The organism is Streptomyces sp. NRRL F-525 (genome assembly GCF_000716605.1).
GTDB lineage: Bacteria > Actinomycetota > Actinomycetes > Streptomycetales > Streptomycetaceae > Streptomyces.
The window spans coordinates 1-55,325 of record NZ_JNXE01000030.1 but is presented as its reverse complement, the minus strand read 5'-3'; the positions used below and the strand labels follow the sequence as shown (position 1 = coordinate 55,325).

Sequence of the window (55,325 nt, the reverse complement as noted above, 5' to 3'; positions counted from 1 at the left end):
GCCGCGCTGCGGGCAGCCCTGGAGCTGTTCTGGCGGCGCGGCTACGAGGCGACGTCGATGTCCGACCTCGTCGAGCACTTGGGCGTCGGCCGGGCCAGCATCTACGCGACCTTCGGCAACAAGCACGAGCTCTACCTGAAGGCCCTGGAGAGCTACGACCGGGCCGGACTCACCCCGATGGTGCGGGAGTTGTCCCAGCCGGGGCCCGCGCTGCCGCCCGTGCGGGCGATCGTACGGCGGTACGCGGCCGAGGCGGCGAACGAGCAACTCCGGGCGCTGGGCTGCCTGGTGACCAACACGGCGGCGGAACTAGCCCCGCACGACGTGGCCGCGACCCGGCTGGTGGAGCGCAACTGGGACCAGTTGGAGGCGGTGTTGCGTTCGGCGCTGGTGCGGGCGCAGGCGCAGGGCGAGTTGCCGGCCGACCGCGATCCGCTCGGCCTCGCGCGCGTGCTGCTGGTGCTGATGCAGGGGCTGCGGGTGGTCGGCCGGGCGTCCGGGGACCCGGCGCGGGTGCGGGACGCGGCCGAGCAGGCGTTGACGTTGCTGGACTGAGACACCCCGCTGTTCAGGGCCTTTTCTTATGCCCTCATATTGAACTGATCGGTCAAGAAAAGGGGAGATCATGACCAGCCGCAACACACCAACCCGCTTCTCCGGCAGGACCGCGCTCGTCACCGGGGCGGGCTCTGGTATCGGGCGCGCCATCGCCCTCGCGTTCGCGGCGGAGGGCGCCAACGTCGTCGTAGCAGGACGGCGACGCGAACCACTCGACGAGACCGTCGCGTTGATCGAGGCCGGGGGCGGCAAGGCCCTCGCGGTAACTGCCGACGTATCGAGGGCAGTTGACGCCCAAGCCCTGGTCCAGGCAGCCGTAGACCGCTACGGCTCGCTCGACGTGGCCGTCAACAACGCGGGGATCTTCCGGGGCGGACGCCCCCTCGCCGACCTCACCGAGGAGGACTGGCGCGCCCAACTCGACATCAACGTCACCGGAGTCTTCCTAGCGCTCCAGGCGGAGATCCGGCAGATGCGCACCCAGCCGTCCGGCGGCGCGATCGTCAACGTGGCATCGACCTTCGGCGTGCACACGAGCAGCCCCGGCGCCGCCGCCTACGCCGCGTCCAAGGCCGCCGTAGCCGTGCTGAGCAAGGGCGCCGCCGTCGACCACATCCGCGAGGGCGTCCGCATCAACGTGGTCAGCCCCGGCGCCACGGACACCCCGATGTCCCTGCGCGCGGGCGAGACGGAGGCCGACCGAGCCGAACGCGTACGGGCCACGCTCCCCCTGGGCCGTATCTCCGCCACGTCCGAAGTGGCCGCCGCCGTCCTGTACTTGGCCTCGGACGACGCGGCGTCGGTGGTGGGCACGGACCTGGTGGTGGACAGCGGCGCGACGGCGTAGAGGCGGGCAACTCAACGACTCACGGCTTGAGTTGGTCGTAGACGACCCCCGTCAGCTCCTCCGAAGCGACCCAAAGCCGTTGCCCCATCGCGTCGTTGAGGGTCCAGGGTGCCCGCCAGGACGGTGCCGGTGCCCCGCGCCACATCGCGACGCGGGGGCCGAAGAACGCGTCAGGGCGTACGTCGGGGGCGGTGGCCGCGTAGAGGGAGGGCAGCGCGCCGGCCTCCGCGGACTGGGCGAAGACACGGTTGCCGATCTCCATGAACCGCTCGGCGCCCCTGCGCCCTTCCGCCTGCGGCCCGGCGGTCTGGAGGTTGGTGGCTGCGTACCCGGGGTGGGCGGCGGCCGCGATCACCCCCGAACCGGCCGCCGCGAGCCGCCGCGCCAGCTCGTGCGTGAAGAGCAGGTTGGCGGTCTTGGAACGGGAGTACGCGGTCCAACGGCTGTACCGGCGCTCACTGTTGAGGTCGTCGATGTCGATGTTGGCGAGCAGGTGCATGAAGCTGGAGAGCGTGACGATCCGGGCGTCGGGAGCGTCGAGCAGCGCCGGCAGCAACAGCCCGGTGAGCGCGAAGTGCCCCAGGTGGTTGACCCCGAACTGCGTCTCGAACCCGTCCACCGTGGTGCCGTACGGCATCGCCATGACCCCGGCGTTGTTGACGAGCAGATCGAGCCGCTCGTAGGGGAAGGTGTCCGCGAACTCCCGCACGGAGGCCAGATCCCCGAGATCCAACCGCCCGAACTGCGCCTCGGCGCCCGGCACTTCGGCCACGATCCGGTCGGCGGCCTCACTCCCCCGCACTTCGCTCCGGCAGGCGAGCACGACCCGGGCACCCTTACGGGCCAGCTCGCGCGCGGTGACGTAGCCGAGCCCGCTGTTGGCCCCGGTGACGACGGCGACCCGGCCGCGCTGGTCGGGGATGCCGTGTTCGTTCCAGCCGGACATGAGCGGGCTCCCTCGGTGAGCGTGGACAGGCGTCGGCGAGCGGTTGGGATCTCAGCGTACGAGAGCCGACCCGCCACCGCTCCGCTCACTCCGAGCGACATAACCATCACGAGATGGTCACTCTTCCCTCACGTCCCGCACCGGGGCAATACGGTCCATGTCTCACCAGACACAGGGGGACGACATGACCCACCCGTACGCCACACCACCCATGCCCCAGCCCCAGCCGCCGTTCCAGCCGGTCCGCCCCGCACCCCGCTGGGCCCGCAAGCGCTACGTACTCCCCGCCCTCGCCATGGCCTTCTTCATCGGCATCGGCGCGGGCGGCTCCGGCCAGAACAAGAAGACCGACACGACGGCCGACGCGAAGCCGGCAGCGGCCAGCCCCCAGCCGACGATGACCGTCACCGCGACGACGACGGAGACGGCAACCCCGGCACCCGCGCCCACGGTCACCGCGACCAAGACCGTCAAGGTCACGAAGACGGTCACCGCGGAGGCCGCGGCGGGCAGCGGCTCGGGTTCAGGTTCCGGCTCTGGTTCCGACGACTCCAACTCCGGCGGCGGCAGCACCTATTACGCGAACTGCACCGCGGCCCGCGCGGCCGGCGTCACGCCCCTGCACAGGGGCGACCCCGGGTACGACTCCCACCTCGACCGGGATGGGGACGGGGTCGCCTGCGAGTGACGGCGGGCGACGGGCGCGGGGATAGGCGGCACCGTCCACGGTGTGAACTGAGTCCTGAGATCACGAGCGCACGCCGATGTTCTCGTAGTGATCGCACAAGGCGTTCAGGACGCGGGCCAGACGTCTCCCGTAGGCGACCACTCTGTCCCATCCGGAACCCGGCTCAAGGCGCAGCCTCTCCCGCGCCTCCCCGACGCATGCCAAGGCGCAGTAATGCGCGACGTTCTTGGGGTGCTCGCCAGTCACTCTCTGAATGTCGGGGATCAGCAATTCCAGTTGCCCGCGCATCAGTTGGATGAGGATGTCCAACTCGGCGGCGCTCAGCGGGAGAACACCAGGGGTGGCGTCCGGATCCAACAGTCGGTCAGCGGTCACGCGCATCATCTCGATGTCCGGTGGGAGCCGATTCCTGTCTTCGGCCGTGGGCGGATGCGCATTGGTTGGCCTCATGTCAGCGCTCCTCGCAGCGTGGGCCGTGTCGTCACTGCGGAACCTAGGAGTGCGATACGCGTGCGCTCCAGCAATGTGCAGATATGTGCGCACAGAGCACTAGCCAGCCGTTGGCTGGTAATTGGCTCTTGACTGGGGCCAGCTCACCGGACGACGGTATTGCACAGTCCTGCATAACCAGATGCTGGAGGAAACCGTGCCGCTGCTGTTCATCGGAATCGACCAGAACACCGGTGACTACGAATCACCCACGGTCTGGGTCGACCAGGAGAAGCAAGAACTCGTCTTCCAAGGATGGAAGCCGGACCTCGAACTCGAAGCGGAGTGCGCGGCGTTCGAGGTACCCGGTCACGCGGTCGGCATCCCCGAGAACGAGGCTGTGGTCCGTCTCCCCGCCAGGATGGTGCCGATGATCAGGGAGGCCTGCGATGCAGTCGAACGTTCCGCCGCAAGCGTTCGCTGACCTCCTCTCCGGCGCCACCCGCACGGCCGTACACCTGGAAATGCGGGACGTCTACGGGGTCGACTACGAGAGCGGCCCCTTCGCGGAGTGGCGTCAAGGCTTCCGGCACGACCGTGCCGACCGCGGCTCCTGGTGGCGCCCCTGGCTCGACCTGGTCGAACAAACCGCCGCGCGCGGCGTGACCGTCCGACGAGCCCGGATCGTGTCGGAGCCCGTCAGCGAGTACACCCGCTTCCTCTACGACGGCACCTTCACGAACGTCGCCGCGGGCGAGCAGGTTCGCTGGCTCCCCCGCCGCCGGGCCTCCGACATCGCCCTGCCCGGAAACGACTTCTGGCTCTTCGACGAACAGGTCGTGCGCTGGAACCACTTCAGCGGCGAAGGCGCGTCCCAGGGCGGCGAGGTCACCCACGATCCGGCTGCGGCCAAACTGTGTTCTGATGCCTTCGAGGCCGTCTGGGAACGAGCCGTCCCGCACGACCAGTACGAGATCCACTGACATCGGCAGTATCGGACAGGCCAGTTCATGCCCATCTCCCCGTCCTCGTCCGCCCAGGCCGCGCGCGAGGTCGTCGCCCGCCAACTCCGCGACCTGCGACGGACCGCCGGGCTGACGGTCGTCGAACTGGCCGGCCGATGCCACTGGCACCACGCCAAGACCTCCCGCATCGAGAACGCCAAGACCGCACCGACCGCGACCGACATCCGCCTGTGGTGCCGGGCCTGCGGCGCCGTCGACCAGGCCGAACCCCTGATCGCACGGTCACTGCACGCGGAATCTCTGTACACGGAATGGCGCGCTCAAGTCCGCGACGGCCTCAAGGCACTTCAGGCCAGCGAACCTCGGCTGTTCCAGGACACCGCCCTCTTCCGGATCTACTCCTCCTCCCTGGTGCCCGGCCTGCTCCAGACAGAGGGCTACGCCGCAGGCGTCCTAGGGATCAGCGCCCGCTTCCGAGAAGTACCGATCGACGACAGCGCCGACGCCGCCAGAGCTCGCGTCGCCCGAAGCCGGATCATCCACGAGCCCGGGCACCGGCTGGTCGCCGTGATCGAGGAGTCCGTCCTCCACCACCAGATATGCGATGCGGAAGCCATGGCGGCCCAACTCGGCTACCTCCTCACCGCCGGTGCCCTCCCCCAGGTGTCGCTCGGCATCGTGCCGATGACCTCTTCACCGAGGGACCAGTGGCCGCGGGAAACATTCCACATCTACGACGACCGCCTCGCCAGCGTCGAGCTGATATCCGCCCGCGTCCGCATCACCGAGCCGTCGGAAATCACCCTGTACCTGAGGGCCTTCGAGGAGTTGCGCGGCATGGCGGTCTACGGTGCCGAGGCTCGCGCACTAATCGTGAAGGCCGTGGAAGCCCTGCACTGATCGGCGATGGGCGGCAACAAGGTTGGCCGGACAGTCACGCGAGCGATGGCCACCGTTCGGCGGCCCACTCCAGCCATCCTGACCACCCAGGAGGTGGACCTGCTACCTCAAGTCCATCGAGTTCCGTGGCGTCGGGCTCCTCGAACAGTGTCCTCCAGTGCACGAGGTCCGCCTCGCTCATCGCGAAGGTCTGATCAGGGGTGGCCGACTGGCGATGGGCGATCCGAGCGCGTTGGGTCTCAAGGTCCACCGGCACGTACACCAGGTGACAGGACGCGCCGACAGACATCACCAACCAGCGGATCGCGGACCTCTCGTCACGAGACCAGCAGCCGAAATCCAGGACCACGTTCGTTCCCAGCTTCAGCGCCTCCAGCCCCACCCAGAGCAGCCGTCCTTCTAGCACATCGCGCTTCCCCGCCGGCTGCGGATCACCGAACAGCGGGAGCATCCACTCATCAGGCGTCAGCCGCAGCGCGCTGTGCTCCTTGGCCAACTGCCGAGCTCTCGTGGTCTTTCCGGCCCCGGGCAGGCCGACCGTCAGGAACAACGTCGTCACGCCCGGATCTTGTCACGAAGGCCAAGTGATCACGGCTTGAGCCAAAGGCGGACCGAACCTGCGGTGGCAGAGAGGGGCGACACCCCCGCACAGGGTGCCGCCCCTCCCCTCGCAATCCGGAACCACCGCCGCGTCGGTGAGGGTCAGGATGACCGACAGCAGTTCCGGGGTTCTTGGACGCCCTACGACCTACCAAAGGTCAGCCATGCGCCTACCGATGATCGCTCCCCTGCCCCGCCGAAGCCGCCCGCCCCGCTTCAAGCCGAGCCACCGGAATCCGGAACGGCGAGCACGACACGTAGTCCAGCCCGACCTCGTGGAAGAAGTGGACCGACTCGGGGTCGCCGCCGTGTTCGCCGCAGACGCCGAGCTTGAGGTCCGGGCGGGTTTCGCGGCCCGCCTTCGCCGCGAGTTTCACCAGGGAACCCACACCGTCCCTGTCGATCGTCTCGAAGGGGGAGACGCCGAAGATGCCCTTCTCCAGGTAGGCCGTGAAGAAGGAGGCCTCTACGTCGTCCCGACTGAAGCCCCACACCGTCTGCGTGAGGTCGTTCGTGCCGAAGCTGAAGAACTCCGCCGCCTCCGCGATCTGGCCCGCCGTGAGGGCCGCGCGCGGGAGTTCGATCATCGTGCCGATCGAGAGCTTCAGGGACGTGCCCGTTGCCGCTTCCACCTCCGCGACGACCTGGTCGGCCTCCTCGCGGACGATCTCCAGCTCCTGGACCGTGCCGACGAGCGGGATCATGATCTCCGCGCGCGGGTCGCCCTTCGCCGCCTTGCGTTCGGCGGCGGCCTCCGCGATCGCCCTTACCTGCATTGTGAACAAGCCCGGGATCACCAGACCCAACCGCACACCCCGCAACCCCAGCATCGGGTTCTGCTCGTGCAGGCGGTGGACCGCCTGGAGGAGGCGGAGGTCGTTCTCGTGGGACTCCTGGCGGGACTCCGCGAGGGCGACACGGACCGACAACTCCGTGATGTCCGGCAGGAATTCGTGCAGCGGCGGGTCCAACAGGCGGACGGTGACCGGGAGTCCGTCCATCGCCTTGAACAACTCGACGAAGTCGGCCTTCTGGAGCGGGAGCAGCGCCTTGAGGGACTCCTCGCGCTCGGTGTCCGTGTCGGCCAGGATCAGGCGTTCCACCAACTCGCGGCGGTCGCCGAGGAACATGTGCTCCGTACGGCACAGGCCGATGCCCTGCGCCCCGAAGCGGCGGGCGCGCAGCGCGTCCTCGGCGTTGTCGGCGTTGGCGCGGACCCTCAACCGGCGTACGCGGTCCGCGTATCCGATGATCCGGTGGACCGCCTCGACCAGCTCGTCGGCGTCGTCGGCACCCGCGTGCATCCGGCCCTCGAAGTACTCCACGACCGGGGACGGGACCACCGGGACCTCGCCCAAGTACACCTTGCCGCTCGACCCGTCGATCGAGATCACGTCGCCCTCCTCGACCACGTGACCACCCGGCACCGTCATCCGGCGCCGCTTGGTGTCGACCTCCAGTTCCTCCGCACCGCAGACACACGTCTTGCCCATGCCCCGCGCTACGACGGCCGCGTGCGACGTCTTGCCACCCCTGCTGGTGAGGATGCCCTCCGCCGCGATCATGCCGTCGAGGTCGTCCGGGTTCGTCTCCCGGCGGACCAGGATCACCTTCTCCCCCGAACGTGACCACTTCACCGCCGTGTACGAGTCGAAGACCGCCTTGCCGACCGCCGCACCCGGCGAGGCCGCGATGCCCCGGCCGACCTGCTGGACCTTCGCGTCCTCGTCGAAGCGCGGGAACATCAGCTGCGCCAACTGCGCCCCGGTGACCCGCTGGAGCGCCTCCGCCTCGTCGATCAGCCCCTGGTCGACGAGTTGGGTCGCGATACGGAACGCCGCACCCGCCGTCCGCTTCCCCACCCGCGTCTGGAGCATCCACAACTGGCCGCGCTCGATGGTGAATTCGATGTCGCAGAGATCCTTGTAGTGGTTCTCCAGGGTCTTCATGATCTGCATGAGCTGGTCGTACGACTTCTTGTCGATCTGCTCAAGTTCCGCCAGCGGGACGGTGTTTCGGATGCCGGCGACGACGTCCTCGCCCTGCGCGTTCTGCAAGTAGTCGCCGTAGACGCCCTGGTGGCCGCTGGCCGGGTCGCGGGTGAAGGCGACGCCCGTGCCCGAGTCGGGGCCGAGGTTGCCGAAGACCATGGAACAGACGTTGACCGCCGTGCCGAGGTCGTGCGGGATACGTTCCTGGCGGCGGTAGAGCTTGGCGCGGTCGGTGTTCCAGGAGTCGAAGACCGCGTGGATGGCGAGGTCCATCTGCTCGCGCGGGTCCTGCGGGAAGTCGCGGCCGGCCTCGGTCTTGACGATCCGCTTGAACCGGGTGACCAGCTTCTTGAGGTCGGCAGCGTCCAACTCGGTGTCGACGGCGACCTTCTTGACCTCCTTGGCCTTGTCGAGCGCCTCCTCGAAGAGGTCACCGTCGACGCCGAGGACGGTCTTGCCGAACATCTGGATCAGACGGCGGTACGAGTCCCACGCGAAGCGCTCGTCGCCGGCCTGCTTCGCCAGGCCCTGCACGGACTTGTCGGAGAGCCCGATGTTCAGGACCGTGTCCATCATGCCGGGCATCGAGAACTTCGCCCCAGAGCGCACCGACACGAGGAGGGGGTCGTCGGCCTGCCCCAGCTTCTTGCCCATCGTCGCTTCGAGGGCGTCGAGGTGTGCACTCACCTCGTCACGCAGTGCCGCCGGCTCCTCGCCACTGTCGAGGTACGTCTTGCACGCCTCGGTGGTGATGGTGAAGCCGGGAGGGACGGGAAGGCCCAGGTTCGTCATCTCGGCGAGGTTGGCACCCTTGCCGCCGAGGAGCTCCTTGAGGTCCTTGTTTCCCTCGGTGAAGTCATAGACGAACTTCACTACGTGGGGTTCTTTGTTTTCCGACACGGGTCTCGACTCCTCGGGACGCGGGTGGCTGCCCTGACGGCCAGGAACATACCCAGATCGAAGGCGTCTGGGTACGTCCACTTGCATGTCATGCGTCTGTAACCGGCAGTCCGCCAGCGGATCGAAAGTCAAAGCTCGGCAAGCGAACACCGGCGGATGTTTTCACTTCTTGAACGCGGCACGGCCCATCAGCGCGCTTTTGCGCTCACATGAGCGGTTCGCGGCTCGCCTGTTTTCGATCGATGAACGATCAAGGGGTGGCACGGAGTGCCACCCCTTGGAGAAGTGCAGCCGCGCAAGATCCGCTCACCTGAGCGCCACCCCTATCAAAGGTGGCGAGAATCACGCTTCCACAACCGACCGGATTTCACCATCCGGACGGGTCTCGCGACCGAAACGCGGACGTCACATGCCCCTGGACCGCACGCACCCGCCGCGCCCTCACATGCCCAGCGCCAGCAACCGCTCCTCCACCCGCTCCGGCGCGTACAGATGCTCCACGACCAGCGCCCCCGCCCCCACCAGCCCGGCCCGTTCGCCGAGCCGCGAGGTCAGGACGTGCAGATGAGCGGTGGAGCGCGGCAGCGCCCGCTGGTACAGCAGCTCCCGTACGCCCGTGAGGAAGGAGGTGCCGGCCAGGTCTCCCGCGATCATCAGCACCCCGGGGTTGAGCAGCGTCACCACGGTCGCCAGCACGTCCCCGACCTGCCGTCCCGCCTCGCGGGCGAACGCGGCCGCTCCCGGGTGCCCGGACGCCAGCAGGTCCCGCACATCCGAGCCGGACGCCGCCGGCACCCCGGTCTCCGCCAGCCGTCGCGCCACGGCACCACCACTCGCGACGGCGGCGAGACAGCCGTAGGAACCACAACGGCACAGCGCCTGCGCGCCCGCCGGAACGCGGATGTGGCCGATGTCGCCGGCGCCGCCGTCGATCCCCCGGAAGATGGAACCGCCGACGACGACTCCCGCGCCGATACCCGTCGACACCTTGACCAGCACGAAGGCCGAGCAGTCGGGGTGGCCGGTGCGCTGTTCGCCGTAGGCCATGAGGTTGGCGTCGTTGTCGACCAGGACCGGGACCCGCGGGGCGCCGGTGTGTTCGGTGAAGGCGCGGGCCAGGCGGCCCCGTATGTCGTAACCGTCCCAGCCGGGCATGATCGGCGGCTGGACGACGCGGCCGGTCTCGCTGTCGACGGGTCCGGGGACGGCAAGCCCGATCCCGCAGACCTCGGACGCCTGATGCCCGGCCTTCTCCAGCAACTCGGCGAACCAGCGGCCGAGTTCGCCCAGTACGGCTTCCGGCCCGTCCTCGATGACCAGCGTGCCGCCGTGCTCGGCGAGGATCTCGCCGGTGAGCGAGAGGACGCACGCACGCGCGTGGCGGGTGTCCAGGTCCGCCGCGAGGACTACGGCGTGGGCGTCGTCGAATTCCAGGGTGATCGACGGGCGCCCGCCCAGCGGGGAGTCCACCGGGCCGCCCGCGCCCTCGCGCAGCCAGCCCGCACGGAAGAGCCGGTCCAGGCGCTGGCCGACGGTCGCGCGTGAGAGTCCGGTCACCTGTTGGAGGGCGCCGCGGGTCGTGGCGCGCCCGGTGCGTACCAGTTCGAGCAGATCGCCGGCGCTCGCTTGACCTCGTCCAGTCATGCGCACCCCCTTGTGTTTCTCAACCCTGCATTACATATTGAGTTTTGCGTGTTAAATAGACGTAACCCTACGGTAGCCATGACCGAACCGGTCGGCACGATGTGTTTCGTGGAGTCCCGAGTGGATCGCACTGCCCAGCTCACAGCCCTCCCCGTGGAACGCACCTTCGTATACGATCCGCCACCCTTGTCAGGTTCGCTGCACCTCAGGGCGGCTGCCGTACTGGAAGGGAACTGGACGGGTACCTCAACCGTCCCCTCCCGCGGTCTGTATCCGCACCAGTGGTCCTGGGACTCCGCGTTCATCGCGATCGGTCTACGGCACCTCTCGCCGCTGCGGGCGCAGACGGAGCTGGAGACGCTGCTCGCCGCCCAGTGGGGCGACGGACGTATCCCGCACATCGTCTTCAACCCCTCCGTACCGCTCGACGCGTACTTCCCGAGCCCCGACTTCTGGCGCTCCTCGACCGCGGGGCGCACCGCGGGCGCCCCGCGCACCGTACAGACCTCGGGCATCGTGCAGCCACCGGTCCACGCGCTGGCAGCGTGGCTGGTCCACTGCGCCGACCCGGGCCTCTCCCGCGCGCGTGGCTTCCTCGCCGGTGTCTACCCCCGGCTGGCCGCCTGGCACCGCTATCTGCTGCACCGGCGGGACCTGGGCGGCGGCGGGCTCGCGTCCGTCGTACACCCCTGGGAACAGGGTATGGACAACAGCCCTTGCTGGGACGCCCCGTTGGGCCGGATCCCGCCGGCCCCGGCCCGTTCCTTCCGCCGCGCCGACCTCGACCACGGAGCGGCTGAGGACCGGCCGACGGACCTCGACTACGGCCGTTACGTGCGCCTCGCGACGGACTACCGGGACGGCGAATACGCCGACGGGGCAAGCGAGTTCGCGGTGGAGGACCCGTCCTTCAACGCGCTGCTCATCGCCTCCGAGCACGCACTGGCCCGTATCGCACGGGAGTTGGGCGCGACGGGCACGGCCCGGCACGCGCGCGCGGAACGCCTCACCGGGGTGCTGATCGACCGGCTGTGGGACCCGGCCGAGGGCATGTTCTTCTGCCGCGACGTCAGGGGTGAGGGTCTCATCCCCGAGCGGAGCATCTCCGGGCTCATCCCGCTGCTCCTCCCCGACCTGCCCCGGGACATCACCACGGCCCTCGTCCGTACGGCGTCCGGTCCGCACTTCGGGCTCGGGGACACCACCCGACTGCCGCCCAGCTACGACCTGTTGGGCGAGGCGTTCGACCCGCACCGGTACTGGCGCGGGCCGGCCTGGTTCAACACGAGCTGGCTGCTGGAGCGCGGACTGCGGCTGCACGGCGAGCGGACACGGGCGGAGGCGCTGCGCACGGCGGTGCTGGAGACCGCCGCCGCCACCGACTTCGCCGAGTACGTCGACCCGTACGACGGCGAGGCGTGCGGCGCGACCGGCTTCAGCTGGACCGCCGCGCTGACCCTCGATCTGCTTCACGAGCCCCCCGGGCACGGCGTGTCCGCCGCGGGTCTCGGCACGTTCGACATGAGTGACACACGTGACTGACGCCGACGTCAGTGACACAGAAGTCAAGGTCGCCAAGAGAGTCAAGGGAGGGGACCGGGGATGACGGACCGGCATCATCTGCTCGTGCACGGCGGGACGTTCGCAGCCGTGGGCGACGGCGGGGACATCAGCGGCGTACGGGGCGGCAGTTCCCCGGACGGGTTATTCGTACGGGACGCCCGGCATCTGAGCCGCTGGCAGTTGACGGTCGACGGCGCGGTGCCGGAGGCGCTGACGCCGGTGGCCGACGGGGACATGGCGCGCTGTGTCCTCGTCCCGCGCGGCGGCCGCCAGGAGCCGCCCGCGCACACGCTCTTCCGTGAACAGGCCGTGGGCGACGGCGCGTTCGTCGAATCGCTGAAGGTGACCAGCAACCGCCCGGTGCCGACCACGGTCCGGCTCGCGGTCACCGCGGACGCCGACTTCACGGACCAGTTCGAACTCCGCTCCGACTACCGCACCTACGCGAAGATCGGCGCCACCCGCTCCCGCCAAGTCCTGGAGGACGGCGTGGAGTTCGCCTACCAGCGCGGCGAATGGCGTTCTTGTACGACGGTCACGGCCGAGCCCGCTCCCGACGGCGTCGAGGAGACCGGCACCGGCGCGCGCCGCATGGTGTGGACCCTGGACCTCGAACCGCACGGCACCGCCGAGTTGGCGCTCCGCGTGATGGCCCGCCCGCACGGCGACAAGCGCGCCCTGCGGGTACCGCGCTCCCCGTCCGCCCTGAACGACCAACTCATCGCCCTGGAGGGCGAGTACGTCCAGGGCGTCTCCTTCCCCACCGGCTGGCCGGAGTTGGCGGCCGCCTGCGCCCGGGGCCTGTCGGACCTGGCCTCGCTCCAGGTCCCGGCGACGGGCCCGGACGGCGAGGAGCTGCGCGTACCGGCGGCGGGGGCACCGTGGTTCCTCACCCTGCTGGGTAGGGACGCCCTCCTGACCTCCCTCTTCGCGCTCCCTTACCGCCCCCAACTCGCCGCCGCCACACTGCCGGCGCTGGCCGCGACGCAGGCGACGGCGGTGGGCCCCGAGTCGGTCTCCCAGCCCGGCAAGATCGTGCACGAGGTGCGGCACGGTGAGTTGGCGCACTTCGGGCAGGTGCCGTACGGGCGTTACTACGGCTCAGTGGACGCGACGCCGCTGTTCCTGGTGCTGCTCGGCGCGTACGTGGAGCAGACTGGCGACACGGCCCTGGCTCGCCGCCTGGAGCCCAACGCCCGTGCCGCGATCGGCTGGATGCTGGACCACGGCGGCCTGACCTCGCGCGGTTACCTGGTCTACCGCGCGGACCAGGGCGGCCTCGCCAACCAGAACTGGAAGGACTCCCCCGGCGCGATCTGCGGCGCCGACGGCACGCGGGCGAGTGGTCCGGTGATGGCGGCGGGGGCGCAGGGGTACGCGTACGACGCGCTGCGCCGCACGGCGTGGGTGGCGCGGACGGTGTGGGAGGACGAGACGTACGCGGCCCTCCTGGAACAGGCCGCGGCGGACCTACGGGACCGTTTCCAGCGGGACTTCTGGATGCGGGAGCACTCCTTCCCGGCGCTGGCGCTGGACGGGGAGGGCAGGCAGGTCGACGCGCTGGCGTCGGACGCAGGCCACCTGCTCTGGTCCGGCCTGCTGGACAAGGAGTACGGCGAACTGGTCGGCCGCAGGCTCCTGGCGCCGGACTTCTTCTCGGGCTGGGGCGTCCGCACCCTGGCCTCGGGCCAAGCGGCGTACCACCCGCTCTCGTACCACCGGGGTTCGGTCTGGCCGCACGACAACGCGCTGATCACCCTCGGCCTGGCCCGCTACGGCCTGCACGACGAGGCCCGCACGGTCGCGCACGCGCTGGTCGACGCGGCGACGGCGACCGGCCACCGTCTCCCGGAGGTCCTCGCGGGCTACGGCCGCGACACCCACCCGGAGCCGGTTCCGTACCCGCACGCGTGCGTACGGGAGTCCCGTTCGGCGGCGGCTCCGTTGGCGCTGCTCACGGCGGTCGGGGGCGCGTGACACAACGGTGATAAGGCGTTTGCCGGGTGTTTGCCCAGTTCCGTGAACAGGGGCCCGAGGCAACTCGTACGGAAGAGCGGCGGTCCTGCCTCCCCAGTCGGACCGCCCCTCCACTCCGATCACGGGCCTCGCACGGAAGGACCTTCGGGTTGCCTCAGCACACGAGCACACGCCAGACACCGAATACGGCCGGGGCAGCCGATGGCGAGGTACTGCCGCCGGACACGAACGACGAACCGACACCGGACCCCGCGATAGCAACGCCGGAGGCCTCCGGCACCGAGTCCAAGTCCGAGGCGGGCGCGGGGAGTTCCGCGGTCGGTGAGGCCGGGGCCGAGGCCGACCTGTCGGCGGGCGCCGACGGCAAGACCAAGGCGGACCGCCTCGCGAGCGTCAAGAGCAAGGCAAGGCCTTCCGCCGACGCCGCGACCAAGGCCGGCTCCGCTGCGGGCGCCAAGGCCGAGGCCGATTCCCCTGCGGGCGCCAAGACCGAAGCCGGCACCTCTACCGCCGCCAAGACCGAGGCCAGTTCGCCTGCCAGCTCCGCGACCAAGGCCGGCTCCGCTGCAAGCACCGCGCCCGAAGCCGACGCTTCTCCCGCTGCCGAGCCCGACCAAGCCGAGGCCCCCGCGCCCGAACGAGCCGTAGAAACGCCCTCCGAGGCTACGGCGGAAGCCGCGCCCGACACCGCGTCCAGCACCGTGAAGTCCGGGACAGCCGAGGCTGTCGACGCCCCCGCCCCCGGAGCCGCAGGCTCCGAAGCACCCGACACCGAGGCCGCCGAGAAGGCCACCGCGACCGCCCCGGACACCGAAGCCGAACCCGACGCCTCAGCCACCGACACGGACGCGGACACCTCAACCGACCCCGAAGCAGCCGCAGACACCGCCCCCGGCGCCACGGAAGCCACCACCCCCCGCCCCAAACGCCCAGGCCTACGCACCTGGAGCAGCCGCCTAGGCCTCCGGCGCCGTATGCAAGCCTGGCGGGAGAAGCACCCCGTCGCCGCGCTCACCCTCTCCTGGGTCGTCACGTTCCTCGCCGCCGTGCTGGTCTACATCTGCCTCGAAATGCCCAACACGCTGGGGCAGTTGAGGCTGATGGAGTTCGCGCGGCTGCCCGCCGAGGCGATCATGGCGGCGGTGATTCTGCTGAGTCTGCCGCGGCGGGCCCGGATCATCGTGGCCGCGGGGTTCGGCGCGCTCGTCGGGGCGATCGCCGTGCTGAACATGTTCGACATGGGGTTCAACGAATACCTGGGCCGGCACTTCAACATCATCCTGGACTGGAGCCTGTTCGGGGACGCCCGCGGGTATCTGAAGGACACCTTCGGCGGGACGGCCACCCAGGTCATCACGGTCGCCCTCATCGCCCTCATCGTCGCGCTGATCGTCCTGGTCGCGCTGGCGATGGTCCGGCTCAGCAACGTCCTGGTCGCCTACAAGGCCATCGCCACCAAGGGCACCCTGATCGCCGGCACGGTGTGGATCACCCTCACCGCCTTCGCGCTGGAGTTCCACGGCATCCCGCTCGCCGCCGACCACACCGCCGGCGTCATCAAGTACCAGGTGCGCGCGATGCAGGAAACCCTGCGCGACGAGGCCGAGTTCAAGAAGGTCGCCAAGGTCGACGCGTTCGGCAACACCCCCGGCAGCCAGCTCGTCCCGGACCTCCGCGGCAAGGACATGATCTTCACCTTCATCGAGAGCTACGGCCGTAGCGCGATCGAGGACCCGATCATGGCGCCCGGTGTCGACTCGACGCTCGCCGCCGACACCAAGGCCCTCTCGAAGGCGGGCTTCGCCGCGAAGAGCGGCTGGCTGACCTCGGCGACCTACGGCGGCAGCAGCTGGCTCGGCCACTCCACCACCATGTCGGGCCTGTGGGTCAGCAACCAGCAGCGCTACCGCACGGTGATGGCCAGCGACCACCTGAGCCTGACCGACGCCTTCAAGAAGACCGGCGACTACGACACCGTCGGCGTGATGCCGGGCATCCAGAAGGGCTGGCCGGAGCAGAGCTTCTACGGCCTCGACAACGTCTACAACGCCTTCCAACTCGGCTACAAGGGACCGAAGTTCAGCTGGTCGACGATGCCGGACCAGTACGCGCTGGAGCAGTTCCAGAAGCAGGTGCACAGCAAGCCGCGCGCCGACGGCAAGTCGCTGATGTCGATGATCATCCTGACCTCCAGCCACCAGCCCTGGGCGCCGATCCCGAAGCTCGTCCCGTGGGACCAGCTGGGCAACGGTTCGATCTTCGACGCGATCCAGAAGGCCGGCAACAAGGCGTCCAGCGTCATCGCCGACACCACCAAGTCCCGCCAGGAGTACGGCAAGTCGATCCAGTACTCGGTGAACTCCCTCACCCAGTGGCTGGAGCGCTACGGCAACGACAACACCGTGCTCGTCTTCCTCGGCGACCACCAGCCGATCGCCCGGGTCAGCGGCAACCACGCCAGCCGTGACGTGCCGATCTCGATCGTCGCCAAGGACCCCAAGGTCCTTGAGAAGATCGACAGTTGGAACTGGACCGACGGCCTGCGCCCCGCCCACAAGGCCCCGGTGTGGAAGATGAGCGACTTCCGCGACAAGTTCCTCACGGCGTACGGCTCGACGCCCCACCCGAAGAAGAACTGACCAGTCACCGAAGGATGTTCAGCCTCCGGACGTGTCCAGTTCCGCGTCCTCGCTGATCCCCGCGCAGTCGTACGGGTCCTTCAGCCAACCGTCCGGCAACACCACCCTGTTGTTGCCGGACGTACGGCCGCGGGGCCCGTCCGCGCCCACTGGCCAGGGCTGGTCGAGGTCCAACTCGTCGAGCCCGGAACGGAGTTCCTCCAGCGACGACGTGATCGCGAGCCTCTTGCGCATCTCGCTGCCGACCGCGAAGCCCTTCAGGTACCAGGCGACGTGCTTGCGGAAGTCGATGACTCCCCGCGCCTCGTCCCCGATCCACTCACCGAGCAGCGTCGCGTGCCGCACCATGACGTCGGCGACCTCACGCAACGACGGCTCCAGGACGTCCTGTTCACGCCCCTCGAAGGCCGCCACGAGATCCGCGAACAGCCACGGCCGGCCCAGGCACCCGCGCCCGACCACGACCCCGTCGCACCCGGTCTCCCGCACCATCCGCAGCGCGTCCTGCGCCGACCAGATGTCGCCGTTGCCGAGCACGGGGATCTCCGGCACATGCTCCTTCAGCCGCGCGATCGCGTCCCAGTCCGCCGTACCGCCGTAGTGCTGGGCGGCCGTGCGTCCGTGCAGCGCGATGGACGTGACGCCCTCCTCGACGGCGATGCGTCCGGCGTCGAGGAACGTGATGTGGTCGTCGTCGATGCCCTTGCGCATCTTCATCGTGACGGGCAGGTCACCGGCCCCGCTGACGGCCTCCTTCAGGATGGCCCGCAGCAGGTTCCGCTTGTACGGCAGCGCGGAGCCGCCGCCCTTGCGGGTGACCTTCGGCACCGGGCAGCCGAAGTTGAGGTCGATGTGGTCGGCGAGCCCCTCCTCCGCGATCATGCGGACGGCCTTGCCGACGGTCGCGGGGTCGACGCCGTACAGCTGGATCGAGCGAGGCTTCTCGGTCTCGTCGAAACGGATCAGCTGCATGGTCTTGTCGTTGCGCTCGACCAGCGCCCGGGTCGTGATCATCTCGCTGACGAACAGGCCCTTGCCACCGCTGAACTCCCTGCACAGGGTGCGGAAGGGCGCGTTCGTGATCCCGGCCATGGGGGCCAGGACGACGGGCGGCGAGACGGTGTGCGGGCCGACCTGCAACGGGGTCACAGCCGGGGACACGGGCGGGGAGACGGGCGCGGAGACGGGCGTGGACATTGCTCCATTGTCCCGTACGGCGCCGGGTGCCCGGGTCCGAAGATCGTGTATCGGTAATTAGTTAGCCGCACTATCGAGTTTGGCGTACGATGGTGCGCATGCCCGAGCTCAGCCACCGCCGCCGACAGCTGGTGCTCGCGATCTGCTGCATGAGTCTGCTGATCGTGAGCCTGGACGTCACCATCCTGAACGTCGCGCTGCCCGCGATGCAGACCGATCTGCACGCGTCGACCTCCGGTCTGCAGTGGACGATCGACGCGTACACCCTGGTCCTGGCCTCCCTGCTGATGCTGGCGGGCTCCACGGCCGACCGGATCGGCCGCAAGCGGGTCTTCATCACCGGCCTGGTGGTCTTCAGCCTCGGCTCCCTGCTCTGCTCCCTGGCGCCGAATCTGGACGCGCTGATCTGGTTCCGCATGATCCAGGCGGTCGGCGGCTCGATGCTCAACCCGGTCGCCATGTCGATCATCACCAACACCTTCACCGAGCCGCGCGAGCGGGCCCGGGCGATCGGGGTGTGGGGTGCGGTCGTCGGCATATCGATGGCTGCGGGGCCGCTGATCGGCGGGCTGCTCGTGGACTCCGTCGGCTGGCGCTCGATCTTCTGGATCAACCTGCCGGTGGGGCTGGCCGCGCTGCTGCTCACGCTGAAGTTCATCCCCGAGTCCCGCGCGCCCAAGGCCCGCCGTGCCGACCCGGTCGGTCAGCTCCTGGTGATCGCCCTGTTCGGTTCGCTGACGTACGCGATCATCGAGGCGCCGAGCTCCGGGTTCACCTCGATCCTGCCGTTCGCGGTGCTGGCGTTGGCCGCGCTCGGCGCGCTGCTCTGGTACGAGCCTCGGCGCGATGAGCCGCTCATCGACCTGCGCTTCTTCCGGTCGGCGCCGTTCAGTGGGGCGACGGTGATCGCGATCAGTGCGTTCTCGGCGCTGGGCGGGTTCCTGTTCCTGTCCACGCTGTATCTGCAGAACGTGGTCGGTCTTGACGCGCTGCACGCCGGGTTGTGGATGCTGCCGATGGCTGTGCCTACGTTCCTTTGCGCGCCGATCTCGGGGCGGCTGGTCGGTAGTCACGGGCCGCGAATATCCCTGTTGATCGCGGGGACGGCGATGACGGCGAGTGCGGTGATGTTCGCGGGGTTCGAGGCGGAGACGTCGGGCGTCTCGCGGTTCATCGGGTACGCGCTGTTCGGGATCGGGTTCGGGTTTGTGAACGCGCCGATCACTAACACTGCGGTGTCCGGGATGCCTCGGGCTCAGGCCGGGGTTGCGGCGGCCGTTGCTTCCACGAGTCGGCAGTTGGGGCAGACGCTTGGGGTTGCCGTGGTGGGGGCGGTGTTGGCTTCCGGGGTGGTGGCGTCGTCGTACAAGGAGACGTTTGTTTCTGCGGCTCGGCCCGGGTGGTGGATCCTCGTTGCCTGCGGGGTGGCCGTGCTGGTGTTGGGGGCGGTGACGAGTGGGGCTTGGGCTCGGCGGACTGCTGAGCGTACGGCTGAGAAGTTGGCGTCTGTTGAAGTACGCGAAGCGGCTGGGATCAACGCCTAGTTTTGCGAGTGCGGGTCCGCTGTGGCTGGTCGCGCAGTTCCCCGCGCCCCTGGGGTGACTTACCTTGCCTGTGCTAGTGCGTACAGGCGCTCCAGCCGCTCTCTCGACTCGCCGTCCGCCGGCGCATACGTAACCATCCTCGGCCCCCTCGCCGGGCCCAACCACAGATCCGTGTGGTCGACCGTGATGCGGCCCACGTGGGTGTTGCGGAACTCCTTGCGGCGGGGGCTGGCGCCCATGACCTCGTGGCGGTCCCAGACCTCGCAGAACTCGGGGGACGTGCGCAGGCGCTTGAGGAGGGTCTTCCAGGTGGGGTCGGCCAGGTGGTCGGCCATCGAGCCGCGGAAGCGGGCGGCCATGAGGCGCTGGGTCTTCTCCAGGTGCACGATCGACGACCGCCACTCCTCGTGCGTGTAGGAGAGGATCATGCAGTTGCGGTCCTCGGGCGGCACCCCGTCCAGGTCGCAGAGCAGCATCCCGTAGGTGCGGTTGTAGGCGAGGATGTCGTACCTGCTGTTCTGGAGGCAGGCCGGGATCGGGTCCAGCTGGTCCAGCATCATCTTCAGGGCGGGCGTGACGACCGCGCAGGTCGTGGCCGGCCGCGGGTCGATCGCACCGGCCAGCTGGAAGAGGTGGGTGCGTTCGCTGCTGTCCAGGAAGAGGGTGCGGGCGAGGGCGTCGAGGACCTGTACCGAGACCTGGATGTCCCTCGCCTGTTCGAGCCACGTGTACCAGGTGACCCCGACCGCGGCGAGCTGCGCGACCTCCTCGCGGCGCAGGCCCGGTGTACGGCGCCGGGTGCCTCGCGGCAGGCCGACCTGCTCGGGGGTGATGTGCTCCCGGCGGTGGCGCAGGAACGCGGCGAGTTCATGGCGCCGGACCGTCGACGCGGTCTGCGGCGCGGGTGTCGTCCGCTCGGTCACCGTCTCCTGTGCCATGGTCGTCATCGCTCCAGTCTGCCGCTGTACGGAGCCTGTTTCCAGGTAGTCCTGCTACCAGGATAAGGACACTCTGGTACCAGTCTCGCGAGAAGCGCAGGCTGATCAGCGTGACCGAAACCATCGCTTCCCGCACCGTGAAATCCCCGGCGGCGGCACCCGTGCTCAGCGGCCTCGGACTGTTCACGGTGCTGCTGGCCGCGGCGCTGCCCCTCATCGACTTCTTCATCGTGAACGTGGCCCTGCCGACCATCGGCAAGGACCTCTCGGCGAGCGAGGCCGTCCTCGAACTCGTCGTCGCCGGCTACGGAGTCTCGTACGCCGTGCTGCTCGTCCTCGGCGGCCGGCTCGGCGACCTGTTCGGGCGCCGTCGGCTGTTCCTGGGCGGGATGGCCGCCTTCGGCGTCACCTCGCTGGCGTGCGGGCTCGCGCCCACCGCGTGGACGCTGGTCGCCGCGCGGATCGCGCAGGGCGCCGCCTCCGCGGCGATGCTCCCGCAGGTCCTCGCCACCATCCAGGCCGCGACCCAGGGTCCGCGCCGCGCCAAGGCCATGGGCCTGTACGGCGCGACCGCCGGCCTCGCCATGGTGGCCGGCCAGATCCTCGGCGGGGTCCTCGTCGCCGCCGACATCGCCGGTACCGGCTGGCGCGCGGTGTTCCTGGTGAACGTGCCGGTCGTCATCGTCGGCCTGGTCCTGGCCGCCAAGGTCGTACCGGAGACGCGTTCGCAGCACCCTGAGCCGGTGGACGTCCCCGGCACCTTCCTGCTCGGCGCGTCCCTGCTGGCGCTGCTGGTGCCGCTGACCGAGGGCCGGGCGGCGGGCTGGCCGCTGTGGACGTGGCTGTCGCTGGCCGCGTTCCCGGGGCTCGCGTCGGCGTTCTACGCGGTGGAGCGCAGGGCGGACCGGCAGGGCCGTACGCCGCTGGTGCCGCCGAGTCTGCTGGCGCTGACCTCGCTGCGGCGCGGGCTGGTGATGATCGTGCCGTTCGCGATCGGGTTCAGCGGGTTCATGTTCGTGATCGCGGTGGCGTTGCAGAGCGGCGCGGGTCTCGGCCCGGTCGCGGCGGGCCTCGCGCTGGTCCCGCTGGCGGTGACCTTCTTCCTCGCCTCGCTCGCCGGGCCGCGCCTGGTGAACCGGTACGGCACGCGGGTCGTGACCGCCGGTTCGGTCATCCAGGCGGTGGGCCTGGGGCTGATCGTGCTGGCCGTGTGGCGCTCCTGGCCGCACCTCGGGTTCGTCGAACTGCTCCCCGGCGCGGCCGTCGCCGGAGCCGGTCAGGCGCTCCAACTCCCCATCATCTTCCGGATCATCCTGTCCGAGGTGCCGACCGCCCGTGCCGGTGTGGGCGCCGGCGTCATGGTCACCACCCAGCAGTCCGCACTGGCACTGGGCGTGGCCACCCTCGGCACCCTCTTCCTCTCCCTGGTCCCGGGGATGGGCATGCAACACGCCCTGGCGATAACGCTGTTGGCGCAGCTGGCCGGGGTCGTCCTGACCGGCCTGCTCAGCCTGCGGCTGCCGCGCACCATCGGCTGACATACCGGACGTCACGCCAGTCGTCACTCCGGATGTCATGTTCACAGCTTGGACAACTCGGCGTGAATTGCGCCCCGTTGATGTTGGTCTTGCTGCACACTCCTTGCCGGAGACTCCTGAACGGAGGCGAGGCGCATGTTGCAGATCAACACGAGCAAAGTGAGCCGCTGGGACCAGCACGGGCGGGAACATGTCGTCCGCGTGCAGCGCAAGGGCGCGCAGCGCACGATCGTGTGCGACACCTGCGGCTGGAAGAAGAACGCGCAGTTCCTGCCCTGGCTGAAGGCGGAGGAGCATCTGGCCGAGGAGCACCAGGCGACGAAGGACCCGTCCGCCGACTGACCGGGGAGCGATGAGTTCGGGAGGCGGGCAGAGTCGTATCCGATACGACTCCCCGGACCGGAAGGCCGACCGATGAGCTCTCTCCACGACACCCTGCGGCGACGCGTCGACGACGGCACCGTGCCGGGGGCGGTGGGCCTGGTGGCCCGCGGCGACGACGTCGAGGTGGTCGCCGTCGGCTCCGTCGACGTCGAAGGCACCGCCCCGATGGCCCGCGACGCGATCTTCCGGATCGCCTCGGTCAGCAAGCCGGTCACGGCGGCTGCGGTGCTGGCGCTGGTGGAGGACGGACGGCTCGCGCTGGACGCGCCGGTGGCGGAGTGGCTGCCGGAGCTGGCGAAGCCGACGGTGGTCCGCACGCCGTCCTCTCCGGTCGAGGACGTCGTGCCCGCGGACCGCCCCGTCACCGTCGAGGACCTGCTGAGTTTCCGGGCCGGCTGGGGATTCCCGGACGACTTCTTCCTGGCGGCGGTCCAGGAGCTGCTCGCGTTCCAGCAGGACGGCCGCGCGCCCTACCTCCAGCCAGGACCCGACGAGTGGCTCGCCGCGCTGTCCCGGATCCCGATGGTGCGCCAGCCGGGCGCCGCGTGGCTGTACAACACCTGCTCGGACATCCAGGGCGTCCTGGTCGCCCGCGCCTCGGGCTCGTCGTTCCCCGACTTCCTGGCGGAGCGGTTCTTCGGGCCGCTGGGCATGGCGGACACGGGGTTCTCGGTGCCGGAGTCGAAACGGACCCGCTTCACCACCGCCTACACCCCGGGCGAGCTGGGCGCCCTGGAGCAGGCCGACACCCCGGACGGCGGCTTCAGCCGGCCCCCGGCCTTCCCCTCGGGCGCCGGCGGCCTGGTCTCGACGGCCGACGACCTGCTGGCCTTCGGCCGGATGCTCGCGAACGCCGGCGCGGCGCCGGACGGCACCCCGGTCCTCTCCCCCACCTCCGTGAGCCGCATGACCACCAACCACCTCACCGCCGCCCAGCGCGACGCCTCGGCCCTGTTCCTGGAGGGCCAGGGCTGGGGCTACGGCGGCCAGGTCGACGTCGCTCCGGTCGACCCGTGGAACGTCCCCGGCCGCTACGGCTGGGTCGGCGGCACCGGCACGGCGGCCCACGTGGTCCCGCCCACGGGCACGGTGACGGTCCTGCTGACCCAGGTGGCGATGACCAGCCCGACGCCGACGGCGCTGATGCGGGAGTTCTGGGCCTGCGCCGCGGGGCGCTGACGCTCTCGACTCGCCGTCGCGGGCGACCGGCATCAGCATGGATGGGCGTGCTCAGCCGAACGCCCATCCGAACGACAGGAGTCCCTCGTGAACGTCACACTCCGCGGTCGCGGCACTCGTACGATCGCCGCCGGTGCCCTGAGCCTCGCCCTGCTGTCGGCCGGGACGGCGAGCGCCTTCGCCGCCTCCCCGAGTCCGAGCGCCATGGGCTCGATCACCGTCAAGGCCGACAAGAGCACGGTGAAGGCCGGTGACAAGGTGACCTTCGCGGGCCGCACCAAGGGCCTGAAGGTCGGCACCAAGCTGGTGCTCCAGCACGAGAAGTCCGGGAAGTGGAACGCGCTCAACGGGAGCACCACGGTCAAGAACGGCAGCAGCTACTCGCTCACCGCGAAGCTCAACACCAAGGGCCAGGAGCATCTGCGGATCGCGGCCGGCACGACGTACTCCCCGACCGTCACCGTGAAGGTGAACTGACCGGTACCGGCGGTCAGTTGCGCAGCCCGCGCACCAGCAGCTCCACCAGTGCCTCGAACTCCGCGTCCGCGCCCGGCTTCCGCCACTCCCGCGCGTAGGACGGGTCGTGGAAGCAGGTGGCGGCCTGGAAGACGGTGCGGGCGGCGACGGCCGGGTCGGGGACCTTGAAGACACCGCTCTCGACGCCCGCGCCGATGATCGCGGTGAGCTGGCCGATGAGTTCGTCGAGGTGCTCGTCGACCACGTCGCCCGCCTCCTGGGCGAGAACCATGTAGGTGGCGAACATCTCGGGATCGTCGCCCGCCTTGCGGCGCTTGGCGTCGAAGAGGCCCGCCAGCCAGGCGCGGAGGCGGGTCTCGGGGTCGCGGGCATCGGCCGTGAAGCGGGACAGGTTCTCCGAGGTCCGGTCCAGCCAGCGCTTGGTGACCGCCGCGCGCAGGGCCGCCTTCGTGCGGAAGTGCCGGTACACGGTGCCATGGCTGACGCCGAGCGCGCGGGCCACGTCCACCACGGTGGCCTTGGCCGGGCCGTGGCGGCGCAGCACCTCCTCGGTCGCTTCGAGGATGCGCTCGGCGGTCAGGGTCTCGCTCGGTGCCATGACGAAGACCGTACCCGCAGGCGGGATCAGTGCTCGCTGTCGAGGTGCGCCATCATCGCCGACGGGTAGCGGTCGCCCATCGCCGAGTCCGCCGGTACGGCCGCCTCGATCGCCGCCAGATCCGCCGCGTCCAGTACGACGTCCAGCGCGCCCAGCGACTCCGCGAGCCGCTCCCGGGTGCGCGCGCCGACGAGCGGCACGATGTCCTCGCCCCTCGACAGCACCCAGGCGATGGCGAGTTGGGCGACGGAGACGCCCTTCTGCTCGGCGAGCTTCCGCAACTGCTCGACCAGGGTCAGGTTGTGCTGAAGGTTCTCGCCCTGGAAGCGCGGCGAGTGTGCCCGGAAGTCGGTCGCGCCGAGCTGCCGGTCGGTCGTGAAGTGCCCGGAGATCAGCCCGCGCGACAGCACGCCGTACGCCGTGACGGAGATCCCCATCTCCCGGGTGACGGGCAGGATCCGGTCCTCGATGCCGCGCGTGATCAGCGCGTACTCCAGCTGCACATCCGCGATCGGCGCGGTGGCCGCGGCCCGGCGGATCGTGTCGGCGCCGACCTCGCTGAGGCCGATGTGCCGGACGTAGCCCTGCTCGACCAGTTCGGCGATCGCGCCGACCGTCTCCTCGATCGGTACGCCGGGGTCGACCCGGGCGATGCGGTACACGTCGATGTGGTCGACGCCGAGGCGCTGGAGGGAGTACGCGGCGAAGTTCTTCACGGCGGCGGGCCGGCCGTCGTAGCCGCTCCAGCCGCCGGCCGGGTCGCGCAGGGCCCCGAACTTCACGCTGGTGAGGGCCTGTTCGCGGCGGGCGGCGGGGGCGGTGCGCAGGGCCTCGCCGATCAGTATCTCGTTGTGGCCCATGGCGTAGAAGTCGCCGGTGTCGAGGAGCGTCACGCCCGCTTCGAGGGCCGCGTGGATGGTGGCGATGGACTCGGCGCGGTCCGCTTCGCCGTACAGCGCGGACATGCCCATGCAGCCGAGGCCGAGGGCGGAGACCTGGGGGCCGGTGGTTCCGAGAGTGCGCGTCTGGATCGTCATGCGTCCACCTTGGCATGACAGATGACAGATTTCAATATCTGTCATTCCATACTTGTCAGCACGATCGACTGGCGTCGACTGGCACCGACCGGCATCGACTGGTACAGACCTCTTGACGAAAGGTCTGGACCACGCGCACTGTCATGCCTACGACACCTCACCGCACCCCCACCGGGAGGCCCGTATGCTCCGTCGCCTCGTCACCGCCGCCCTCACCGCGGCCACCCTCCTCGTCCCCCTCACGATCGCCACCGCCCCCACCGCATCCGCGGCCGACACCTGCGCCGTGAAATCCCGTCCGGCCGGCAAGGTCCTCCAGGGCTACTGGGAGAACTGGGACGGCTCCTCCAACGGCGTTCATCCGCCCTTCGGTTGGACCCCGATCACCAACTCCGCGATCGCCGCCCACGGCTACAACGTGATCAACGCGGCCTTCCCGGTGATCCGTTCGGACGGCACCGCCCTCTGGGAGGACGGCATGGACGCGGGCGTGAAGGTGGCCACGCCCGCCGAGATGTGCGCGGCGAAGGCCTCCGGCCAGACGATCCTGATGTCGATCGGCGGCGCGGCCGCGGGCATCGACCTCAGCTCGTCCACGGTCGCCGACAAGTTCGTCTCGACGATCGTGCCGATCCTGAAGAAGTACAACTTCGACGGCATCGACATCGACATCGAGACGGGCCTGGTCGGCAGCGGGAACATCGGCCAACTCTCCACGTCCCAGGCCAACTTGATCCGCATCATCGACGGCATCCTCGCCCAGATGCCGTCCAACTTCGGCCTGACGATGGCCCCGGAGACGGCGTACGTCACCGGCGGCAGCATCACGTACGGCTCGATCTGGGGCGCGTATCTCCCGATCGTGAAGAAGTACGCGGACAACGGCCGCCTGTGGTGGCTCAACATGCAGTACTACAACGGCAGCATGTACGGCTGCTCCGGCGACTCGTACTCGGCGGGCACGGTCGCGGGCTTCACCGCCCAGACCGACTGCCTCAACAAGGGCCTGGTCGTGCAGGGTACGACGATCAAGGTCCCCTACGACAAGCAGGTCCCGGGCCTGCCCGCCCAGTCGGGCGCGGGCGGCGGCTACATGTCGCCGTCCCTGGTCTCCCAGGCGTGGAAGCACTACGGCACGAGCCTCAAGGGCCTGATGACCTGGTCAATCAACTGGGACGGCTCGAAGAACTGGACGTTCGGCGACAACGTGAAGTCCCTGCAAGGGCGTTGAGACCCCACGCGAAAGGCCGGACGGGCATTTAGCCCGTCCGGCCTTTCGTTCAGGCGGAGTTGACCCTAGGCGCCGACGAGACGCGCGGCCAGGTAGCCCTCGATCTGGTCGAGGGACACCCGCTCCTGCTTCATCGAGTCGCGCTCGCGCACCGTCACCGCGTTGTCCTCGAGCGTGTCGAAGTCGACCGTCACGCAGAACGGCGTACCGATCTCGTCCTGACGGCGGTAGCGGCGGCCGATGGCACCGGCGTCGTCGAACTCGATGTTCCAGTTCTGACGCAGCGCGGCGGCGAGGCCCTTGGCCTTCGGGGACAGCTCGGGGTTGCGGGAAAGGGGCAGGACAGCCACCTTCACGGGCGCCAGGCGGTGGTCGAGGCGCAGGACCGTGCGCTTCTCCAACTTGCCCTTGGCGTTGGGCGCTTCGTCCTCGACGTACGCGTCCAGCAGGAACGCCAGCATCGCGCGGCCGACACCGGCCGCGGGCTCGATGACGTACGGCGTCCAGCGCTCGCCGGCCTCCTGGTCGAAGAAGAAGAGGTCCTGGCCGGAGGCCTTGGAGTGGGCGTTCAGGTCGTAGTCGGTGCGGTTGGCGACGCCCTCCAGCTCGCCCCACTCGTTGCCGCCGAACTGGAAGCGGTACTCGATGTCAGCGGTGCGCTTGGAGTAGTGGGAGAGCTTCTCCTTGGGGTGGTCGTACCACCGCATGTTCTCCTCGCGCAGGCCCAGGCCGGTGTACCAGTTCCAGCGCTGCTCCATCCAGTACTCCTGCCACTTCTCGTCCTCGCCCGGCTTGACGAAGAACTCCATCTCCATCTGCTCGAACTCGCGGGTCCGGAAGATGAAGTTGCCGGGCGTGATCTCGTTGCGGAAGGACTTGCCCATCTGCGCGATGCCGAACGGCGGCTTCTTGCGCGAAGTGGTCTGCACCTGGCCGAAGTTGGTGAAGATGCCCTGCGCGGTCTCGGGGCGCAGATAGGCGACGGAGCCGGTGTCCTGCGTCGGGCCCAGGTGGGTGGAGAGCAGGCCGGAGAACTCCTTGGGCTCGGTGAACTGGCCCTTGTTGCCGCAGTTGGGGCAGTTGATGTCGGCGAGGCCCTTCTCGGGGGGGCGGCCGTGCTTGGCCTCGTACGCCTCCTCCAGGTGGTCCGCGCGGAACCGCTTGTGGCACGCGGTGCACTCGGTCAGCGGGTCCGAGAAAGTAGCGACATGGCCGGAGGCCACCCACACCTCGGGGGCCAGGATCACGGACGAGTCGATACCGACCACGTCCTCGCGCGACGTCACCATGTAGCGCCACCACTGGCGCTTCAGGTTCTCCTTGAGCTCGACACCCAGGGGCCCGTAGTCCCAGGCGGCGCGCTGGCCGCCGTAGATCTCACTACTGGGGAATACGAAGCCACGGCGCTTGCTCAGGCTGACGATGGTGTCGATCTTGTCGGCGGCCACGGTGCTCTCTTCATGACGAATGGACAGGCAGCGAATGCCTCAGGTTACCGGCGCCTCCCGCCCCTGTATCAAATCGGTTCCACACCCGGGGCTTGTTGACAACGGTTTCCATGTCAGTTGAAAATGACTGTCATGAACGTACGACGACGCCACATATCCGGGATCGCCATCGCCGCGGCCACCGCCCTCGGTCTCGGGACCCTCTCCGCCTGCTCCGACAGCGCTGCCGCGGCCAACACGGACAAGTTCGACGTCGTCGCGGCGTTCTACCCGCTGCAGTACCTCGCCGAGCAGATCGGCGGCAGCCACGTCCACGTCACCAGCCTGACGAAACCCGGCCAGGAGCCGCACGACCTGGAGATCAGCGCGCAGCAGACCGCCGCGCTCGGGCAGTCCGACGCGGTGCTCTACCTCAAGAACCTCCAGCCCTCCGTCGACGCCGTGGTGAGCCAGTCCGAGGTCAAGACGAAGATCGACGCCGCCTCCCTGACCACCGAGGAGAAGCACGGCAACGAGGTCGGCGGCCACGCCGCCTCGCACGACACCTCGAAGAACGACGAGCTGGCCGGCCTCGACCCCCACATCTGGCTCGACCCGGTGCGCTACGCCCAGGTCGCCGAGGGCGTCGGCAAGGCCTTCGAGCAGGCCGACCCGAAGAACGCGGCCGACTACAAGACCAACACCGCGGCCCTGGTCAAGAAGCTGGACGCGCTCGACACCGAGTTCAGGACCGGCCTCGCGAACACCAAGACCAAGGTGTTCATCACCACACACGCCGCCTTCGGCTACCTCGCCGAGCGCTACGGCCTCACCGAGGAGGCCATCAACGGCCTCGACCCCGAGTCGGAGCCGAGTGCCAAGCGCGTCAAGGACCTTGAGAAGATGGCCAAGGCCGACGGCGTCACCACGGTGTTCTACGAGACGCTCGTCAGCGACAAGACCGCGAAGACCATCGCCGCCGACGCGAACCTGAAGACGGACGTCCTCGACCCGATCGAGGGCATCACCAAGAAGTCCCGCGGCACGGACTACTTCTCGGTCCAGCAGGCCAACCTCAAGGCCCTGCAGACGGCCCTGGGAAGTAAATGACCAGCACGGAGGACGAGTTGATGAGCGACTTGATGAGCGAGCCCGTCATATCGCTGCGCGGAGTCCGCGCCGAGCTGGGCTCGCGCCCCGTCCTGCGCGGCATCGACCTCACCGTGCGCCGCGGTGAGGTGGTCGCGCTGCTCGGCGCCAACGGCTCCGGCAAGTCGACCGCGATCCGCACGATCATCGGCCAAGTGCCTTTGTCCGCAGGCGAGATCGAGCTGTTCGGCACCCCGCGCCGCGCCTTCCGCGACTGGCGGCGCGTGGGGTACGTACCGCAGCGCACGACGGCCGGGGGCGGGGTGCCCGCGACGGTCACCGAGATCGTCGCGTCCGGCCGCCTCTCCCGCGCCCGCTTCGGCCTGCTGCGCAAGGCGGACCACGAGGCCGTACGGCACGCCCTGGAGCTGGTCGGGATGGCGGACCGCGCCAAGGACTCGGTCGACGCGCTCTCCGGCGGCCAGCACCAGCGCGTGCTGATCGCCCGCGCGCTCGCCGCCGAACCCGAACTCCTCATCATGGACGAGCCGATGGCGGGCGTGGACCTGGCCAGCCAGAAGGTCCTCGCGGACACCCTGACCCGCCAAGTCGCCGAGGGCACAACGGTGTTGCTCGTCCTGCACGAACTCGGCCCGCTGGAACCGCTGATCGACCGCGCGGTCGTCCTGCGCGACGGCTGCGTCCAGCACGACGGCCCGCCCCCGCGCGCGCTGGGCCAGCATGCCCTGCCCGGCCACGACCACGTACACCCGCACTCGGCGGACGCCGAACCGATCCGCACGGGACTGCTGAGCTGATGGACCTCCTCGACTACGCCTTCATGCAGCGGGCGCTCATCGCCGCCGTCCTCGTCGGCATCACCGCCCCCGCGATCGGCATCTACCTCGTCCAGCGCCGCCAGCCCCTCATGGGCGACGGCATCGGCCACGTCGCGATGACCGGCGTGGGCCTCGGCTTCCTGCTGAACGCCTCCCCGGTCTGGATGGCCACCGCCGTCTCCGTCCTCGGCTCGGTCCTGATGGAACTGATCCGCTGGTACGGCAAGACCCGCGGCGACATCGCCCTCGCGATGCTCTTCTACGGCGGCATGGCGGGCGGCGTGATGTTCGTCAACCTCGCGCCGGGCGGCTCGAACGCCAACCTGAGCTCGTACCTCTTCGGCTCCCTCTCGACGGTCTCGCAGTCCGACGTGACGGCGATCGGCATCCTGGCCGCCTTCGTGATCGTGGTCACCCTCGGCCTGCGGCGGCAGCTGTTCGCCGTGAACCACGACGAGGAGTTCGCGCGGGTCACCGGCCTGCCCGTGCGCGCCCTGAACCTGCTGACGGCGGTCACCGCCGCCGTCACGGTCACCGTCGCGATGCGGGTCGTGGGCCTGATCCTGGTCTCCGCGCTGATGGTGGTGCCGGTCGCCGCCGCACAGCAGCTGACCCGCAGTTTCGGGGCGACGCTGGCGATCGCGGGCGTGATCGGCGTGACCGTGGCGGTCAGCGGCACCGTCACCTCGTACTACCAGAACGTCCCGCCCGGCGCGACGATCGTGCTCCTGACGATCGCCGCGTTCATCGCGCTGACCGCGCTGGCGACTCCGCTGGCGAGGCGCCGGGCCCGGGCCGCGGCCGCCGCGCGACCCGCCGGGGACCCGGTGGAGTGCGCGATTCCAGCCACGCGGGGGGCCGCCGACGAGGTCGGCGTCTGACCACGCACAGCCCGGGCTGGCACAATGGCTCGGCAAAGTGCAGACGTGAGGAGGCAACGGTGACGACGGCCGGCCCGCCCGTAAAGGGACGCTCCACCCGCCAGCGTGCCGCCGTGTCGGCGGCGCTCAACGAGGTCGACGAGTTCCGCAGCGCCCAGGAACTCCACGACATGCTCAAGCACAAGGGTGACTCGGTGGGGCTGACCACGGTCTACCGCACCCTCCAGAACCTCGCCGACGCCGGGGAGGTCGACGTTCTGCGCACCGACGAGGGCGAGTCGGTGTATCGGCGCTGCTCCACGGGCGATCACCATCACCACCTGGTGTGCCGGGTGTGCGGCAAGGCGGTGGAGGTGGAGGGGCCTGCTGTGGAGAAGTGGGCGGAGGCGATCGCGGCGGAGCATGGGTACGTCAATGTGGCGCACACTGTCGAGATCTTCGGTACTTGTGCGGAGTGCTCCGCTGGTTGAGCGGATTGTGTGCGGGTCCGGTGGGGGCTGGTCGCGCAGTTCCCCGCGCCCCTAGGGGGGTGCCGGGACCGGGCGTTCAGACGCGGAGCGCGTGGGCGTCGAGGATCGCTCGCAGTCGGTCGGCGTCGGTCGGGTCGGGCAGGCCGCGCTTCGGGAGGAGGGTGACACCGACGGCGTTCTTGTCGGAGCTGAACAGGAAGAACGCGTCCGGCGTCTCCCGGTAGCGGGGCTGCACGGTCCAGTTGATCGAGGTCGACGAGTCGTCGGTGACCACCGACACCCCGACGTCCGTGACCGTCGCGCGGAACACCCCCCGGCGCTCCGTGTGGCGATGGAACTGGCGGGCCATGAGCCAGGGTTGGAACATCAGCAGCAGCACGGCCATGATCAGACCGGCGATCAGCGGAAGCGGCACCGACTCACCACCGGCCAGTGACACCGCCACCGCCACGGCGGCGAAGAAGACCGCGACGCCGAACATCCACAGTTGCCTTCGCCCCGCCCGGCTGACCCGCCTGCGCGCTTTCAGCGCCGCCGTGAAGTCCTCGACGGTCAGCTGATACACCAGCTCGACCGATTCCCCCGTCAGGTCCCGCGGATCCCGCCCCATGTCCATGAGGCGGGATCGTAGCCGCCGTTCCTAGCCCTCCTCGGGTCGCCCCCGCATCGCCGCTTCCATCGCCAGCAGCTTCTCGTTCGGCACGGCGCCGCCGAACCGCCGGTCCCGCTGGGCGAATTCGACGCACGCGCGCCACAGGTCACGCCGGTCGAAGTCCGGCCAGAGCACGTCCTGGAAGACCATCTCGGCGTAAGCGCTCTGCCAGATCAGGTAGTTGGAGGTGCGCTGTTCGCCGCTGGGGCGGAGGAAGAGATCGACCTCGGGCATGTCCGGGTAGTACATGTACTTGGCGAAGGTCTTCTCGTCGACCTTGGCCGGGTCGAGCCGCCCCGCCGCCACGTCCTCGGCCAACGCCCGTGCCGCGTCGGCGATTTCGGCCCGGCCGCCGTAGTTCATGCAGAAGTACAGAGTCAGCGCGTCGTTGTTCTTGGTCTGCTCCTGCGCGATCTGGAGCTCCTTGGCGACCGACCGCCACAGCTTGGGCATACGGCCCACCCACCGCACCCGGATGCCGAGTTCGTCGAGGGTGTCACGCGTCTTGCGGATGAAATCGCGGTTGAAGTTCATGAGGAAGCGCACCTCGTCGGGCGACCGCTTCCAGTTCTCGGTGGAGAAGGCGTACAGCGAGATCGCGCCGACGCCCATCTCGACGCCACCCTGCAGCACGTCCAACACCCGCTCGGCGCCGACCTTGTGGCCCTCGGTGCGCGGCAGCCCCCGCTCCTTCGCCCACCGTCCGTTCCCGTCCATGACGATCGCCACGTGCTTCGGGATCAGCTCACCGGGCAGCTTCGGCGCGGTGGCCCCGGACGGGTGCGGCTCCGGCGCCGTGTACTCGCGCCGCTGGCGCCCCAGGATCCCGCGTACGGCCATGTGCTTCTCGTCTCCTCTTTCCGACTACTACGACTTCTCTACGTACCGCAGTGACCGAAGCCCGCGCTCCAGATGCCAGTGCAGATAGGCGGACACCAGCCCGCTGCCTTCCCGCACATGCCGCGCCTCGCACGCGTCCGCCGTCGCCCAGTCTCCCGTAAGCAGCGCACCGAGAAGCTCCAGGGCCTGCGGCGAGGGTACGACGCTGCCGGCCACCCGGCAGTCCGCGCAGACGACCCCGCCCGACGCCACGGAGAAGAACCGGTTCGGCCCCGGCATCCCGCACTTCGCGCAGTCCCCGAAGCTTGGCGCATAGCCGTTGACGGCGAGGGAACGCAGCAGGAACGCGTCGAGGATGAGATGCGGAGCATGCTCCCCGCCGGCCAGCGTCCGCAGCCCGCCCACGAGCAGCAGATACTGCTGTACGGCGGGCTCGCCCTCGTGATCCGTGAACCGCTCGGCCGTCTCCAGCATGGCCGTACCGGCGGTGTACCGCGCGTAGTCGGCGACGATCCCGCCACCGTACGGAGCGATGGTCTCACTCTGGGTGCACAACGGCAGCCCGCGGCCGATCAGTTCACTGCCCCGCGCGAAGAACTGGACGTCCACGTGGGAGAAGGGTTCCAGCCGCGCCCCGAACTTCGACTTGGTCCGCCGCACCCCGCGCGCCACCGCGCGTACCCGCCCGTGACCCCGGGTGAGCAGCGTGATGATCCGGTCCGCCTCACCCAGCTTCTGGGTGCGCAGCACGATGCCGTCGTCGCGGAACAGGCTCATGCCGCCCATTGTCCCCTACGGCTCCGTGGCGCCACGACGTCTCAAGGCACCTCACCGCGACTGCGGGCGTTCGCGTACGCGGTCGCCGCGCTCAGCCGCTCGGCCGGGGTCGCGTCCCGTACGGCGGCCGGCTCGGCGTCCCACTCCCGCCCGCCGCCGTACGGGCGCAGCTGAACATAAGGCCCCTCATGCCCCATGACGATGCCCACTCTCCCGTTACGGGTGTCCACGGCGACCGATCCGACAGGCGGCTTCATCGCTCTCCTCGCACCCGAATCCGGAATTCCATCAAGGTTTCCTTCGCCTCCCAGCAGTGTGCCCACAGCTGGCTCCCCCGCCTTTTCGACTTTCACGCTTCTCGTCTCCCCAGAGCCCCTTCTCCCCCTACACTCGGCAGGAGTCTGTCGGCGGCAACTGCGGTGCGGACCAAGGGGGTTGGCTATGACAGGCAATTCGAACAGGCAATTCGGAAACCGCGGATGGACCTCGCCCTACTGGACGGTCAGCGGGTTGATACGGGCCTTGAGCAGACAGAATTCATTGCCCTCGGGGTCGGCCAGCACATGCCACTGCTCCTCCCCCGTCTGACCGATGTCGGCCCGGCGCGCACCGAGCGCCAGCAGGCGTTCCAGCTCGGCCTCCTGGTCGCGGTCGGTGGGATTGACGTCGATGTGCAGCCGGGACTTCCCCGGCTCGGGCTCGTCCCGGCGGCTGAAGAAGATGGTCGGGTGCGGCCCCCCGAACCCTTCCGGCGTCCCGATCTCGGCCCACTCCCCTTCCTCGCTCTCGAGCACGACAAAGCCCAGAACCTCGCACCAGAACCGCGCCAGCAGCTCGGGATCACGGCAACCGAGCACGAGTTCACCGATACGACACGCCATGAAAAAAACCCGCTCTCAGGGACTCCCAGCAGTGAAAACAACCTCGCGACCGTACTGGACGACTCGAGCACGGTCGAAGGCTTTTCCGTCCCCGGCCCGGCGCGTGTCCCCTACCCGACCGAGACCAGCCCGAAGTCACGGATCAGCCGCCGGGTCACGCTCGGGGCGATCAGGGCATCACCGGCGGCCACGACCCGGACCGCCGCCGAACTCCCGGGTGCGGGTGCGGGCATCGGTCCGGGGGTGTACGACCCGGGTCGACACCTACGGTGTCCGAACGTCCGCCGCCGTCACGGCTGTTGGCGTGGGCCGGCGGGCTGGGTGACCGCCCTTCCTCCGTCCGGTTCGGGGGACGGTTCCGGGGCGCGGTCCGGTTCCGTCGCCTCCCACAGGACGTTGAAGCGGTTGATGCGTTCCTCGACGTGTTCGCGGGTCATCTTCAGGGTCGTCTTGGCCGGCATGACGCGGATGTCCGGCTCGGTCTCGTAGCAGAGTTCGCCGTCGAAGACGATGAAGTCGTTCAACGAGTTCATCTGGGCGGTGGGTTCGAGGAGGGCGCGGACCGCGATACGCGCGTCGATCCCGAACTTGCGGTGTCTTTCGCAGAGTTGGCGGAGGCTGCCGGTCACTTCCGACTCCTCGTCGACGAGGAACACGCGCCGGATCTGTACCCGGCGGGACTTGATGGCTGTTTCCTGGGCGGCGAGATAGCGGCGGGCCGGCTCGCTCGACCAGAAGTCCCGGTCGACGGAGGTGCTGGTGGCGTAGAGCGTGCGCTTGACGCACTTGGTGAGGTCGATCAGCCACTCGTGGTTCTCGCCGGGGCAGTCCGCCGTGCCGTTGCCGAGGTTCTCCATCAGGAGGGCCAGGCGGCCCAACTCCTCCTCGGCGAAGGCCTTGACGATGTCCGCGCCCTGCTCGCCGACTTTCGTGTAGCCCAGCACCAGCCGGGTCACCTCGTCGGAGCGGAGTACCGAGCCGTCGACCTTGCTGTACAGCTCGGTCGCCGCGTTGATCTTCGCGAAGCTCTCGTCGACCGCCGCGCGCATCTCGGTGTGATGGCTGGACAGGCTGTCCTTCATGTCCCGGATGCGCCGCTTCTGGCTCTCCTGGACGGCCTCAAGGCGCTCGCCGAAGTCCACGAGCAGTTGCACGATCAGGGTGGCGCAGCCCAGGACGATGGACATCGTCCACTGCCACAGGTCGCCGTCGTTCTCGTTGAGGACGTTGGTCACGAAGAACGCGGCCACTCCCGCTAAGACCGCGAACCCGGTCCTGATGAACAGCCTCGACCCGCGCTGGGGCTGGTCCTGCTGTGGAACGGCCCCTGGTCCCGCCCCTGTTGTCGTCACTCCGTTCATGTGAGCCTCTCCCCCGTCGGATATGCGGTTGTCGCCGCCCCGTCAGCGCGTGCTCAGCGCCTGGTGCAGCAACGGGATGGCCTGTATGGCCAGTTGGTCCCGGATACGCTGGCGAAGGTTCTCCCATTGGCGGCTGAAGCCCGGTTCCCGCTCCAGTACGTCCCACAGGTGTCCCAGCGTGCGGTCCACGTGCGCGCGCGGCATCCACAGATGCAGCAGGTGATCCACGGCCGGACGCAGCGCCAGGACCGCCGCGGGCCCGTCCGCCGCGCCGAGCCGGCTGTTCTCCAGCATGTGCACCACCGTCGTCAAAAGCCAGTCGTGCAACGCGAGGTCTTCGCAGAGCCCCGCGACCGCGGCGGCCTCGGTGCCCTCGGGAACCCTCAACTCGACCGTCCGCAGGCCGTCTTCGGCCAGCGTGAAGCGGTCCAGGGAGGCCTCCTCGCCCTCGGGCGCCTGCCGCGCGGCCCAACGCAGGTGTGTGCGGCGGGACTTGAAGGGTGCCTTGTGGTCAAGGAGGGGGTGGCGCACCAGTTGCGCCAGCAGCCCCTCGGCGATCATCCCGAGGTCCAGCTCGCCGCGCCCGCCGCCGCGCAACACACCCTCCGCCGTTGCCTGTTCGGGCAGTTTCCCGAACGGCTCGACGACCCCGGGGCGGACCAGGTAGTGCCCCCAGGGCCGGCGTACGTCGGGTCCGGTGGCCGGGGCGCTGAAGTAGGCGGTGGCCTGCAGGACCCGGCCCTCGGTGAGCGCGGCGCGGGCGGCCACCGTACCGACGGCCCTGACCTTCGCGCCGTTCGAGGTGGGCAGCCGGCAGTCCACGCCCGTGAGGACCTCGGGCGAGAGGGCGTAGAGATTGGGCCGCTCGGAGACCCGGACGTGTTCGTCGGCGCGCAGCCGCAGGAGTTGGGCGGCGGCGCGGCCGTCCAGCGCCTGGAAGGAGGGCAGCAGGCCGGTGCGCACCTCGCCGCAGGCGAGGACCGAGCGCGTCTGCCGTCCGGGGGTCGTCATGTCAAGTCCCGTCGGATGCGGCCGAGTTGGCGGGCTCCTCGTAGAACACATAGGTGGCGCGCTGGGCCACCGCCTCCGGTACCGCGACACCCTCGCCCGCGGACCGTTTGGCCACCTGTTCCAGCGCGACGGAGTCCACGTCCACCTGGTCGAGGATGAGCCGCACCGCGTCCTCCACGGCCACGAAGCGGTTCGCCATCAGCGTGCAGGTGCGGTACGCGCTGAACGGGACCCGGGTGTCGCTGAGTTGGAGAAGCGGCGGCAGCCGGTCCCAGTCGCGCGGGAAGTCCCCGCCGGTCCAGGGCTGCGGGACCAGCACGGGCTCGCCCAGGTGCCGTAGCAGACCCAGGCGGGCCAACTGCCAGACGGCGGCCAGGAACGGGCAGGACCACAGGCGGCCCTTGTCCGTCTCGGACCACAGCTCGACATCCATGAAGACGGAGTGGTTGCGGGCGGCGGTCTCGTGCGGGGGCTGCCAGGTGACGATCTCCGCCAGGGCACTGCGCGTCGGGGCCGTGCGCTCGCCGTTCGCGAGCCAGCCCGTCTGGCTGACCGGGGGACGGGAGCCGTGGCTGCCCGGTGGGGGCGACTCGACCAGGCGGTGCATGACGGACTCGGCGAGTTCGATGCGGTCGGCGACCGCGCAGCCCGATTCGCGGGCGAGGTAGTCGATGACGAGGCCCGCCTTCTCGGCCTCTTCGAGGACCAGCGGGACGAGTTCGGCCGGGGTGGAGAAGCGGGTGAAGTAGTCGTCGATGAGGAAACAGGTGCTGATCCGGGGGCGTTTGCCGCCGGTGCGGCGGGCGGCGGAGGCGCGGGCCGCGTCCACCCAGATGCGGACCTCGGCGAAGTGCTCGCGCAGCCGCTCGGGGCCCGCCTCGAAGTCCTCCATGTACAAGTGGCCCAGTTCCAGGGAGAGATGGGCCAGCGGTACGGACTGGGTGCGCGGGTCCGCGGTGGTCTCCCGGAAGACGGCCTCCGTCATGCCTCCTCCCAGTACTTGTCGTCGGTGAGCCGCGCGGCGAGGTCGCTGAGCGCCTGCCAGGTCTCCATGGTGGCGATCTGGCTGTCCAACACGTCCTCGTCGGTGATGAGTTGCTCCCGCCACTGCAGCACCGGCTCCAGCGGGACCGACCCGAGCACCTGGCTGTAGCCGATGCCGTGGTGCGAGGCGAGGTGCTTCAGCTCGGTGTCGCACTGCTCCATCCACGCCGACTGCGTGGGCGTGGCCTGCGACCACAGCGCCGAGTCGGGATCGGGTACGGCGGCCCGCACGAAGCGGATCGCGCCGCGCAGCGCGTCCTCGTCGTGGCCGCGGGCGACGCCCCCGGCGAGGATGCCGCGCTTGCCGTAGACGAGGCTGGCCGCGGCCTCCACGTGCTGGCGGGTCCAGCGGTGGAAGACCAGCCAGCGGGCCTGGACGCCGCTCATCTCCCGCAGCGAGGTGGCCGCGAGGACCATGTCGACGGCGTAGCTGCGGCCGGCGCTGAGGTCGACGACGATCAGGTCGAACTCGCTGTTGAGACGCAGGAGTAGATCCACGCAACGGCGCAGGTTGTCGCCGGAGGTGGCGAACTCGCCGCCGCTGAGGTCGCCCGGCATGAGGATCAACCGGCCTGCTCCGGGCGGCTGGTTGCGCAGGACGCGGTGTTCGGTGTCGGCCCAGACGTCGATGCGGACGGGTTCGCTGACCTCGCCTATCAGGTACGAGTGCAGGCCGCGGTCCTCGGCGGCTTGGCGGGCGTCGGGCACGTCGAAGACGGCGGAGGCGGTGGGCGAGCCGAAGTCGAAGTCCAGGTAGCAGACGTCGTCCCCGGTCAGCGCGCGCTGGTAGGCGAGGTTGGCGCTGGTGACCGAGCGGCCCGTGCCTCCCTTGTCGGAGGCCGCGAAGATCAGCACGGCTCACACTCCCTGGACCGCGGCGGCTTCGCGGGCCCGGGCGAGTGCGTCGAGCTGGCCCAAGACGTCCAGGGTCAACGAGTAGGCAGTGCCCGGCTGTTCGTCGACGAGCGCGCGGGCGCGGCGCAACTTGACCTCGATTCCCCTGAGTTGCATCCCGCGTTTGCCGTCGGCGTTGGGCGCGGGCGCCATCTGTTCGTTGCCCAGGAGGTGCGTGGACTCGCTGAGCAACGCCCGTGCCAGCTCGGTGAGTTCGAGGCTGCGGATCGGGGGCTGCGCGTACATGTTGTGGACCTGGACCATCACCTCGGTGACCCGCTCGGTGATGCTCCAGGACACCGGGCCCTCGGTGAGGGCAGTCTCGGGGTAGATGGCGTGCACGTTGTCCCACAGGCCGACGCCCTCGCCCTCGCCCATCCGGCGCCGCCACACATGGCCGAAGATGTCCTCGGCCAGCCTCAGCAGCCGGTCGTGCGCGGAGAGGTTGCGGGAGAGCGTGCACAACTGCACGGTGCGCTTGAGGAGTTGGGCGGAGAAGTCGCTCATCGTCCAGTCCATCGGCGGGCCGATGGTGCCGCCGCCCTGGAGGGGCAGGGTGACGCCGGGGTTGTGCAGCTGAATCATCGGGTCGTCGCGCGTCATCCGGCTGGTGATCCGGCCGCGTTCGGCGAGGCGTTCCATGACGCGGACGGTGCGGGTCAGGTCGTCGTCGGTGGCCCGGCGGCGCATCAGGTCGTGCACGAGGATCGCGGCGACCGAGAGCGAGAAGTACTCCGACTCCAGCCGCTGTCCCGTCGTACGCCAGGGGATGTCCTCCAGGGGCCAGCGGTCGCCGTCGAAGCGCGCGATGCGCGACCAGTACTGCTGGGTGATCTCCCAGCGCAGTCGCAGCGCCTCGGCGAGCTTCTGCTGTTCGGCGTTGAGCAGGCCCAGGGTCAGGGTGCGGTCCGAGAACAGGTCCTGGATGCCGTCGAGCGCGACCACCGTGAAGTAGAGGTACGGCACCGGGTTGGCGACGCCGCTGGGCTGCGCGCCGATGGACTCCTCGGTCTCCACCTCGGGCGCGTCCCGCACCAGGCTCCAGGCCCAGCCGCACTCGAACAGCTGGCTCTCGTCCTTGAGGGCTTCCTGGACGTCGAGGCCGAGGATAAAACTCTCGATGATGGCGGCGCGCAGCGGGCGGAACCGCCGCTGGAACTGCTCCAGAACCTGACGGGTCGACAACTGTCCCTGGCCCAGCAGCTCGCAGAGCGTCTGGCCCTGGGAGGAGTCGGTGTCGTAGACGTTGACCGTGAACGACCGCAGCAGACTGACCATGGCGGCGGTGAGCCGGTTGCTGGTCGCGATCCGCAGCTCCCGGATCGTGTCCTGCATGTCGCCGCGGCGGGTCTTGGTCTCGTAGACCTTGAGGAAGCCGAGCAGGGCGAGACAGAGGGTGATCGACATGGAGAACGAGTCGGTGACGCCGAGTTGGCGCTGCTCCTCGGTGAGGTCCTGCTCCTTGTCCCGGGACTGGAAGTAGTAACCGCCCGCGAACGTCGGCCTCTTGTCGTCGGTGTGGGTGCGCATGAACTCGACCGCGGCCATGACGAGGTTGGCCGGAATCTCCAGCCGCCCACCGGCCCGCTTCAGCGTCTGCTGGACGTCGGTCAGCGTGGTGTCGGGGTCGTCCAGCCGGAACGAGGGCAGCTCGGTGGCCGGATACAGCAGGCAGAGCAGGCGCTCGGCGTCGGCGACGCTGCTCTCACCGCCCCACTTTCCCCACGCCCACTCCCCTCCGTCGAAGGAGTGGCGGGCGACCGCCTGCCAGATGTCCAGCAGGTGCTGCCGCGGCTTGATCTCCATTCCATGCCCCTCACACAGACCGCACTGCCCTCAGCCGAGGAATATCCCTCTTCTGTTGTGAAGATTCACCGGTCGACCGCCCTGTCAGCCGATCGGAATCTGTGGGTCCGAATTCCCGCGCCAACCATAGGAGAGGATCATTCCGGAATACCCGTCCCGCACCGCGGGCTCGGTTTCGAGCCGCTGCACCTTGAGTCCGTCCGCGAATGGTTCGAGACTCTCCCGCACCTCGTTCTCTCCCACGTCGCACGCGGGGAAGAAATACTCACCCGCGTGATAACCCTTGGAGTGTTCCATAAAAGCGGCGGCAAAGGGAGCACCGGGGGCCAGGGCGCGCATGAAACGCTCCACGCCCAGGCTGAACTCCAGGTGGGAGGAGGTCATCGACTCGGCGACGAAGAACATCGTCCCCACCGACCACTGACCGGCGAACTGCTCAAGATCGAAGATATCGCCCTGCTGGACCTTGACGACCTTGCGGAATCTCTCGCGGGGGTCGGCGTCGAAGGCCTTGTAGTCCTTGTTCCCGCACAGGGCGTCCCAGAACTGGTCCCAGTTCTCCGCATACGAGTCGACCTGGCTCCGCAGGTAGGCCACGTTCGAGGGCGAGCGCTCGTAGAGGGTGATCTCGTCGCACCACGGCAGCATGGACAGCGCGGGATAGAGATTGGCTCCGGCGCCCACGTCGATGCCGTATACCGGGCCGACGCCCTGGTTCCGGAAATGGCCCGCGAAATGATCCCTGAGAATGGGAAGGATCTCGGCGTCCTCCGCCTGTAGGTCACGGTAGTTGTGATCTACATATGCGATCGAATCGAACGCGCTCCAGGCGACTTCCGCGTTTTTCACCAGTCCACACTAACAACATCACAGGCACGACGTACACCTGATCGTCAATTTCGTAGGGCAATCTACGTCAAGTCACAGCCACCGCCGGGGCGCACAGGGGGCGCATCGTGGCGAATACATTCATGCGACCTGATTCGGCCTTGAACTGCCGGATTGCCCCACCCAAGATGTTCGGAACCCCGTCGAACAGTCCAGAAAGGAAGATCGTTCGCGTCTCGCCCGTACCACCCGTACGAGTGGCAACACGCACTTGACCCTCGTCCCGCAGGAGGCAGTATGACGGCTTTTCCGGAGGAACGTTTCCCCTCTCTCGGCCGCCGCGCTGACCAGGCATTCTTAGCCGACCGCGCCGACCGGCACCTGACCCTGAGGGGTATCACCGAGGCCGACCTGCCCGAACTCCTGCGCGTGGACAGGGAGGCCTTCCCTGAGGAGCCGTACCCCGCCTTCGTGCTCCGGCAGTTCTGCGACATCCACGGGGACCGCATCCTCGTCCTCGACGACGGCGAGGGATTGCTCGGCTACATCCTCTTCGTCAACACCTCGGACGGCTACGTGAGTTGGATCATGAGCCTGGCCGTCACACCCCACCAGCAGGGCCATGGGCTGGGTCGGCGCCTGATGGTCGAGGCCCTGCGTCGACTGCGCACGGAGAGCGTCCACCAGGTCCGCCTGACCGTGGAGCCGACGAACGCCGCCGCGATCATGCTGTACCGCTCGCTGGGGTTCTCGTCCGAGCAGGGCGTGCTCAAGGACTACTTCGGGCCGGGCGAGCACCGCCTCCTCATGACCCTCGCCCTGTGACCGTAGCTCCGGGCCAGCGCGTGGAACGCCTCCTTCGGCTCCCAGTGCCAGGGTGAACTCGGGTCGTACGGACGGTCCTTGACGGTTTTGGTGATGGCGTAGCTCGCCAGGTCGAGGTCGTGGCGCGGGTCGTGAGGTCGGTGCGGGGCGTCCGGGGTGACGAACTCGAAGGCCATCGCGCCGTACAGACCCATCGACTCGAAGACCTCCAACAGGTCTACGACATACGCCGCTTGGGTGTGTTCGCTGCGGACGAGGTGGCCCTTGATCTCCTCCGGGTCCTTGTCGTAGTCGACGACGTTCCAGCCCATGCCGGCCGTCTTCTCGGCACCCTTGTAGGCGCAGGTGCCGAACTCGGTGATGGCGACGGGCTTGCCCCAGCGCTGGTACTGGCTCAACTCACGTACATAGTCGGCCGGTTGGCGAAAGTAGGAGTAGTAGTCGATTCCCACGATGTCGAAGAGGTGCCAGTCGACCTCGTCGTCCTGAGCGGCGGCGTAGCTGAGGTTGCCGTGGAAGACGGAATGGCCCAGCGCCGCCGCCTTCTTGGTGAAGGCGTTCAGCCTGCGCTGCATCTTCGCCGGGTCGAACGTGCCGTTCAGGATGTTCTGGACGCGGTCCAGGACGGTGGCCCCCGGCACGATCCCGGGCACGAACAGCCAGAACTCGCAGCCCACGCTGAAGTCGACGCTCGCGCCCTGCCGCCGGAGGCGTTCCGCGAACCGGCCCGTCTCCGCGAGGTGTTCGAGGATGTCCCGCTCCGGGAGGTCGGCGAGGGTGGGCTGGAGCCAGACGTGCAGGCCGAGTTCGGCGGCCTCGGCGGCCGTCGCGGTGAGGCGGCCGACGCCGTCGCCGGTGACGTCGACCGTGTCGGCGTGCAACTCGTCGCGGATCGCCCGGAGATCGGCGCGCATCCGGTGCGGGTTCCAGGCGGTGGCGGGGGTCTCGCCCTCGCCGACCGTGTAGACGACGCCGTGCCGGCGCAGGCCGGGACACCGGGCCTGCGTCGCCTGTGCAGGTGTACGCGGCCGTGCTGCCGCCTGTCCCGAAGGCAGCAGCGCGCCCGCCGCTCCGAGGGCCAGCGACCCCGCCAGGAACTGCCCCCGAGTGATCCCCTGTGTGTTCACCATGCGCCCACTGTGCCGATCCAGCACCCGTCGGGGGGTCGCCCGATGGTCTACGGCGACGCAACCAAGGGATGAGTTGTCGCGTCGGTCACTGGAGAGATCGTCGACGGAAACCGACCGATCGTCGACGCGGACCGACCAGACGCAGACCGAACAAAGGAGAGCGTGATCTCAGGCTCCGAACAGTCCTCTACGGCCCCTACGACCCCCTCGACCCGCTCCGCCACCGCCACCCGCCGCACCCTGCTCACCGCCGGTGCCGCCACGGCCGCGACCCTCGTCACCGGCGCCTCCCCGGCCCAGGCATCGGACAGCACCGGCACCCGCACCGACGTCACGGCAGGCCTGCGCTCCCTTGAGGAGCAACACACCGCCCGCGTAGGCGTGTTCGCGCATCACCTCGGTACGAAGAAGACCGTCGTGCACCGTGCCGACGAGCTCTTCCCGATGTGCTCGGTGTTCAAGACGCTCGCCGCCGCGGCCGTCCTGCGGGACCTGGACCGGCACGGCGAGGTGCTCTACAAGGTCGTGCACTACACGGAGGCCGATCTGGTCGACGGTTCCGACCAGACGCGGGCGCATCTGGCCGACGGCATGACGGTCGAGCAACTCGCGGACGTGGCCGTCCGCTACAGCGACAACGGCGCGGGCAACCTGATCCTGCGCGAACTCGGCGGCCCCACCGCCGTCACCCGCTTCGCCCGTTCCCTCGGCGACCGGGTCACCCGGCTCGACCGCTGGGAGACCGAGCTGAACTCGGCCGAGCCGGACCGGATCACCGACACCACCAGCCCGCGCGCGATCGCCGGACTGTACGGCAAGCTCGTCCTCGGCGACGCCCTGCGCCGCCCCGACCGCGACCGGCTCACCGCCTGGCTGCTCAACAACACGACGAGCGCCGCCCGTTTCCGCGCCGGGCTCCCCGCGACCTGGACCATCGCCGACAAGACAGGCAGCGGCGACTACGGCACCGCCAACGACGTCGGCATCGCCTGGACGGAGTCCGGTGACCCGGTCGTCCTCGCGGTCCTGACGACAAAGCCGACGCTGCCCGACGCGCCGTATGACAACCAACTGGTCGCGAACACTGCCGAGTTGGTGGCGGAAGCGCTCGGTTAACGGGGGAAGTACTGCCTCGGCGTCACTCCGACCACCCGGTGGAACGCCGCCGTGAAGGAACTCGCCGAGGCGTACCCCACCCGTCGCGCCACGGCCTCCACCGGCAGCCCCTCGGCGAGGAACGGCAACGCGGCCTGCATCCGCAGCCGTTCCCGCCACTGGCCGAAGCCGAGACCCGTCTCGGCGACGAAGAGGCGGGCCAACGTCCGTGCGCCGGCGCCGACTTGACCGCCGTACTCCGCGAGGGTCCGCCCGTCCGCCGGGTCGGCCCGCAGCACCTCGGCCACCGACCGCGCCCGGGGATCACGTGGTTCGGGTACGGACACGCTGGTCACCGGCACCGGGCGCAGCTCGTCGAGGAGCACCGGCTCGGCTCGCGCGCGGGCGTCCGGCGTCAGGTCCGTGCGGTCCAAGTGCACGACGAGCGCGCGGAGAAGCGGGGTGACCGCGACGACCGTGGGGTCGCGCCAGTCGATGTGCGGGCAGCTCACCGGGGCGACGAACACACCGCGCATGACGGCGTCACCCTCGGACTCCGTCGCGTGCGGAACGTACGCGGGGATCCACAGGGCCAGCGACGGCGGCAGCAGCCATGTCCCGTGCTCGCTGCGGATCCGGAGCAACCCCCGTTCGGAACAGAGGAGTTGGTGATCGGGGTGCCGGTGCGTGGCGAAGGCGGTGCCGCGCGGCATGACGAACTGACCGACGAGGATGGCCGTACCGAACCGGCTACCCCGCTCCTGTCCGTCTCGCGACATGACACGGCAGCCTAGCCCGTGGCGGACAACCGCCCGCCCCGCCTAGCGTCGACGTATGCCGATGAACCGAGCCCACCGCAAGCTGTGCAGCTCAGAGGGATGGGCGCAGACGACGAAGGACCGCATCCTGCCCTGGGCCCTTGAGCACGTCGAACTCGGCGCGGACGTCCTGGAGATCGGCCCCGGCTACGGCGCCAACCTCCGTGTCCTCGTCGAGCGGGTCGACCACCTCACCGCCGCCGAGATCGACGCCGACAGCGCCCGCGCGCTCCAGTCCCGGTGGGGCGACCGAGCCACCGTGCTCCACGCGGACGGGGCCGAACTGCCGCTGCCCGACGCCTCGTTCGACTCCGTCGTCTGCTTCACGATGCTGCACCACGTGCCCACCGCCGCCCACCAGGACCGCATCTTCGCCGAGGCGTTCCGCGTGCTGCGCCCGGGCGGCACGTTCGCGGGCAGTGACAGTCGATCCAGCGTCCGTTTCCGGGTGTTGCACTTCCGGGACACGATGAACACCCTCGATCCGGCGACCCTCCCGGCCCGGCTGGAGCGGGCCGGTTTCACGGACGTGGTGGTGGACCTGGACCAAGAGAGCCGCCGCCTACGCTTCCGGGCCCGCCGGGCCTGAAGGCGCCCCGAACCGCCGCACGTACCGCCGCTGCCACGGCGTCTCCACCGCGTGCCGGTCGTAGTGGGCGCGGACGTAGGCGACCGCCTCCTCCGGCGGCACCCCGTCGAGGACCGCGAGGCAGGCGAGTGCCGTGCCGGTGCGGCCCCGGCCGCCGAGGCAGGCGATCTCGACGCGCTCGGTGCGGGCCCGCTGCCAGGCCTCGGTGAGGACCGTGCGGGCCTCGGCGCGGTCGGCGGGCAGCCGGAAGTCGGGCCAGCGCAACCACCGTGCCGGCCAAGGGACTTGGGGCGGTGGGCTGCCCAGCAGATACACGCCGTACGTCGGGGCCGGGCCGTCGGCCGGGAGCGGTCGGCGCAGGGCGCGGCCCCGGATCAGGCGGCCGGAGGGGAGTCGTAGGACACCTGTGTCCCGCTCGTCCCACGGTTCCCGTGTCTCACTCATCCGGTGCCTCGTGCATCGCCTTCTCCAGGAGTGCGCTCCCCGCCCATCGCATCACGTCCCGCGCCTCCTCGGGGTCGAGTCCGCAGGCGTCGCGGGTCGCGATCAGCGCCTCCACGCCGTAGACGAGGGTGACGGCCATGGTCAGGCGGCGGTGGAGGTCGGGCGGGAGGGTGTCGGCGAGGGGTTCGAGCGCGGTGCGGGTGAAGCCGAGGCGGGTCTGGTTGCGGGTGGGGATCTCCGGCTCGCCGCCCTCGTGCCCGTGCTCGTGCTGGGTGAACCAGCGTTCGAGGCTGGCCCGCACCAGCGCCCGCCACATGGCCTCGTCGCCGAGCTGGAGCTCGGCGACACGCGAGATGAGCGTGTCGAGGCGCTCGGCCGGGTCGGCGGGCAGATCGGCGGTGACATCGGGGGTACGGATGAGGAGTCGCGTCTCCTGGAGCAGCTCCTGCGGGCTGGAGAAATAACGATACGCCGTGGCCAGGGACACCTCGGCCGCCTCCGCCGCCTCCGCGATCGTGACCGTTCGGCCCTCGCGGATCAGGGCGCCCGCAGCCTCGATCAGGGCGCGGCGCGTGCGCAACTTCTGTCTGCTGCGGCCCTCGGGCATGCGAATTCCTTCTTGTCGTGAGAAAATTTTCTTATTACAGTATATCCGTCTCACCAAACGGGGGTCGCGGGCCCGACCGGCGCGCGGCACGACGAGAGGAGGAGCTCGATGGGCTCCATCACACCGGCGGAAATGGAAGTACTGATCGGCACGCACATGCTCGCCGAGGAACACGGGGACCCGGCGGCGGCCGTGTCCGTCTACACGGACGACATCGAGCACGACGCCGTCGGCTGGCCGGGCGGCCCGGCGGTCGGTATCCCGGCCGCGCAGGAGCGCTACGAGCAGCTGGTGAAGGATCTGCGCACCGAGAAGTCCGAGCGCACCCACACCTACTACTCGGAGAACGCGGCGACCGTCGAGGACCTGATCACCTGCACGGTCCCCGGCTCACTGCTGGGCGTCCCCGGGAACAACCGCCGGATCACCTTCCGGATGCTGCACGTCTTCGAGTTCAAGGACGGAAAGATCTCCCGCGAGAACGTCTGGCTGGACGGGGCGGCGATCGTGGGTCAACTCACCGCGCCCTGAGCTCAGTTCAGGATCCACCTGAAGGTCAGCCCACTCCCCGCGACTCCTGCGCCGCGCGCGCCTCGATCCCGCGGAAGTGGTCCGCCATCGCGCGCTGCGCGCCCTCGACATCGCGGGCGCGCAGTGCGGTGACGATGTCGCGGTGGCGGCGGACGGTGAGTTCGGGGGCCGGGTCGTCGGTCCAGCCGCGGGCTCCGGCGACGCGGCGGAACACCGTCCAGAAGGCGCCGAGGAGTTGGGGCACGAGTTCGTTGCCGAGCGAGGCGTAGAGCAACTCGTGGAATTCCCGGTCGAGTTCGGGGAAGGGCCGACCGGCGCGGCCCGCGTCCTCCATCCGGGTCACCACCGCTTCGAGTCTGTCCAGTTCCGGTTCGGTGACGGTGACAACGACCCGATGAATCAGGCCTTCCTCCAGCACCTCGCGCACCTGGAGGACCTCGGCCAGCGCGTCCGCGTCGTCCTCGTGCCGGGTGAGCGTACGGAAGGTGAGGCCGTCGACGAGCGGGGTCAGCGAGGCGCGGCCGACGTAGGTGCCGTAGCCGTGTCTGATCTCGACGATGTCGAGGGCCTGGAGGGCTTTGAGGGCCTCGCGGACGGAGTTTCTGCTGATGCCGAGGTCGTCCATCAGCTCGGCCTCGGTGGGCAGGGGCGCACCGGGCTGGAGCTTGCGGTCGAGGATCAGCTGGACGATCTCGCGCTGTATCCGACTGTTCCTTGGCTCCCCGGACATGCGCCGCATCGTAGCCGCATCAGACGTCCCACGTCCCACGTCCGACCCCGGCCGGACCTGATGAGGCGTCAATTGTCGCCATTCCCGCGCCTTTTCAAACCGCCATTGGTCCGACCTCTGACGGCTACGCCATTCGTGTGCGATGCCTTGACCGCCCCCACGGCCGCTCTTATGGTCGCGCTGACCGCAGGACGTAGGACGTCGTACCTCCTGGAGTAACCATGCGCGAAGACGTGACCCAGAACGTGCCCGCGCTGCACCGCCGGGCGTTCCTGAAGTACTCCGGCGCGCTGGGCGCGGCGGCGGCGATCTCCTCGTCCCTGACGGCCTGTTCGTCGGGGCCGCAGTCGACGAACGACACCGGCGGCGGGGGCACCGGCAAGAACCGGACGCTGACCGCCGTGATCGGCTACGGCAACGACGGCAGCTGGGATCCGACGCAGACGGCGTCGGCGTTCGCCATGGCCGGCAACAACCACATCTACGAGGGCCTGATCGACACGGACCCGATCACCCGCGCGCCCTACCCGGCGCTGGCGACCGCCGTGCCGAAGGACACGAGCGGCACCTCGTGGAAGTTCACGCTGCGCGCGGGCGCCAAGTTCCACGACGGGCAGCCGGTCACCGCCGACGACGTCGTGTTCGTCTACGACCGCATCCTCGACCCGAAGACGGCGACCCTCGCGCAGGGCTTCTTCGCCAGCTGGCTGAAGGAGGTCAGGAAGGTCGACGCACAGAACGTCGAGCTGGTCCTCAAGTTCCCTTTCCCGGAAGGGATTTCACGCCTCACCCTCGCGAAGATCATGCCGAAGCACATCTTCTCCGATCCGGGCGCCTGGGACGACGCGATCAAGGGCAAGGCGGTCGGCTCGGGGCCGTACCAGCAGACCGCGCACCACCCCAAGTCCAATACGACCTTCGCCGCGTTCGCCGACTACAACGGCCCGCGCCCGCCCGCCTTCAAGACGATGAACTGGCTGACGATCGTGGACGCGGCGCCGCGCGTCGCCAAGATCTCCGGGTCGAGCGCGGGCGCGCAGATCGCCGACAACATCCCCTACGCCAACATCCAGCGGCTGCGCAGCGGCGGGATGACGGTCGCGGGCGGGGCCGGGATGAACAACCTGTTCCTCATGTTCAACACCCAGCACAAGCCCTTCGACGACGTACGGGTGCGCCAGGCGCTCCACTACGCGATCGACACCGGCAAGATGGTCCAAGTGGCCCTGCGGGGGCACGGAAAGCCGTCCTCGTCGTTCCTCGACACCGGCAACCCCACCTACCGGCGCGCGAAGACGGTCTACGACTACGACCCCGACAAGGCGAAGGCGCTGCTGAAGGCCGCCGGGGTCAGCGGGCTGAAGATCAACATCCTTGCGGTGAACGTGAGTTGGATCGTCGACTGCCTGCCGACCATCAAGGCGTCCTGGGACGCGATCGGCGTGAAGACGACGCTGGCCCCGCAGGAGACCACGGCCGTCTTCACCAAGATGGACCAGAAGCAGGACTACCAGGTGGTCGCCGCCGCCTCCAACCCCAACCAGTTCGGCCTCGACGCGGACCTGATCATGCACTACAACTACGGCCCGCAGAACCTCTGGATGGGGTACGCCCGTTGGGCCGGGAACTCCGTCGCCAAGCAGCTCTTCAGGGACATGGACCAGGCCACCCAGGAGCCGGACGCGGCGAAGAAGAAGACGATGATCCAGGACTACATCGACACCGTCGCCGAACAGGCCGTGCTCTACCCAGTGGTCCACAACGAGCTGATGACCGCCTGGGACCCGAAGAAGCTGACGGGGATAAGGGCCCAGCCCTATCCCGGCATCAATGTCCTCCAGGCCAAGTGGGTCTAGCTACACGGGAGTTGGACCATGGTCACCGTCCTGCGGATTCTGGCCCGCCGTATCCTCCTGCTCGTTCCGCTGATGCTCGGCGTCGTGCTGTTCGTGTTCGTGGTGATGCGCTTCTCGGACGTCGACCCGGCGTCCGCGTTCTTCCAGGGCGCCAACCCGACCCCGCAGCAACTGCACGACTTCCGGGAGCGGAACGGCCTGCTCGATCCGCTGCCTGTGCGCTACGTCCATTTCGTGGGCGCCCTGCTCCACGGTGACATGGGCATCAGCGCGCTGACCCGGGCACCCGTCCTCGACCAGGTCACGACCGCGCTGCCGCTCACCCTCCAACTCACCTTCCTGGGGCTGGGGATCGCGGTGGTGCTGTCGCTGCTCGGCGGGGTGACGGCGGCGATCTACCGCGACCGGCTGCCCGACCAGATCATCCGGGTCGTGTCACTGACCGGGGTCGCGGCGCCCGGCTTCTGGCTGGCGCTGCTGATGATCCAGTACCTGGCGGTGGACCGGGGCTGGTTCCCGACCGGCGGCTACATCAACCCGGCGGACTCCCTCACCGGCTGGCTCAAGACGATGGCCCTCCCGGCGCTGGCCCTCTCCCTCCCGGTGGCGGCCCAACTCACGCGCATCGTACGGACGTCGGTGGTCGAGGAACTGGACAAGGACTACGTCCGGACGGCGATCGGCAGCGGTCTGCCGCCGCGGGTCGTGGTCGCCCGGAACGTGCTCCGCAACGCGCTCATGAACCCACTCACCGTGCTGGGCCTGAGCGTCGGATACCTGCTCGGCGGTGCGGTCGTCATCGAGACCATCTTCTCCCTCCCCGGGATGGGCAAGCTGATGATCGACGCCGTGCAGAACGGCGACCCGGCCGTCGTCCAGGGCGTGGTGCTCACGACGGCGACCGGGTTCGTCGTCGTGAACCTGGCCATCGACATCCTCTATCTGCTGGTCAACCCCCGCCTGAGGGAAGCCTCCTGATGCTCACTCAGTTCTCGCCCAAGAGGCTCGCCGAGACCCTGTCCCGGCCCGGCATCCGGCTGCGCTGCTGGCGCCGGCTGCCGCTGCTGTCGAAGGTCGCGGTGTGCTTCGTGGCGGCCGTCGTCCTCGTCGCACTGTTCGCCCCGCTCCTCGCGCCGGACGACCCGCTCGACCAGCAGCTCCCCGTCGGCGGCACCGGACACCCCTCCGCCGAGCACTGGATGGGCCAGGACAGCCTGGGCCGGGACATCCTCAGCAGGCTGATGTACGGCGCCCGTTGGTCCCTCGCGATCGGGCTCGGGGCGACCGCGCTGGCCCTGGTCGCCGGAGCGCTGATCGGCGCGGTCGCCGCGACCTCGCGCAAGGGCGTCGACGAGGGGCTGATGCGCTGCCTGGACGTGGTGATGGCGTTCCCCGGCATCGCGCTGGCCGCCGTGCTGGTCGCGGTGTTCGGCGGCGGGATCACCGTGCTGATCTGCGCGATCGCGTTCCTGTTCACCCCGCCGGTCGCAAGGGTCGTACGAGCGAACGTACTTGACCAGTACGGCGAGGACTACGTCACCGCGGAACGGGTGATCGGCGCCCGCACGACACACATCGTGACACGGCACGTGGCCGTCAACTGCGCTGCTCCGATCCTGGTGTTCTGCACCGTGAAGGTCGCCGAGGCGATCGTCTTCGAGGCGTCGCTGTCGTTCATCGGCGCGGGTGTACGGCCCCCGGACCCGTCCTGGGGCAGTGTCATCGCGGACGGCAAGAACATGGTGCTGACCGGGGGTTGGTGGGCGACGGTCTTCCCCGGCCTGCTGATGCTGGTCACGGTCCTCTCGCTGAACATACTGTCCGAGGGGGTCTCGGACGCGTGGGCGGCCCCGGCGCCGCGCGAGGTGGACGTACGGCCCGACGAGGACCCGCTGGACGCGCCGGAGCCGGGCAGCGGCGAGGTGCTCCCGCTCCCCGGTCTGACGGAGGCGGCGCTACGACTCCGGTCCCGGGCAAGGCCGTTGCCCGACCCGGACGGCCAACCGGTCCTGGCGGTCGAGAACTTGGCGATCGGCTTCGAGGGCCGCCACCACGGCGTGGACATCGTCGACGGCATCAGCTTCGAGGTGCGGCCGGGTGAAGTCCTGGGCCTGGTGGGCGAGTCGGGCTGCGGGAAGTCGCTGACGGCGCTCGCGGTGATGGGCCTGGAACCGAAGGGCGCGCGGGTACGGGGCCATGTCCGTTTCAATCAACGGCAGTTGGTGGGCGAGCCGATGAGAGTCCGCCGCAGACTGCTGGGCCACGAGATGGCGATGGTGTACCAGGACGCGCTGTCGTCGCTGAACCCGGCGATGACGATCCGCGCGCAGCTCAAGCAGGTCATACGGCGCGGAGGGCGCCGTGGGGCGGGCGAGTTGCTGACGATGGTCGGCCTCGACCCGGAGCGCACCCTGCGCAGCTACCCGCACGAACTCTCCGGCGGCCAGCGCCAACGCGTCCTGATCGCCATGGCGTTGTCCCGCGACCCCAAGCTGATCGTCGCCGACGAACCGACCACCGCGCTCGACGTCACCGTGCAGGCGCAGGTCATAGAGCTACTGCTGCGCCTGCGCGAGGAGTTGGGCTTCGCGCTGATCCTCGTCTCGCACGACCTGGCGCTCATCGCCGACGTCACCGACCGGGTGGTGGTGATGTACGGCGGCCAGATCGTCGAGACGGGCGTGACCGCCGACCTGGTGGAGTCACCGGCCCACCACTACACGCGCGGGCTGCTCGGCAGCGTGCTGTCGCTGGAGTCGGCGGCCGAGCGGATGACCCAGATCAAGGGGGTCGTGCCCTCCCCGGCCGACTTCCCGGCGGGGTGTCGGTTCGCCGACCGGTGTCCGCTGGCGAGTGATGTCTGCCGTACGACGGCGCCGGATCTGGTGGGGCCGCGTTCGCATACGGCGGCGTGCCATCACCCGGCGATCGATCTGGTGACGACGGAGAGCGAGGTGGTCACGTGAGCGGGTTGGGGGTGGGGGGTTCGGGTTGTGTGCGGAGTGCGGGTGAGTGGGTGCTGGTCGCGCCCCGCGGCGGAGCCGCTGATGGATACAGCCCCGCGCCCCTTGGGGGGTTGGGGTGGGCGGTATGAAAGGTGCGGAGGGTGGTCAAGTGGGTGGTGCGTTGGTCGAGTTGGCCGGTGCTCATGTTGTGCACAAGGCGCGCAGCGGGGGGTTGTTCAGCCGGGATCGGGTCTACGCGCTGACTGGGGCCGATCTCACCATCGCGGCCGGTGAGACGGTGGGCGTGGTGGGTGAGTCCGGTTGTGGGAAGTCCACGCTGGCCAAGGTGTTGGTGGGCGTGCAGCGGCCGACGTCCGGGACGGTGTCGTTCCGGGGCCGGGACCTGTGGTCGATGCCGGACGGTGAACGACGGGCCGCGGTGGGCACCGGCATCGGCATGATCTTCCAGGATCCGTCGACCGCGCTGAACCGCCGGCTGACGATCCGCCAGATACTGCGGGATCCGCTGGACGTGCACGGTCGCGGGACGAAGGCCGAACGGGAGGAACGGGTACGGGAGTTGATGTCGCTGGTCGGCCTCCCGCGCGCCCTGGCCGACGGCCTCCCGGGACAGCTCTCCGGCGGCCAGCGCCAACGCGTCGCGATCGCACGGGCGTTGGCGCTGAGCCCCGACCTGGTGGTGGCCGACGAACCGACCAGCGCGCTGGACGTGTCGGTCCGCGCCCAGATCCTCAACCTGCTCCTGGACCTGAAGGAACGGCTGGGCCTGGCCCTGGTGTTCGTGTCCCACGACATCCAGACGGTACGGCGGATGAGCGACCGGGTGATCACCATGTACCTGGGCCGGATCGTCGAGGAGACCCCGGCCGACCAGGTCACCGACCGGGCAAGGCATCCGTATACGAGGGCCCTCTTCTCGGCGACCCCCGGCCTCCTCCACCCCATCGACCCGATCCCGCTGATCGGGCCGGTGCCGTCGGCGACGCGACCGCCGAGCGGCTGCCCGTTCCGCACCCGCTGCTGGAAGGCGGACGACGTGTGCGCGTCCGCCATGCCGGACTTTTCGCCCGCGTCGACACCGGGACATTTCTACCGTTGCCACCATCCTGTAGAGGAGGATCTGTCCACCCGCGACCTCGTTCGCCAAAGCCGCCCCATGGAGCCTTCATGACCTTCCCCGCCCCGCTGACCGGTGTCGTACCGCCCGTCTGCACGCCCCTGACACCGGACCGCGAGGTGGACGTCCGTTCACTGCTCAGGCTTGTCGACCATCTCGTCGAGGCGGGGGTGCACGGGCTGTTCCTGCTCGGGTCGACGTCGGAGGCGGCGTATCTGACGGACCGGCAGCGGAGGTATGTGGTCGAGGCGGTGGTGGCTCATGTCGGCGGCCAACTGCCGGTCCTGGCAGGGGCGATCGACATGACGACGCCTCGGGTCCTGGACCACGTGGCCGCCGTGACGGACGCGGGGGCGGACGCGGTGGTGGTGACCGCGCCCTTCTACACGCGCACCCACCCGGCGGAGATCGCCCGCCACTACCGGCTGGTCGCCGCCGCGTCGCCGGTCCCCGTGGTGGCCTACGACCTTCCCGCCTCCGTCCATACGAAGCTGCCGTCCGACCTCGTCCTCGAACTCGCCGCCGAGGGCGTCCTGGCCGGGCTCAAGGACTCCAGCGGGGACCTTGGCGGCTTTCGTACGGTCGTCACCGGTGCGCGGGTCCATCCGGACATCACCGGATTCAGTGTCCTCACCGGGTCCGAGCTCTTCGTCGACTCGGCGCTGGCCCTGGGCGCGGACGGGGCGGTGCCCGGTCTCGCCAACGTCGATCCGCACGGGTACGTCCGGCTCGACGCGCTGTGCCGGGGTGGGGACTGGGAGCGGGCCCGTGCCGAACAGGAGCGGCTGTGCGCCTTGTTCGGGTTGGTGGGGGTGGGGGACCCGGCGCGGATGGGGGGTAGTTCGTCGGCGCTGGGGGCGTTCAAGGCGGCGCTGTATTTGCGGGGGGTGATCGCGTGTCCGGCGACTGCGGAGCCTCAGGTGGGGTTGTCCGCGGGTGAGGTGGAGCGGGTGGGGAAGTTTCTGGCGGGGGCGGGGTTGCTGTAACGCTGTCTCTTATACACATCTGACGCTGCCGACGAAGGCTTAGGGGTAGATCTCGGTGGTC

The 55,325-nt window shown here is 69.4% G+C and carries 54 protein-coding genes and 1 pseudogene (1 of these 55 running past the window's edge); 28 read left to right on the top strand and 27 right to left on the bottom strand.

Features of this window, described 5'->3' with window-relative positions; genetic code table 11:
• A protein-coding gene (locus tag OO69_RS33695) for a TetR/AcrR family transcriptional regulator (RefSeq protein WP_033284674.1) crosses the window boundary here: on the top strand, positions 1-555 show its 3' portion. Its footprint begins 30 nt before the window's first position; 555 of the gene's 585 nt are visible here — the last part of the coding sequence; the start codon falls outside the window, past its left edge; its stop codon occupies positions 553-555.
• Positions 556-625: 70 nt separating this feature from the next.
• The gene (locus tag OO69_RS33690) at positions 626-1,405 is read left to right on the top strand and encodes an SDR family NAD(P)-dependent oxidoreductase (protein ID WP_033284673.1); all 780 of its coding nucleotides are present in this window, start codon (positions 626-628) and stop codon (positions 1,403-1,405) included.
• Positions 1,406-1,424: 19 nt separating this feature from the next.
• Here the strand turns inward: OO69_RS33690 and OO69_RS33685 are convergent, their stop codons facing one another.
• Entirely contained in the window at positions 1,425-2,351 is a 927-nt protein-coding gene (locus OO69_RS33685) for an oxidoreductase (RefSeq protein WP_033284672.1), read from the bottom strand.
• A gap of 184 nt (positions 2,352-2,535) precedes the next feature.
• On the opposite strand from OO69_RS33685, the gene OO69_RS33680 reads away from it, so the two are divergent.
• Positions 2,536-3,039, top strand: a complete 504-nt coding sequence (locus OO69_RS33680) for an excalibur calcium-binding domain-containing protein (RefSeq protein WP_033284671.1) — start codon at positions 2,536-2,538, stop codon at positions 3,037-3,039.
• Positions 3,040-3,099: 60 nt separating this feature from the next.
• Here the strand turns inward: OO69_RS33680 and OO69_RS33675 are convergent, their stop codons facing one another.
• On the bottom strand, positions 3,100-3,489 hold the full coding sequence (locus OO69_RS33675) for a DUF6415 family natural product biosynthesis protein (protein WP_033284670.1): 390 nt from the start codon (positions 3,487-3,489) through the stop codon (positions 3,100-3,102).
• 196 nt (positions 3,490-3,685) lie between these two features.
• On the opposite strand from OO69_RS33675, the gene OO69_RS33670 reads away from it, so the two are divergent.
• Genes OO69_RS33670 through OO69_RS33660 form a run of 3 tightly spaced genes read left to right on the top strand, consistent with a single transcriptional unit; the run spans position 3,686 to position 5,333 of the window.
• Complete coding sequence (locus tag OO69_RS33670; RefSeq protein WP_033284744.1) at positions 3,686-3,952, top strand: hypothetical protein; 267 nt, start codon at positions 3,686-3,688, stop codon at positions 3,950-3,952.
• On the top strand, positions 3,918-4,451 hold the full coding sequence (locus OO69_RS33665; protein ID WP_033284669.1) for a DUF6879 family protein: 534 nt from the start codon (positions 3,918-3,920) through the stop codon (positions 4,449-4,451). Before OO69_RS33670 ends, OO69_RS33665 begins: the two co-directional genes overlap by 35 nt.
• A 27-nt stretch (positions 4,452-4,478) precedes the next feature.
• A complete protein-coding gene (locus OO69_RS33660; protein ID WP_033284668.1) occupies positions 4,479-5,333 on the top strand; it encodes a helix-turn-helix domain-containing protein in 855 nt (284 codons plus the stop codon).
• 34 nt (positions 5,334-5,367) lie between these two features.
• On the opposite strand, the gene OO69_RS33655 is transcribed toward OO69_RS33660, so the two are convergent.
• The 3 genes from OO69_RS33655 to OO69_RS33645 form a co-directional block, all read right to left on the bottom strand.
• The gene (locus OO69_RS33655) at positions 5,368-5,892 is read right to left on the bottom strand and encodes an AAA family ATPase (RefSeq protein WP_033284667.1); all 525 of its coding nucleotides are present in this window, start codon (positions 5,890-5,892) and stop codon (positions 5,368-5,370) included.
• A gap of 211 nt (positions 5,893-6,103) precedes the next feature.
• A complete protein-coding gene (gene ppdK, locus OO69_RS33650) occupies positions 6,104-8,824 on the bottom strand; it encodes a pyruvate, phosphate dikinase (protein WP_033284666.1) in 2,721 nt (906 codons plus the stop codon).
• A gap of 441 nt (positions 8,825-9,265) precedes the next feature.
• Positions 9,266-10,468: an ROK family protein gene (locus OO69_RS33645; RefSeq protein WP_033284665.1), complete on the bottom strand. Its 1,203-nt coding sequence runs from the start codon at positions 10,466-10,468 to the stop codon at positions 9,266-9,268.
• Between the two features lie 120 nt (positions 10,469-10,588).
• Here OO69_RS33645 and OO69_RS33640 point away from each other — a divergent pair, with 120 nt between their 5' ends.
• From OO69_RS33640 to OO69_RS33630, 3 genes are all read left to right on the top strand, one after another.
• Positions 10,589-12,010, top strand: coding sequence for an MGH1-like glycoside hydrolase domain-containing protein (locus tag OO69_RS33640; protein WP_051801372.1), 1,422 nt, complete (start codon positions 10,589-10,591; stop codon positions 12,008-12,010).
• A gap of 60 nt (positions 12,011-12,070) precedes the next feature.
• Entirely contained in the window at positions 12,071-14,008 is a 1,938-nt protein-coding gene (locus tag OO69_RS33635; protein WP_033284664.1) for a glycogen debranching N-terminal domain-containing protein, read from the top strand.
• Between the two features lie 974 nt (positions 14,009-14,982).
• The gene (locus OO69_RS33630; protein WP_051801370.1) at positions 14,983-16,647 is read left to right on the top strand and encodes a sulfatase-like hydrolase/transferase; all 1,665 of its coding nucleotides are present in this window, start codon (positions 14,983-14,985) and stop codon (positions 16,645-16,647) included.
• Positions 16,648-16,665: 18 nt separating this feature from the next.
• On the opposite strand, the gene dusB is transcribed toward OO69_RS33630, so the two are convergent.
• Positions 16,666-17,844, bottom strand: a complete 1,179-nt coding sequence (dusB, locus tag OO69_RS33625) for a tRNA dihydrouridine synthase DusB (protein WP_051801359.1) — start codon at positions 17,842-17,844, stop codon at positions 16,666-16,668.
• Between the two features lie 98 nt (positions 17,845-17,942).
• On the opposite strand from dusB, the gene OO69_RS33620 reads away from it, so the two are divergent.
• Positions 17,943-19,388: an MFS transporter gene (locus OO69_RS33620; protein WP_033284740.1), complete on the top strand. Its 1,446-nt coding sequence runs from the start codon at positions 17,943-17,945 to the stop codon at positions 19,386-19,388.
• A 59-nt stretch (positions 19,389-19,447) separates the two neighbouring features.
• Here OO69_RS33620 and OO69_RS33615 read toward each other — a convergent pair whose 3' ends face one another.
• Entirely contained in the window at positions 19,448-20,335 is an 888-nt protein-coding gene (locus OO69_RS33615; protein ID WP_033284663.1) for a helix-turn-helix transcriptional regulator, read from the bottom strand.
• Positions 20,336-20,436: 101 nt separating this feature from the next.
• Here OO69_RS33615 and OO69_RS33610 point away from each other — a divergent pair, with 101 nt between their 5' ends.
• The 4 genes from OO69_RS33610 to OO69_RS33595 all read left to right on the top strand — a co-directional run bounded on the left by OO69_RS33610 (position 20,437) and on the right by OO69_RS33595 (position 23,904).
• Positions 20,437-21,864 (top strand): MFS transporter, encoded by a 1,428-nt coding sequence (locus tag OO69_RS33610; RefSeq protein WP_033284662.1) that lies wholly within the window; start codon positions 20,437-20,439, stop codon positions 21,862-21,864.
• A gap of 135 nt (positions 21,865-21,999) precedes the next feature.
• Positions 22,000-22,206, top strand: coding sequence for a hypothetical protein (locus OO69_RS33605; protein WP_033284661.1), 207 nt, complete (start codon positions 22,000-22,002; stop codon positions 22,204-22,206).
• Positions 22,207-22,278: 72 nt separating this feature from the next.
• Positions 22,279-23,427, top strand: coding sequence for a serine hydrolase domain-containing protein (locus tag OO69_RS33600; RefSeq protein WP_033284660.1), 1,149 nt, complete (start codon positions 22,279-22,281; stop codon positions 23,425-23,427).
• Positions 23,428-23,514: 87 nt separating this feature from the next.
• Positions 23,515-23,904 (top strand): hypothetical protein, encoded by a 390-nt coding sequence (locus tag OO69_RS33595; RefSeq protein ID WP_033284659.1) that lies wholly within the window; start codon positions 23,515-23,517, stop codon positions 23,902-23,904.
• Positions 23,905-23,917: 13 nt separating this feature from the next.
• Here OO69_RS33595 and OO69_RS33590 read toward each other — a convergent pair whose 3' ends face one another.
• On the bottom strand, positions 23,918-24,502 hold the full coding sequence (locus OO69_RS33590) for a TetR family transcriptional regulator (RefSeq protein WP_033284658.1): 585 nt from the start codon (positions 24,500-24,502) through the stop codon (positions 23,918-23,920).
• Positions 24,503-24,528: 26 nt separating this feature from the next.
• Positions 24,529-25,539 carry an aldo/keto reductase gene (locus tag OO69_RS33585; protein ID WP_033284657.1) on the bottom strand — a complete coding sequence of 337 codons (1,011 nt, stop codon included), beginning with the start codon at positions 25,537-25,539 and terminating at the stop codon, positions 24,529-24,531.
• A 184-nt stretch (positions 25,540-25,723) separates the two neighbouring features.
• Between OO69_RS33585 and OO69_RS33580 the strand changes: the two genes are divergently transcribed.
• Positions 25,724-26,770 (top strand): chitinase, encoded by a 1,047-nt coding sequence (locus OO69_RS33580; RefSeq protein ID WP_033284656.1) that lies wholly within the window; start codon positions 25,724-25,726, stop codon positions 26,768-26,770.
• Between the two features lie 65 nt (positions 26,771-26,835).
• Here OO69_RS33580 and OO69_RS33575 read toward each other — a convergent pair whose 3' ends face one another.
• Positions 26,836-28,218 carry a glycine--tRNA ligase gene (locus OO69_RS33575; protein WP_033284655.1) on the bottom strand — a complete coding sequence of 461 codons (1,383 nt, stop codon included), beginning with the start codon at positions 28,216-28,218 and terminating at the stop codon, positions 26,836-26,838.
• 132 nt (positions 28,219-28,350) lie between these two features.
• Between OO69_RS33575 and OO69_RS33570 the strand changes: the two genes are divergently transcribed.
• Genes OO69_RS33570 through OO69_RS33555 form a run of 4 tightly spaced genes read left to right on the top strand, consistent with a single transcriptional unit; the run spans position 28,351 to position 31,476 of the window.
• Positions 28,351-29,307 (top strand): metal ABC transporter substrate-binding protein, encoded by a 957-nt coding sequence (locus OO69_RS33570; protein WP_033284654.1) that lies wholly within the window; start codon positions 28,351-28,353, stop codon positions 29,305-29,307.
• Complete coding sequence (locus tag OO69_RS33565; RefSeq protein ID WP_390159421.1) at positions 29,304-30,104, top strand: metal ABC transporter ATP-binding protein; 801 nt, start codon at positions 29,304-29,306, stop codon at positions 30,102-30,104. The genes OO69_RS33570 and OO69_RS33565 overlap by 4 nt, the downstream gene beginning before the upstream one ends.
• The gene (locus OO69_RS33560; protein WP_033284653.1) at positions 30,104-31,006 is read left to right on the top strand and encodes a metal ABC transporter permease; all 903 of its coding nucleotides are present in this window, start codon (positions 30,104-30,106) and stop codon (positions 31,004-31,006) included. The genes OO69_RS33565 and OO69_RS33560 overlap by 1 nt, the downstream gene beginning before the upstream one ends.
• 59 nt (positions 31,007-31,065) lie before the next feature.
• Positions 31,066-31,476 (top strand): Fur family transcriptional regulator, encoded by a 411-nt coding sequence (locus tag OO69_RS33555; RefSeq protein WP_033284652.1) that lies wholly within the window; start codon positions 31,066-31,068, stop codon positions 31,474-31,476.
• 76 nt (positions 31,477-31,552) lie between these two features.
• On the opposite strand, the gene OO69_RS33550 is transcribed toward OO69_RS33555, so the two are convergent.
• From OO69_RS33550 to OO69_RS33500, 12 genes and pseudogenes are all read right to left on the bottom strand, one after another.
• On the bottom strand, positions 31,553-32,092 hold the full coding sequence (locus OO69_RS33550) for a YcxB family protein (RefSeq protein ID WP_051801357.1): 540 nt from the start codon (positions 32,090-32,092) through the stop codon (positions 31,553-31,555).
• A 24-nt stretch (positions 32,093-32,116) separates the two neighbouring features.
• Entirely contained in the window at positions 32,117-32,968 is an 852-nt protein-coding gene (locus tag OO69_RS33545; RefSeq protein ID WP_033284651.1) for an isoprenyl transferase, read from the bottom strand.
• Between the two features lie 27 nt (positions 32,969-32,995).
• Positions 32,996-33,745, bottom strand: coding sequence for a DNA repair protein RecO (gene recO / locus OO69_RS33540; protein ID WP_026151542.1), 750 nt, complete (start codon positions 33,743-33,745; stop codon positions 32,996-32,998).
• A gap of 41 nt (positions 33,746-33,786) precedes the next feature.
• Positions 33,787-34,002 carry a hypothetical protein gene (locus OO69_RS33535; RefSeq protein WP_033284650.1) on the bottom strand — a complete coding sequence of 72 codons (216 nt, stop codon included), beginning with the start codon at positions 34,000-34,002 and terminating at the stop codon, positions 33,787-33,789.
• Between the two features lie 234 nt (positions 34,003-34,236).
• Positions 34,237-34,626 (bottom strand): VOC family protein, encoded by a 390-nt coding sequence (locus OO69_RS33530; RefSeq protein WP_033284649.1) that lies wholly within the window; start codon positions 34,624-34,626, stop codon positions 34,237-34,239.
• A 131-nt stretch (positions 34,627-34,757) separates the two neighbouring features.
• Positions 34,758-34,835: pseudogene (locus OO69_RS53965) on the bottom strand (DNA-binding response regulator); the annotation flags it as partial.
• A gap of 81 nt (positions 34,836-34,916) precedes the next feature.
• On the bottom strand, positions 34,917-35,987 hold the full coding sequence (locus OO69_RS33525; protein ID WP_033284648.1) for a hypothetical protein: 1,071 nt from the start codon (positions 35,985-35,987) through the stop codon (positions 34,917-34,919).
• Positions 35,988-36,029: 42 nt separating this feature from the next.
• Positions 36,030-36,998 (bottom strand): SCO2521 family protein, encoded by a 969-nt coding sequence (locus OO69_RS33520; protein ID WP_033284647.1) that lies wholly within the window; start codon positions 36,996-36,998, stop codon positions 36,030-36,032.
• Between the two features lies 1 nt (position 36,999).
• Entirely contained in the window at positions 37,000-37,983 is a 984-nt protein-coding gene (locus OO69_RS33515) for an SCO2522 family protein (RefSeq protein WP_033284646.1), read from the bottom strand.
• Positions 37,980-38,897 carry an SCO2523 family variant P-loop protein gene (locus tag OO69_RS33510; RefSeq protein WP_033284645.1) on the bottom strand — a complete coding sequence of 306 codons (918 nt, stop codon included), beginning with the start codon at positions 38,895-38,897 and terminating at the stop codon, positions 37,980-37,982. Before OO69_RS33510 ends, OO69_RS33515 begins: the two co-directional genes overlap by 4 nt.
• Positions 38,898-38,900: 3 nt before the next feature.
• Positions 38,901-40,742, bottom strand: a complete 1,842-nt coding sequence (locus tag OO69_RS33505) for an SCO2524 family protein (RefSeq protein WP_033284644.1) — start codon at positions 40,740-40,742, stop codon at positions 38,901-38,903.
• 84 nt (positions 40,743-40,826) lie between these two features.
• Positions 40,827-41,591: an SCO2525 family SAM-dependent methyltransferase gene (locus OO69_RS33500; protein WP_033284643.1), complete on the bottom strand. Its 765-nt coding sequence runs from the start codon at positions 41,589-41,591 to the stop codon at positions 40,827-40,829.
• 276 nt (positions 41,592-41,867) lie between these two features.
• On the opposite strand from OO69_RS33500, the gene OO69_RS33495 reads away from it, so the two are divergent.
• Complete coding sequence (locus tag OO69_RS33495) at positions 41,868-42,395, top strand: GNAT family N-acetyltransferase (protein WP_033284642.1); 528 nt, start codon at positions 41,868-41,870, stop codon at positions 42,393-42,395.
• Here the strand turns inward: OO69_RS33495 and OO69_RS33490 are convergent.
• Complete coding sequence (locus OO69_RS33490) at positions 42,347-43,525, bottom strand: hypothetical protein (protein WP_033284641.1); 1,179 nt, start codon at positions 43,523-43,525, stop codon at positions 42,347-42,349. The genes OO69_RS33495 and OO69_RS33490 overlap by 49 nt on opposite strands.
• Before the next feature lie 162 nt (positions 43,526-43,687).
• On the opposite strand from OO69_RS33490, the gene bla reads away from it, so the two are divergent.
• The gene (bla, locus tag OO69_RS33485) at positions 43,688-44,641 is read left to right on the top strand and encodes a class A beta-lactamase (RefSeq protein ID WP_051801355.1); all 954 of its coding nucleotides are present in this window, start codon (positions 43,688-43,690) and stop codon (positions 44,639-44,641) included.
• Here bla and OO69_RS33480 read toward each other — a convergent pair.
• Positions 44,638-45,399, bottom strand: coding sequence for an AraC family transcriptional regulator (locus OO69_RS33480; RefSeq protein WP_033284640.1), 762 nt, complete (start codon positions 45,397-45,399; stop codon positions 44,638-44,640). The two genes, bla and OO69_RS33480, sit on opposite strands and share 4 nt — an antisense overlap.
• Before the next feature lie 55 nt (positions 45,400-45,454).
• On the opposite strand from OO69_RS33480, the gene OO69_RS33475 reads away from it, so the two are divergent.
• A complete protein-coding gene (locus OO69_RS33475) occupies positions 45,455-46,027 on the top strand; it encodes a class I SAM-dependent methyltransferase (protein ID WP_033284639.1) in 573 nt (190 codons plus the stop codon).
• Here OO69_RS33475 and OO69_RS33470 read toward each other — a convergent pair.
• Together OO69_RS33470 and OO69_RS33465 are read right to left on the bottom strand one after the other, a co-directional pair.
• A complete protein-coding gene (locus tag OO69_RS33470) occupies positions 46,001-46,471 on the bottom strand; it encodes a protein-tyrosine phosphatase family protein (protein WP_033284638.1) in 471 nt (156 codons plus the stop codon). The genes OO69_RS33475 and OO69_RS33470 overlap by 27 nt on opposite strands.
• The gene (locus OO69_RS33465; protein WP_033284637.1) at positions 46,464-47,078 is read right to left on the bottom strand and encodes a TetR/AcrR family transcriptional regulator; all 615 of its coding nucleotides are present in this window, start codon (positions 47,076-47,078) and stop codon (positions 46,464-46,466) included. The genes OO69_RS33470 and OO69_RS33465 overlap by 8 nt, the downstream gene beginning before the upstream one ends.
• A gap of 108 nt (positions 47,079-47,186) precedes the next feature.
• On the opposite strand from OO69_RS33465, the gene OO69_RS33460 reads away from it, so the two are divergent.
• A complete protein-coding gene (locus OO69_RS33460; protein ID WP_033284636.1) occupies positions 47,187-47,609 on the top strand; it encodes an ester cyclase in 423 nt (140 codons plus the stop codon).
• A gap of 25 nt (positions 47,610-47,634) precedes the next feature.
• Here the strand turns inward: OO69_RS33460 and OO69_RS33455 are convergent, their stop codons facing one another.
• Positions 47,635-48,348, bottom strand: a complete 714-nt coding sequence (locus tag OO69_RS33455) for a FadR/GntR family transcriptional regulator (RefSeq protein WP_033284635.1) — start codon at positions 48,346-48,348, stop codon at positions 47,635-47,637.
• A gap of 212 nt (positions 48,349-48,560) precedes the next feature.
• Between OO69_RS33455 and OO69_RS33450 the strand changes: the two genes are divergently transcribed.
• The 5 genes from OO69_RS33450 to OO69_RS33430 all read left to right on the top strand — a co-directional run bounded on the left by OO69_RS33450 (position 48,561) and on the right by OO69_RS33430 (position 55,264).
• On the top strand, positions 48,561-50,195 hold the full coding sequence (locus OO69_RS33450; RefSeq protein ID WP_033284634.1) for an ABC transporter substrate-binding protein: 1,635 nt from the start codon (positions 48,561-48,563) through the stop codon (positions 50,193-50,195).
• Positions 50,196-50,213: 18 nt separating this feature from the next.
• Entirely contained in the window at positions 50,214-51,173 is a 960-nt protein-coding gene (locus tag OO69_RS33445) for an ABC transporter permease (RefSeq protein ID WP_033284633.1), read from the top strand.
• Complete coding sequence (locus OO69_RS33440) at positions 51,173-53,161, top strand: dipeptide/oligopeptide/nickel ABC transporter permease/ATP-binding protein (RefSeq protein WP_033284632.1); 1,989 nt, start codon at positions 51,173-51,175, stop codon at positions 53,159-53,161. Before OO69_RS33445 ends, OO69_RS33440 begins: the two co-directional genes overlap by 1 nt.
• A gap of 124 nt (positions 53,162-53,285) precedes the next feature.
• Positions 53,286-54,332, top strand: coding sequence for an oligopeptide/dipeptide ABC transporter ATP-binding protein (locus OO69_RS33435; RefSeq protein WP_033284631.1), 1,047 nt, complete (start codon positions 53,286-53,288; stop codon positions 54,330-54,332).
• Complete coding sequence (locus OO69_RS33430; protein ID WP_033284630.1) at positions 54,329-55,264, top strand: dihydrodipicolinate synthase family protein; 936 nt, start codon at positions 54,329-54,331, stop codon at positions 55,262-55,264. Before OO69_RS33435 ends, OO69_RS33430 begins: the two co-directional genes overlap by 4 nt.
• The last annotated feature ends 61 nt before the right edge of the window (positions 55,265-55,325 follow it).

Excerpts from the sequence above, each read along its gene's own strand:
- OO69_RS33685 (WP_033284672.1), bottom strand. The coding sequence starts at position 2,351 with ATGTCCGGCTGGAACGAACACGGCATCCCCGACCAGCGCGGCCGGGTC.
- OO69_RS33605 (WP_033284661.1), top strand. The coding sequence starts at position 22,000 with ATGTTGCAGATCAACACGAGCAAAGTGAGCCGCTGGGACCAGCACGGG.
- OO69_RS33565 (WP_390159421.1), top strand. The coding sequence starts at position 29,304 with ATGACCAGCACGGAGGACGAGTTGATGAGCGACTTGATGAGCGAGCCC.
- OO69_RS33675 (WP_033284670.1), bottom strand. The coding sequence starts at position 3,489 with ATGAGGCCAACCAATGCGCATCCGCCCACGGCCGAAGACAGGAATCGG.
- OO69_RS33600 (WP_033284660.1), top strand. The coding sequence starts at position 22,279 with ATGAGCTCTCTCCACGACACCCTGCGGCGACGCGTCGACGACGGCACC.
- OO69_RS33690 (WP_033284673.1), top strand. The coding sequence starts at position 626 with ATGACCAGCCGCAACACACCAACCCGCTTCTCCGGCAGGACCGCGCTC.
- OO69_RS33620 (WP_033284740.1), top strand. The coding sequence starts at position 17,943 with ATGCCCGAGCTCAGCCACCGCCGCCGACAGCTGGTGCTCGCGATCTGC.
- OO69_RS33630 (WP_051801370.1), top strand. The coding sequence starts at position 14,983 with ATGCAAGCCTGGCGGGAGAAGCACCCCGTCGCCGCGCTCACCCTCTCC.
- recO (WP_026151542.1), bottom strand. The coding sequence starts at position 33,745 with ATGAGCCTGTTCCGCGACGACGGCATCGTGCTGCGCACCCAGAAGCTG.
- OO69_RS33590 (WP_033284658.1), bottom strand. The coding sequence starts at position 24,502 with ATGGCACCGAGCGAGACCCTGACCGCCGAGCGCATCCTCGAAGCGACC.
- OO69_RS33535 (WP_033284650.1), bottom strand. The coding sequence starts at position 34,002 with ATGAAGCCGCCTGTCGGATCGGTCGCCGTGGACACCCGTAACGGGAGA.
- OO69_RS33440 (WP_033284632.1), top strand. The coding sequence starts at position 51,173 with ATGCTCACTCAGTTCTCGCCCAAGAGGCTCGCCGAGACCCTGTCCCGG.
- OO69_RS33560 (WP_033284653.1), top strand. The coding sequence starts at position 30,104 with ATGGACCTCCTCGACTACGCCTTCATGCAGCGGGCGCTCATCGCCGCC.
- OO69_RS33435 (WP_033284631.1), top strand. The coding sequence starts at position 53,286 with ATGAAAGGTGCGGAGGGTGGTCAAGTGGGTGGTGCGTTGGTCGAGTTG.
- OO69_RS33680 (WP_033284671.1), top strand. The coding sequence starts at position 2,536 with ATGACCCACCCGTACGCCACACCACCCATGCCCCAGCCCCAGCCGCCG.
- OO69_RS33450 (WP_033284634.1), top strand. The coding sequence starts at position 48,561 with ATGCGCGAAGACGTGACCCAGAACGTGCCCGCGCTGCACCGCCGGGCG.
- OO69_RS33490 (WP_033284641.1), bottom strand. The coding sequence starts at position 43,525 with ATGGTGAACACACAGGGGATCACTCGGGGGCAGTTCCTGGCGGGGTCG.
- OO69_RS33495 (WP_033284642.1), top strand. The coding sequence starts at position 41,868 with ATGACGGCTTTTCCGGAGGAACGTTTCCCCTCTCTCGGCCGCCGCGCT.
- OO69_RS33635 (WP_033284664.1), top strand. The coding sequence starts at position 12,071 with ATGACGGACCGGCATCATCTGCTCGTGCACGGCGGGACGTTCGCAGCC.
- OO69_RS33530 (WP_033284649.1), bottom strand. The coding sequence starts at position 34,626 with ATGGCGTGTCGTATCGGTGAACTCGTGCTCGGTTGCCGTGATCCCGAG.
- OO69_RS33515 (WP_033284646.1), bottom strand. The coding sequence starts at position 37,983 with ATGACGGAGGCCGTCTTCCGGGAGACCACCGCGGACCCGCGCACCCAG.
- OO69_RS33475 (WP_033284639.1), top strand. The coding sequence starts at position 45,455 with ATGCCGATGAACCGAGCCCACCGCAAGCTGTGCAGCTCAGAGGGATGG.
- dusB (WP_051801359.1), bottom strand. The coding sequence starts at position 17,844 with ATGTCCACGCCCGTCTCCGCGCCCGTCTCCCCGCCCGTGTCCCCGGCT.
- OO69_RS33665 (WP_033284669.1), top strand. The coding sequence starts at position 3,918 with ATGCAGTCGAACGTTCCGCCGCAAGCGTTCGCTGACCTCCTCTCCGGC.
- OO69_RS33645 (WP_033284665.1), bottom strand. The coding sequence starts at position 10,468 with ATGACTGGACGAGGTCAAGCGAGCGCCGGCGATCTGCTCGAACTGGTA.
- OO69_RS33615 (WP_033284663.1), bottom strand. The coding sequence starts at position 20,335 with ATGACGACCATGGCACAGGAGACGGTGACCGAGCGGACGACACCCGCG.
- OO69_RS33455 (WP_033284635.1), bottom strand. The coding sequence starts at position 48,348 with ATGCGGCGCATGTCCGGGGAGCCAAGGAACAGTCGGATACAGCGCGAG.
- OO69_RS33470 (WP_033284638.1), bottom strand. The coding sequence starts at position 46,471 with ATGAGTGAGACACGGGAACCGTGGGACGAGCGGGACACAGGTGTCCTA.
- OO69_RS33660 (WP_033284668.1), top strand. The coding sequence starts at position 4,479 with ATGCCCATCTCCCCGTCCTCGTCCGCCCAGGCCGCGCGCGAGGTCGTC.
- OO69_RS33570 (WP_033284654.1), top strand. The coding sequence starts at position 28,351 with ATGAACGTACGACGACGCCACATATCCGGGATCGCCATCGCCGCGGCC.
- OO69_RS33525 (WP_033284648.1), bottom strand. The coding sequence starts at position 35,987 with ATGAACGGAGTGACGACAACAGGGGCGGGACCAGGGGCCGTTCCACAG.
- OO69_RS33550 (WP_051801357.1), bottom strand. The coding sequence starts at position 32,092 with ATGGACATGGGGCGGGATCCGCGGGACCTGACGGGGGAATCGGTCGAG.
- OO69_RS33460 (WP_033284636.1), top strand. The coding sequence starts at position 47,187 with ATGGGCTCCATCACACCGGCGGAAATGGAAGTACTGATCGGCACGCAC.
- OO69_RS33445 (WP_033284633.1), top strand. The coding sequence starts at position 50,214 with ATGGTCACCGTCCTGCGGATTCTGGCCCGCCGTATCCTCCTGCTCGTT.
- OO69_RS33545 (WP_033284651.1), bottom strand. The coding sequence starts at position 32,968 with ATGGCCGTACGCGGGATCCTGGGGCGCCAGCGGCGCGAGTACACGGCG.
- OO69_RS33585 (WP_033284657.1), bottom strand. The coding sequence starts at position 25,539 with ATGACGATCCAGACGCGCACTCTCGGAACCACCGGCCCCCAGGTCTCC.
- OO69_RS33520 (WP_033284647.1), bottom strand. The coding sequence starts at position 36,998 with ATGACGACCCCCGGACGGCAGACGCGCTCGGTCCTCGCCTGCGGCGAG.
- OO69_RS33480 (WP_033284640.1), bottom strand. The coding sequence starts at position 45,399 with ATGTCGCGAGACGGACAGGAGCGGGGTAGCCGGTTCGGTACGGCCATC.
- OO69_RS33580 (WP_033284656.1), top strand. The coding sequence starts at position 25,724 with ATGCTCCGTCGCCTCGTCACCGCCGCCCTCACCGCGGCCACCCTCCTC.
- OO69_RS33505 (WP_033284644.1), bottom strand. The coding sequence starts at position 40,742 with ATGGAGATCAAGCCGCGGCAGCACCTGCTGGACATCTGGCAGGCGGTC.
- OO69_RS33430 (WP_033284630.1), top strand. The coding sequence starts at position 54,329 with ATGACCTTCCCCGCCCCGCTGACCGGTGTCGTACCGCCCGTCTGCACG.
- OO69_RS33465 (WP_033284637.1), bottom strand. The coding sequence starts at position 47,078 with ATGCCCGAGGGCCGCAGCAGACAGAAGTTGCGCACGCGCCGCGCCCTG.